We start from the raw sequence: 55,766 nt of genomic DNA, 5'->3' as shown, positions 1-55,766 counted from the left end.
TCCGAAGCGCCCGTCTGCCTGATGGACGAGCCGCTGTCCAACCTGGACGCGCAGTTGCGCCACGAGATGCGGCGCGAGATCCGCGCTCTGCAGCAAAGCCTGGGCATCACGATGGTGTATGTCACGCACGACCAGACCGAGGCCATGAGCATGGCCGACCAGGTGGTGCTGCTGCGCGGCGGCCAGATCGAACAGCACGACACGCCCGACGGCCTGTATGCGCGTCCGGCCAGCGAATTCGCGGCGCGCTTCATCGGCACGCCTCCCATGAACCTGATCGGCCTGACGACGCAGCAAGGCGCCACGACCATCGCCGGCACGCAGGGCCCCGCCATCGCGGGCGCTCCCGCCGGCGCCATGAAACTGGGCGTGCGCCCGGAGCACATACGCATCGACGGCGACGGCATCTCCGCCATCGTGGAGAGCGTGGAGTACTTCGGCGCGGACTCCATCGTGGTGTGCCGCGTGGGCGATACGAGCGGCGTGGCCGTGCGGGTGGGCGGCCATCTGCGCGCCAGCGCCGGCGAGGCGCTGCGCCTGTCCTGGCCGGACGGGCAACAGCATTTCTTTGCCGCCGATTCGGCGGTCATCAACACCGTCGGGCGCTAGAAGACGCCCAATCCACAGGAAAGGAAACACAACATGCGACGCATCGTACTCAAGACCCTGGCCGCCAGCCTGGCCGCCGCCTGCCTGTCTCTGCCTGTGCAGGCGCAGAACAAGCCCGTCGAGGTGGAGTTCTATTACCCGGTCGCGGTCGGCGGCCCGATCACCAAGATCGTCGACGACATGGTGGCGGATTTCCAGAAGGAAAATCCCGACATCAAGATCAAGCCGATCTACGCCGGTTCGTACCAGGACTCGATCGCCAAGGCGCTCACCGCGCTCAAGGGCGGCACGCCGCCTCAGCTGGCCGTGCTGCTGTCCACCGACATGTTCACGCTGATCGACGAGGACGCCATCGTCCCGATCGACAGCCTGGCCAAGAGCGATGCCGACAAGAAGTGGCTGGGCGGCTTCTATGACGCCTTCATGCAGAACAGCCGCACCGGCGGCCACACCTGGGGCGTGCCGTTCCAGCGTTCGACCATCGTCATGTACTACAACAAGGACCTGTTCAAGGCTGCCGGCCTGGACCCCGAGCGCGCGCCCGCCACCTGGGCCGAGCTGGTCGAATATGGCAAGAAGCTGACCAAGCAGGACGCCTCCGGCAACACGACGCAGTGGGGCATCGAGATCCCCTCGGGCGGCGCGTTCGCCTACTGGCTGTTCCAGGCGCTGACCACGCCCAACGGCGCGATCCTGATGAACGAGGCCGGCAACGAGGTCTACCTGGACAAGCCCGCGGTGGTTGAAGCCGCCCAGTTCTGGCGCGACCTGTCGGCCAAGCACAAGATCATGCCGACCGGCACGATCGACTGGGGCACCACGCCCAAGGACTTCCTGGAAAAGAAGGCCGCCATGGTGTGGACCACGACCGGCAACCTGACCAATATCCGCAAGAACGCCGACTTCCCGTTCGGCGTGGCCATGATGCCGCAGCAAAAGCGCGGCGGCAGCCCGACGGGCGGCGGCAACTTCTACATCTTCAAGAGCGGCACGCCGGAGCAGCAGCAGGCGGCGCTGAAGTTCGCGCAATGGGTCACCACGCCCGAGCGCGCGGCCGACTGGAGCATCGCCACGGGCTATGTGGCCGTGACGCCGGCCGCCTGGCAGACGGAGAAGATGAAGAAGTACGCGCAGGAAGTTCCGGCCGCGACGGTCGCGCGCGACCAGCTGGAAGTCAGCGTGGCGGAATTCTCCACGCATGAGAACCAGCGCGTCACCAAGACCCTGAACGACGCCCTGCAGGCGGCCCTGACGGGTTCGAAGACGCCGCAGCAGGCGCTGACCGACGCGCAGCGCGAGGCCGACCGCATACTGCGTTCCTATAAGTAAACCGACCTAGCACGATGAGCCGCTCTTTAAACGCGCTTTATGGCTGGCTGCTGTTGCTGCCAGCCATCGTGCTGCTCGCCGCCTTCACGCATTACCCGGCGGTGGCGACGCTTTGGCACAGCTTTTTCTCCACGCCGAAGGGCGCGCGTCCGGCCCGCTTTGTCGGGCTGGACAACTACGCCGTGATGCGCGACGACCCGGTGTTCTGGCAGTCGCTGTGGAACAACCTGTGGTTTGCGCTGGGCACCATACCCACGTCGATCGGCATCGCGCTGATCATGGCGCTATGGGTGAACCGCAACCTGCGCGGCCGCGGTTTCCTGCGCATGGCGTACTTCACGCCGACCGTGCTGCCCATGGTGGCGGTGGCAAATATCTGGCTGTTCTTCTACACGCCGCAGTACGGGCTGATCGCGCAGGTGATGGGCTGGTTCGGATCGCCCGGCCCCAACTGGCTGGGCAACCGCGAGACGGCGCTGCCGGCGCTGATGGTGGTGACGGTGTGGAAGGAGTCGGGCTTCTTCATGATCTTCTACCTGGCCGCCTTGCAGACGGTATCGCCGTCGCTGCGCGAGGCCGCCATGCTGGAAGGCGCGTCGCGCTGGCAGTACTTCCGCCGCATCCTGTGGCCGCTCCTGATGCCCACCACGCTCTTCGTGCTGATCAACGCCTTGATCAACGCGTTCCGGTTGGTGGACCACGTGGTCGTCATGACGCGCGGCGGCCCCGACAACGCCAGCACGCTGCTGCTGTACTACATCTACCAGGTGGGTTTCAGTTTCTGGGACACGGCTTACGCCGCCACGCTGACCGTCGTGTTGCTGGTGGTGCTGGCGCTGACGGCGCTGATCAAGTTCCGCTGGCTGGACCGCAGGACGCACTATCAATGAAAGACAAGCTCGATACCCTGGGCGCCTGGGCGCTGGGCCTGTTGTGGATCCTGCCGCTGGCCTATGCCATGTGGGCGGCGTTCCACCCGCCCGCCTACGCGACCCGCTTTGACCTGTTCGCGCCGCTGACGCTGGACAACTTCGTGCGCGCCTGGCACGCGGCGCCGTTCCCGCGGTACTTCCTCAACACCTTCTTCCTGGTCACGATGGTGCTGGCCGCGCAGCTGGTGCTGTCCACGCTGGCCGGCTATGCGTTCGCGCGCTTCGAGTTCCGTGGCCGCGACTTCGTCTTCATACTGGTGCTGCTGCAGCTGATGATCATGCCCGACGTGCTGCTGGTGGAGAACTACCGTTCGATGAGCCAGCTGGGCGTGCGCGACACGGTGTTCGCCATCGGCCTGCCGTACTTCGCGTCGGCCTTCGGCATCTTCCTGCTGCGCCAGACTTTCAAGACAGTGCCGCGCGAACTGGAAGAGGCGGCGCGCATGGAAGGCGCCAACCCTTTGCAGATCCTCTGGAAGGTGTACGTGCCGCTCGCCAAGCCGATCTACGTGGCCTACGGGCTGGTGTCGGTCAGCCACCACTGGAACAACTTCCTGTGGCCGCTGATCATCACCAACTCGGTGGAATCCCGGCCGCTGACGGTGGGCCTGCAGGTGTTCTCGTCCACCGACCAGGGCATCGACTGGTCGGTGATCACCGCCGCCACCCTGATGTCGGCCGCGCCGCTCCTGATCGCATTCCTGCTGTTCCAGCGCCAGTTCGTGCAGTCGTTCATGCGGGCGGGGATCCGCTAGGGGTGTCAATACCCCACGGTCAGGCCCGGCAGGTCCACGGTGATGCGCGGGCGCTCCAGCGCCAGCGCCAGGTTCTCGGCGAATTCCCGGGCTTCCTTTTCGTCGGAGGACAGGGTGTCGTAGCCCAGCGCGTCGGCCACGCCCAGCACCTTGTCCAGCAGCAGGACCTTGCCGCTCGGGCGCAGCGGTTCGCAGCCCAGGGTTTCCCAGGCGCCGTCGAACCAGTCCTGCGCCTGGGCCTGGCGCTGCGGAGAGGGCTCGACGGTGGCCGAGAGATCCAGCGAACGCCGGGGGTCGAAAACAATGGTGATGTCGCTGCGCATGAGGGTGGCTCCTTGGGATGGCGTCAGGCGAGAAGGGTAGGCAAAAAAAGCCGGACAGATTGTCCGCCCGGCGACATTGCCTACCAGCCTCGCGACACCTCCCAGGTGACCTCGGCGCCGGCGGCCTGGGATTGGCGCATCATGTCCAGCAAGGGAAAAGCGCGTTCTTTCAGGCCGACCACTCGCGCCATCGGGGATGCCGGCGCCTTGTCGTCGTCTTCCTCGCTGTCCTCGTGGCCATGCCGGTACTCGTCGATCGCGCGCTCGATGCCGCTGATGGCGGGCCCCAGCTGCTCCACGGTGAAAACGCCGCGCTCCGGGATCTTGTCGCCCACTGGCTTGCCTGCCGCCTGCAGCAGCGCGCTGGCATGGTCGGTCAGCATCAGGACCTCGGCCACGACCTTGGAATGAAAAGTGATCAGCATGTTCCAGTCTCCCACATTGAATACCTTACATACACTACCCCAACGCCCCGGTGATGCCAACTGGCGCCTTGGAGGGGGCCCTGAGGGCGCCCCCCGGCCGCGGGCCGGGGCGTCTGCTACGCGAATTTCCCGCCACGGCTTCCGATCCGGCACCGGCGCTTCGGGCGACATGCACAATCCGTTGATTTGATTGAGAGTTCGGATGCGCCCGGGCGTCGGCCCGCGCACCGCCTGGCGGACGCTTCGGGGCAGGGCGGCTGCCGGTCCCGCCCCCAAATCAACTATGATTCAGGGGATTCCCCGTGACAGCAGGACCTGTGGCGGCCATGAATCCGGCACGAGCGCGCCAGGCATCCCCCGGTCCGCGCCCGACCTGGCCCGTGAACGCGGCTTCGGCTGGCGGGCGTGGCGCGCGGATTGCCGGCCAGGCCGCGGCCCACTGATCGCCGCCTTCGTCACTCACTCAGAACTACTCCAGACGCCCATGCTCCTCGAGCAACAAAAACAGCTTATCTCCCTGATCCAGGCCGCCGTTGCGCAGAGCCTGCCCGACGCCCAGGCCAACGTGCTGCTGGAGCGCCCCAAGGTTGCCGCCCACGGCGACGTCGCCACCAACGTGGCCATGCAGCTGGCCAAGCCGGCCCGCCGCAACCCCCGCGAGCTGGCCCAGGCCATCGTGGATGCCCTGATGGCGCATCCCGATGCCGCCCCGCTGGTCGAAAGCGCCGAAGTCGCCGGCCCCGGCTTCATCAACCTGCGCATCACGCCCGCCGCGCGCCAGGCCGTCATCGCCGCCGTGGCGGCAGAGGGCGCCGCGTTTGGCCGCGCCCCCCGCAGCGGCGAGAAGATCCTGGTCGAGTTCGTGTCGGCCAACCCCACGGGGCCGCTGCATGTGGGCCATGCCCGCCAGGCCGCCCTGGGCGACGCCCTCTGCCGCCTGTACGACGCCAGCGGCTGGGACGTCACCCGCGAGTTCTACTACAACGACGCCGGCAACCAGATCCACAACCTGGCCATCAGCGTGCAGGCGCGCGCCCGCGGCCTGACGACCGAATCCCCCGATTGGCCCGCCGACGGCTACAAGGGCGACTACATCGCCGACATCGCCCGCGACTTCCAGGCCGGCAAGACCATCCAGGCGTCCGACGGCGAGCCCGTCACCGCCACCGGCAACATCGACAGCCTGGACGACATCCGCGTCTTCGCCGTGGCCTACCTGCGCCGCGAGCAAGACCTGGACCTGCAGGCCTTCGGCCTGGCGTTCGACAACTACTACCTTGAAAGCTCGCTCTACACGTCCGGCCGCGTGGAAGCCACGGTCAAGGCGCTGATCGCCGGCGGCCACACCTACGAGGAAGGCGGCGCGCTGTGGCTGCGCACGACCGAACTGGGCACGGGCGACGACAAAGACCGCGTCATGCGCAAGAGCGAAGGCGGCTACACCTATTTCGTGCCCGACGTGGCCTATCACAAGGCCAAATGGGAGCGCGGCTTCCACCGCGCCGTGAACATCCAGGGCAGCGACCACCACGGCACCGTGGCCCGCGTGCGCGCCGGCCTGCAGGCGCTGGAAGAGGGCATCCCCAAGGACTACCCGTCCTACGTGCTGCACAAGATGGTCAAGGTGATGCGCGGCGGCGAAGAGGTCAAGATCTCCAAGCGCGCCGGCAGCTACGTCACCATGCGCGACCTGATCGACTGGGTGGGCCGCGACGCGGTGCGCTACTTCCTGATCCAGCGCCGCGCCGACACGGAATTCGTGTTCGACGTGGACCTGGCGCTGTCCAAGAGCGACGAGAATCCCGTCTATTACATCCAGTACGCGCACGCGCGCATCTGCTCGGTGATCAACAACGCCGGCATGCCGCCCGCGGACGTGGCCCAGGCCGACGCCGCGCTCCTGACCACCCCGACCGAATTCGCGCTGATGCAGCGCCTGGCCGAATTCCCGCAGGTGGTGGCCCTGGCCGCCCAGGAGCTGTCGCCGCACCACATCGCCTTCTGGCTGCGCGACTGCGCCTCGGACTTCCATGCCTGGTACAACGCCGAACGCGTGCTGGTCGACGACACAGCCCTGAAGCTGGCCCGTCTGCGCCTGGCCGCCACCACCCGTCAGGTGCTGGCCAACGGCCTTGAGCTGATGGGCGTTTCCGCCCCCGAGCGGATGTAACATCGGTTCATGGCAACCAAGCGTAAACCTACCCGCCGTTCATCCGGCGAAAGCGGCAGCACCCTTTACGGGGCGCTGGCAGGCCTGCTGATCGGCCTGATCGTCGCCGCCGTCGTCGCCTTCTATGTCACCAAGGCGCCCGTGCCGTTCGTGGACCGGGCCAGCCGCCAGGGCGATACGGGAAAGCTGCCCGATCCCCGCCAGGCCCCGGATCCCAACGCCGGCCTGTATGGCCGCGACGGCGCGGCGGGCGCCCCGCCCAGCGGCCCGACCGCCACCGCGCCGGCGCCGCTGCCAGGAACAGGCGCCACCGGCAAGGCCGACGAAACGCCCTCCAAGCTGGACGACCTGGGCGCGCTGATCGCCACGCTGCCCACCTCGAAGGCGCCCGCGGCCGCGCCGGCCGCTTCCGCGCCTGCCGCCGCGCCCACGCCGATCTCGAAAGCGGCCCCGGCCGCCAAGCCGGCTCCCGCCGCGACGGGAACCTACTACCTGCAGGCGGGCGCTTTCCGCGGCGAGAACGACGCCGAATCGCTGAAGGCCCGCATCATCCTGCTGGGACTGCCGGTGGCCGTGCAGAAGGCGGAAGTGAACGGCAAGCCCATCAACCGCGTCAGGGTGGGGCCGTTTGCCCGCCTGGACGACATGAACCGCGCCCGGGGCAGGCTGGGCGAGAACAAGATCGAAACCGCCGTGGTGCGCCAGTAGGGGCGCCCGGCGGGTGGTTTGCATTGAACTAATCCGGCCCCGAGCCTGTCTGTAGCTTTTTATTCAGGAACCTCATCCATGCTGTCCCCCAAGCTTATTCGCATCCTGGCAGCCGCCGCGCTGACCGCAACGGCGTTCTTCAGCCCGGTCAGCCATGCTCAAGGCGCCCAGCAGTACGTGCCCATCAATCCGCCGCTGCCGTCGGACACCCCGGGCAAGGTCGAAGTGCTGGAATTCTTTGCCTACACCTGCCCGCATTGCGCCTCCATGGAACCCATGGTTGAAGACTGGGCCAAGACCGCGCCTTCGGATGTGGTGCTCAAGCAAGTCCCGATCGCCTTCAACGCCGGCATGAAGCCGCTGCAACAGCTCTACTACACGCTGCTGGCCCTGGACCGCCCGGACCTGCATCCCAAGGTCTTCACCGCCATCCACGGCGAGCACAAGCGCCTGTTCGACAAGAAGGCGATGGGCGACTGGATCGCGACGCAAGGCGTGGACCGCGCCAAGTTCGATTCGGTGTTTGATTCGTTTACGGTGCAGGCCCAAGTCCAGCGCGCCAACCAGCTGGCCGACGCCTACCGCATCGAGGGCACGCCCTCGTTTGCCGTGGGCGGCAAGTTCATGACCTCGCCGGTCATGGCGGGCAACAGCTACGAAGGCGCCCTGAAGGAAGTGGATCGCCTGATCCCGCTGGCGCGCAGCAAGTAAGCCGCCCGGCACCCTCGCTTCCAGACGCCCCGAGCCCATGGCCGGGGCGTCTTGTTTTTTGGCGGGTGTTTCACGCCAGCGCAGCGGCCTGGCGGCTCCGCGCGCGGGCAGCGCGCTCAGCCCTGGACGGCCGCGGCCTTCTCAAGGGCCTGCGCCAGGTCGGCGATGAGATCGTCGGGCGACTCCAGGCCGATGTGCAGGCGGACCACGGCGTTGTCGCCGTCGCCCCAGTAGCGGTGCTTGGACAGGTCCTTGGGCGACACGAGCTGCACCAGGCTTTCGTAGCCGCCCCAAGAGAAGCCGATGCCGAACAAGGTCAGCGCGTCCACGAACTGGCGCGCCGCGGCGGGCGACAGGCGCAGCTCCACGGAAAGCATGCCGTTGGAGCCCGTGCAATCGCGTTGCCACAGGGCATGGCCGGGATCCTCGGGCCATGCCGGGTGGAACAGGCGCACCGTCTCGGGGCGGCCCTTGAGGAATTCGCAGACCTGCAAGGCATGCCGCGCGTGCTGGGCCATGCGGATCGGCATGGTGCGCACGCCGCGCAGCGCCAGCCAGGCATCGTCCGCGCTGATGGAGTAGCCCATCGCATACTGGGTGCGGTTGAGCTTCCTGGCGATGTCCTCGTCGTTGGTGACGACGGCGCCCAGCATCAGGTCGGAGTGCCCGCCCACATACTTGGTGCCCGCGATGATGGACACCTGCGCGCCCAGCGTCAGCGGGCGGTAGATATAGCCCGAACCCCAGGTGTTGTCGGTGGCCAGCACCAGGCCGCGGCTTTGCGCGAAGGCGGCCATGGCTCCCATGTCCAGCATCTCGAACAGCAGGGACCCGGGGGACTCCACGTACAGCAGCTTGGTGTTCGGGCGCACCAGCGCTTCCAGGTCCTCGCCGGCCGCGAAGTAGGTGATGTCGATGTTCAGGCGCTTCAGCACGGCGTCGTCAAGTTCGCGCATCGGGCCGTACACGCAGTCCGAAATCAGGGCGTGGTCCCCCGCCGAGCACAGGGCCAGCATGACCATGGTCATCGCCGACAGGCCCGAGGACGCCAGGTAGCAGTGGGTGCCGCCTTCCAGTTGCGTGAAGACCTCTTCCAGCGCGGCATGGGTGTCCATGCCCATGCGCCCGTATGTCGACGCGCGGCCCCCGGCCGCCTTGCTGCGCTGCGCGTTTTCCAGCGCGGCGATGTTGGCAAAGCGCACCGTGCTGGCCCGCATGGGCGGCAGCGGCACCGGCGCCGTGCCGGTCTCGGGGTTGAACGGGGCGGTGCCCGCGTGCTGGAGGACCGTATCGATGTGTTTGGTAGGCATCTTCAAGGGGTGCGATAAAACCGGAGAATCCAAACCATATCAGGAGGCGCGGCGCAGCGGCAATTCCTCCGGTGTCTGACACCCTTGCGACGCCGGCCCAAGTTCAAGCCTGTCTCTGCGGGTGTCAGACACCGACGCTTTCAGCCTACCCAGCTGACCGTTTCCGGCAGTTCGGCCCGCCGGGTCCGGTAGCTGTTGGCGGGATGCGCCGCGTCCGCATAGCCGAAGGAAATGCCGCAGACCACTCGGCGGTCCGGCGCGATGCCCAGCACCTCGCGCAGCACTTCCGGATACATGGCCAGCGACGCCTGCGCGACGGTCGCCACGCCGTTGGCCTGGGCCGCCAGCAGGAAATTGGCGACAAAGCCGCCGCAGTCCATTGCGCCGTATTCGCCCAGCGCCTCGTCGGTCGTGACAATGGCGACATGCGGCGCGTCGAACAGCTCGAAGTTGCGCATTTCCTGGCGGCGGTAGGCCTCGCGGTCGCCGCGCGCCACGCCGACGGCGCCGTAGAGCTGAAAGCCCGATTCGCGGCGGCGAGCCAGGTAGTCGCCGCGGTACTCCCGCGGGAAGGGGAAGTCGGGCGTGAAGCCCGTGTGCTCCGCGCGGCGCCGCAGCGCGTCGGCGAGCCGGCGCGTGCCCGCGCCCTCGGTGATGGCCACCTGCCACGGCTGGCAGTTGCACCAGGAGGCCGTGCGCTGCGCCAGGCTCAGGATGCGCTCGATGGTGTCGCGGGGCACGGGCGCGGGCAGGAAGGCCCGACAGCTGTGGCGCGCAAGCAGCCAGGCTTCAAGCGCGGCATCGGCGCGTTCCCGGGATTCCGGAGAGGGCTGGGCATGGGCGGTGGTCATGGTCTGTCTGTCTCCTGTTCTGGTCGGCTTTGCCTTTATGATGCCACTGTCCGGCCCGCAAGCGCCGGCCGACCCGTTCCTGGCGAGATCCCATGCTGCCCCTCGACACCCTGATCGCATTCTTCGGCATTGCCGTGCTGCTGGCCCTGACTCCGGGGCCGGACAATATCTTCGTGCTGATGCAATCGGCCATCTGGGGCCGCAAGGCGGGCATGTTCGTGGTGCTGGGGCTGTGCACGGGCCTCTTGGGGCACACGGCCGCCGTGGCGGTGGGAATGGCCGCCGTGTTCGCGGCCTCGCCCATGGCCTTCACGGCGCTCAAGCTGGCGGGCGCGGCGTACCTGGCCTACCTGGCGTGGCAGATCCTGCGCGCGCCGGTCGAATCCGAGGCCGGCAAGCGTCCGGAGCCGCTGCGGCCGGGCTCGCTGTACCGTCGCGGCATCGTCATGAATCTGACCAATCCGAAGGTGCTGCTGTTCTTCTTCGCCTTCCTGCCGCAGTTCACCTCGCCCAGGCTGGGGCCGGTGGGCTTGCAGACCATGCAGCTGGGCGCGGTATTCATGGTGTCGACGCTGCTGGTGTTCGGCGCGATTGCGTTCTTCTCGGGCGCGTTCGGCGAACTGCTGCAGCGCTCGGCAACCGCCAAGCGCTGGCTGAACCGGATCGCCGCGCTGGTGTTCGTGGGACTGGCGCTGCGGCTGGCGACGGCGACCCGCTAGAAGCCGCGCGCCGCCGCCTTGCCCGTCAGGCGGCCTTGAACCGCACGATGCCGTCCGCATCCAGGGCGCGCGTGAGCTTGCCTTCGAAGTACAGCGCGTGCAGGTGCGCCAGCGCCTCGCCCATGGCGAAGGTCAGCTGGTGCAGGTCCAGCTTGCGCCTGAACAGGACCGGCACGATGTCGGAGGTGGACTGGGGCTGGACCGCACAGGCTTCCAGCACTTCCGCCAGCCGGTCGCGGTGATGCTCGTGCTGCTGCGCGATGCGCTCGTGCAGGCCCTTGAACGGCCGGCCATGCGAGGGCAGCACCAGCGTGTCCTCGGGCAGGCCGTCATAGCCGTCCAGCGAACGCAGGTACAGGGGCAGGGGATTGGCGTCGGGTTCGTAGTCGAACACGCTGACGTTGGTGGAAATGCGCGGCAGCACCATGTCGCCGGAGATCAGCACGCCCAGGTCCGGCGAGAACAGCGAGGCATGTTCCGGCGCATGGCCGTAACCCACGATCACGCGCCAGTCGCGCCCGCCGATGCGGACCTGGTCGCCGTCCAGGATGCGGGTGTACCGCGACGGCACCGCCGGCACCAGGTTGGGATAGTAGTTGGCGCGCTGGCGGATCTGCTCTTGCGCGTCCAGGTCGGTCAGCCCGTGACGGGCGAAATGCTCGACCGCCGCCTGCCCGCCCGGCCCCGCGCCCGCATCGCTGCGGCGCGACGACCAGAGCGAAGCCACCATGTAGTCGGTCATGGTCATCCACAGGCGGGCGTTCCAGCGTTCGCACAGCCAATGCGCCAGGCCGATGTGGTCGGGATGCATGTGGGTGACCAGCACGCGCAGGACAGGCAGGCCGTCCAGCTCGTTTTCGAACACCGCTTCCCACAGCGTCTTCACTTCTTCGCGCGAAATGCCGCAATCGACGATGGTCCAGCCATCCTTGCCGTCGATGTTGTCGCGCAGCAGCCAGAGGTTGATATGATCCAGCGCGAACGGCAGCGGCATCCGGATCCATTTGACGCCCTCGGCCACGACATGCGCGCGGCCGGCTTCGGGCTGGAAATCCGCCCAGGGATACTGCAGCTTTTGTTCGTTGGGATTCATTGCCTCTCGCTCCACGCTTGACGATCAGGTCAAGTCATCATAATTTACGTTTACGTAAACTGCCACACCTCGCATGCCCTCGTCAACCTGGACCATCTCCGAACTCTCCCGCGAGTTCGACGTCACGCCCCGCACGATCCGCTTCTACGAAGACCAGGGGATCGTCAGCCCGGCGCGCGAGGGACGCAACCGCATCTTCGGCCCGCGCGACCGCACGCGCCTGAAACTGGCGCTGCGCGGCAAGCGGCTGGGACTGCAACTGTCCGAAATCCTGACCCTGATCGACATGTACGACGGGCCCGGCGACACCGAAGTGCAATTGCGACAATACCTGACTGTCCTGGAACAGCATCGCGCCACGCTGGAACAACAGCGCCGCGACATCGAGGATACCTTGCAGGAAATCGCGCAGCAGGAGCGGCAGTGCCGCTCGTTGCTGGCGCAGAAGCCGTAGGGGCGCGACCATGGCCCCCCTGCAAACCGTCGCGCTGTTCATCCTGACCGCGCTGGCCGAAATCGTCGGCTGCTATCTGCCTTACCTGTGGCTGCGCAAAGGCCATTCGATCTGGCTGCTGGCGCCCGCCGCGCTCAGCCTGGCGCTGTTCGCGTGGCTGCTGACGCTGCATCCGACGGCGTCGGGCCGCGTTTATGCGGCGTATGGCGGCGTCTATATCGGCATGGCGCTGCTGTGGCTGTGGGCCGTGGACGGCGTGCGCCCCAGCGCGAGCGACTGGATCGGCGTGGGCCTGTGCCTGGCCGGAATGCTGGTGATCATGTTCGGGCCGCGAAGCTCGTAACCGCCACGGCGAACTAAAAAAAACGCGCGAACCCCGAAGGGCCGCGCGTTTTTTCCATGAGCCGCTGCTTACTCGGCCTTGATATTGCCTTCCTTGATGATGCGCGCGTTGTTCGCGAACTCCGCCTGCACCTGCTTGGCGAAGGCGTCGCCCGTGGCCGTGCCCGGCTGCAGGTAGGACTTGGCCAGCAGGTCCTGGAACTCGGCGCTGGCCACGGCCTTGGCCAACGCGGCCTGCAAGGGCTGCGACACCGCCGGCGGCAGGTTGGCGGGCGCGAAGATGCCGAAGTTCGAGTAGTACTGCGCCTGCGGCAGCTTCAGCTCGGCCATCGTCGGCACGTCCGGCCAGGCGGCCAGGCGCTGCGGCGCCATCACGGCCAGCGGCTTCAAGGCGCCGTTGGCCACGTGCGGCAGCACCACGTCGCTGTTGACCACCAGCAGCTCCACCACGCCGCCCAGTCCGTCGGTCAGCGCCTGGCTGTTGCCGCGGTAGGGCACATGCAGCATCTTGGTGCCCGTCTGCGTGGTCACCGACGCCATGCCGATGTGGGCCACGGTGCCCTGGCCCGGCGTGCCGTAGCGCACGCCGTCCGGGTGCGACTTGGCGTAGTCGATCAGGCCGGCGAAGTCCTTCACCGGCAGGGCCTTGGTCGCCACGATGGCGACCGGGGCCACGGCCACGCTGGCCACCGGCGTCAGGTCCTTCATCGGGTCGTAGTTGGTCTTGGCCAGGTGCGGGAAGATGGTCAGCGGGCTGGTCGAGGCCAGCAGCAGCGTCGTGCCGTCCGGCTGCGCGCGCGCCACGAAGTCCGTGCCCACGGACGCGCCCGCCCCCGGCTTGTTTTCAACGATGACGGTCACGTTGGCTTCCTTGCGCAGCGCGTCGCCCAGGCGGCGCCCGATCGCGTCGGCGCTGCCGCCGGCGGTGTAAGGCACAACCACCGTCACAGGCTTGGCCGGCCACCCTTGGGCCATGGCGCCGCTTGCCATGATTGCCAGGGCCGCCCCCGCGGCCTTGATCAGCAATGTCTTCTTTTTCATATCGTCCTAGTGATGTTGCATAGCACTACGTTGGATAAAGCGGACAGCGGTAAAGCACATCAGGCGAGGTAGCGCTGCGCCAGGCGAACCCAGTACGACGCGCCCGCCGGAATCAAAGAATCGTTGAAGTCATAGCTGGCGTTGTGCAGCATGCAGGGGCCCAGTCCGTGGCCCGCCATGCGGTGCTCGCCGTCGCCGTTGCCCAGGAACACGTAGCAGCCGGGCTTTTCCTGCAGCAGGAAGGCGAAGTCCTCGGACGCCATGGCCGGCTCGATCACCAGCGCGCGGTCCTCGCCCACGACATCGCGCATGACGTCCATGCAGAATTCGGTTTCGGCCACGGTGTTGACCAGCGCCGGGTAGCGGCGCTCGAAAAACACGTCGGCTTCGCAGCCGTGCGCGGCGGCGATGTTGCCCGCGATCTCCTTCATGCGGCGTTCGATCAGGTCGACCACGTCCGTGCTGTAGGCGCGCACCGAGCCGCCCAGCCACGCCGTGTTCGGAATGACGTTGATGACGCTGCCGCCGGCCTGCACCTGGGTGATCGACAGCACGGCGGCGTCCAGCGGACGCTTGCTGCGCGTCAGGATGGTCTGCAGCGACTGGCCGATGGCGAACAGCGCGGGCACCGGGTCGTTGCAGTCCTGGGGCGCGGCGGCGTGGCCGCCCTTGCCCTTGACGGTGATCTTGAAGCCGTTGGCGGCCGCCATCATGGGGCCGGAACACACGCCGAACGAGCCGGCCGGCAGGCCCGGCCAGTTGTGCATGCCGAACACGGCTTCGCAGGGGAAGCGGGTAAACAGGCCGTCCTGGATCATGGCGCGGCCGCCCGCGCCGCCTTCCTCGGCCGGCTGGAAGCACAGATACACCGTGCCGTCGAATCCGCCCCCGGTCTGCAGGTGTTGCGCCGCAGCCAGCAGCATGGCGGTATGCCCGTCATGGCCGCAGCCGTGCATCTTGCCGTCGTGGCGCGAGCGGTGTTCGAACTGGTTTTCTTCCTGCATGGGCAGGGCGTCCATATCGGCGCGCAGCATGATCGCGCGGTCCGACGCGCCGCGCTTGATCACGCCGACCACGCCGGTCTTGGCGATGCCGGTGTGCGTTTCAATGCCCCACCCGCGCAGCGTGTCCGCGACCAGCTTGGCCGTGCGGTGCTCTTCATAGCAGAGTTCGGGGTGCATGTGGATGTCGCGCCGCAGCGCCACAATTTCGTCCAGATTGGATAGTTCAAGCACGTCAAACTCCGTTGCGATGATTCAGGATTCAAGGATTGGCTGGGATATTACTCATCGTTACTCCGGGGGAAGATGACAATTTCCTAGGGATAACCCGACTCCAATTTACGTTTACGTAAACGTAATATTTGCGGTGCATCATTGCGCCGCGGTGGTTGATCGGCGCATCATGAGCCACAGGTGGCAGCATGGCGCAAACAGCAGGCGCCCATAAGAATGTAAGTACCCACTCTCTCGGAGACATCGATGAATCTTCCCGGCCTGAACTTCGACCTGGGCGAAGACCTGGACATGCTGCGCGACGCCGTGCGCAATTTCGCACAGGCCGAGATCGCGCCGCGCGCCGCAGAAGTCGATCGCAGCGACCAGTTCCCCATGGACCTCTGGCGCAAATTTGGCGAACTCGGCGTGCTCGGCATGACGGCCGATGAGGAATACGGCGGCGCCAACATGGGCTATCTGGCCCATATGGTCGTGATGGAGGAAATCTCCCGCGCCAGCGCTTCCGTCGGCCTCTCCTACGGCGCGCACTCCAACCTGTGCGTAAACCAGATCAACCGCAACGGCACGGCGGCCCAGAAGGCCAGATATCTGCCCAAGCTGATTTCGGGGGAACACGTGGGCGCGCTGGCCATGAGCGAGCCCGGCGCCGGCTCCGACGTCGTCAGCATGAAGCTGCGCGCGGACAAGAAGGGCGACCGCTACGTGCTCAACGGCACCAAGATGTGGATCACCAACGGCCCGGACGCCGACACCCTCGTCGTCTACGCCAAGACCGACCCCGAAGCGCACCAGCGCGGCATCACGGCCTTCCTGGTGGAAAAGGGCTTCAAGGGCTTTTCGGTGGCGCAGAAGCTGGACAAGCTGGGCATGCGCGGCAGCCACACGGGAGAACTCGTGTTCCAGGACTGCGAAATCCCCGAGGAAAACGTGCTGGGCCAGGTCAACGGCGGCGTGAAGGTGCTGATGAGCGGCCTGGACTACGAACGCGCCGTGCTGTCCGGCGGCCCCCTGGGCATCATGCAGGCCGTGATGGACGTGGTGGTGCCCTATATCCACGACCGCAAGCAGTTCGGCCAGGCGATCGGCGAATTCCAGCTGATCCAGGGCAAGGTCGCCGACCTGTACACCACCCTGCAAGCCAGCCGCGCCTTCTGCTACCAGGTGGGCAAGAACCTGGACAAGCTGGGCACGGACCACGTCCGGCAAGTGCGCAAGGACTGCGCCGCCCTGATCCTGTATACGGCCGAAAAGGCCACCTGGATGGCGGGCGAGGGCGTGCAGATCCTGGGCGGCAACGGCTACATCAACGAGTACCCCGTGGGCCGCCTGTGGCGCGACGCCAAGCTGTACGAGATCGGCGCCGGCACCAGCGAGATCCGCCGCATGCTGATCGGCCGCGAACTCTTCAACGAAACTGCCTGACCAACCCCCAAAAGCCGCGCCGCCATGATCCGCATGTCCGATGTCCAGCATATCGAGCAGGCTCCCGCGCCGGGGCCCTCGCCGCTGGACGTCGCGCGGCTGATGCTGGCGGGCTTCGACCGCCATTACGCGCTGTTCCGCTACAGCGCGCAGCGCGCCAAGGCGCTGTTTGAATCCGGCGACTGGCACGGCATCCAGCACTTGTCGCGCGAGCGCATCGAGTACTACGACATGCGGGTGCGCGAATGCGCGGCCCAGCTCGAAGGCGTGCTGCGCGGCCGCCCCGAAGGCGCCGTCGGCAACGCCGCCACGAACGGGGCCGGCAATGGCGCCGCCGCGCCGTCCCTGACCGACGCGCAGACCGCGTTCTGGCAGCAGATCAAGCAGGAATTCGTCGGCCTGCTGGGCGAACACCGCCAGCCCGAATGCGCCGAGACGTTCTTCAACTCGGTGTCGTGCCGGCTGCTGCACCGCGACTATTTCCACAACGATTTTCTCTTCGTCCGGCCCGCCGTCGCCACCGACTACCTCGACAGCAGCACGCCTTCGTACCGGGTGTACTACCCGGCGACGGACGGACTGGAAAAAAGCCTGATCCGCATGGTGGCGGACTTTGGCCTGGCGCTGCCTTTTGAGGACCTGCCGCGCGACACCCGGCTGCTGGCGCGCGCCGCGGTCTCGCAGCTGCGCGCCCTCTTGCCGCGCCACGTGGGCCGGCGCATCGCCAGCGACTGCCAGATCCATGCGCTGGGCTCGCTGTTCTTTCGCAACAAGGGCGCCTACATCGTCGGCCGCCTGATCAACCAGACAACCGTCTACCCCTTTGCGGTGGCGCTGACGCGCAACCCGGCGGGGCAGGTCGCGCTTGACGCGCTGCTGCTGGGCGCGGACGACCTGAGCACCCTGTTCAGCTTCACCCGCGCCTACTTCCTGGTGGACATGGAAACGCCGGCCGCGGTGGTGAACTTCCTGGCCAGCCTGCTGCCGCGCAAGCCCAAGGCCGAGCTCTACACCATGATCGGCCTGCAGAAGCAGGGCAAGACGCTGTTCTATCGCGATTTCCTGCACCACCTGGCGCATTCGCGCGATGCATTCGACATCGCGCCCGGCATCAAGGGCATGGTGATGTGCGTGTTCACCCTGCCGTCCTATCCCTATGTGTTCAAGCTGATCAAGGACCACATCGACAAGGACGGCATGGACCACGCCACGGTGCGGCGCAAGTACCAGATGGTGAAGCTGCATGACCGCGTGGGCCGCATGGCCGACACCTGGGAATACTCGCAGGTGGCGCTGCCGCGCGACCGCTTCGCCCCCGCGCTGCTGGACGAGCTACGCCGGCTGGTGCCCAGCCTGATCGAGGAAACCGCCGACACCGTGGTCATCCGCCACGTCTACATCGAACGGCGGATGACGCCGCTGAACATCTATCTGCGCCATGCCCCGGACGCGCTGCTGGAGCCGGCCGTGCGCGAATACGGGGACGCCATCCGGCAGCTGGCCGCGGCCAATATCTTCCCCGGCGACATGCTCTACAAGAACTTCGGCGTCACGCGCCTGGGCCGGGTCGTCTTTTATGACTACGACGAAATCCAGCGCATGACCGAAATGAACTTCCGCCGCATTCCGCCCGCCCCGAACGAAGAGGCGGAAATGGCTTCCGAACCCTGGTACGCGGTCGGACCGAACGATGTATTTCCCGAGGAATTCGGCCGCTTCCTGCTGGGCGACGCGCGTGTGCGCGGCGCCTTCCTGCGCCACCATGCCGACTTGCTGAAACCGGAATGGTGGCAGGCCTGCCGCGCCCATGTGGCGCAGGGCCGGATTGAAGAATTTTTCCCTTACGATACGGACAGACGCCTGCGTACGGAACGCCCTTCCGGCGGCAACGCGGTGTTGCAACCCAGACGCTGTCCCGACCCTCACAGGAGCTAGTCATGTCAGATCCCATCGTTATCGTTTCCGTCGCCCGCACGCCCATGGGCGGCATGCTGGGCAGCCTGTCCGGCCTGGCCGCCCACGAGCTGGGCGCGGTGGCCATCAAGGCCGCCATCGAACGCGCCGGCATCAAGGCCGAGCAGGTCGATGAAGTCATCATGGGCAACGTGCTGCAGGCAGGCCAGGGCCAGGCCCCCGCGCGCCAGGCGGCGCTGGGCGCGGGCCTGCCGCTGGGCGTGGCGTGCACCACGATCCACAAGGTGTGCGGCTCGGGCCTGAAGGCCGCCATGTTCGGCCATGACCTGCTGGCGGCCGGCAGCGCCGAAATCGTCGTCGCCGGCGGCCAGGAAAGCATGAGCAACGCGCCCTACCTACTGCTCAAGGCCCGCCAGGGCTACCGTTTCGGCCACAACACCGTGTATGACCACATGGCGCTCGACGGCCTGGAAGATGCCTACGACAAGGGCAAGGCCATGGGCGTGTTCGCCGAGGACTGCGCCGCCAAGTATGAGTTCACCCGCGAACAGCAGGACGCCTTCTCGCTGGAATCGCTGCGCCGCGCCCGCGCCGCCACCGAAGACGGCAGCTTCAAGTGGGAAATCGCGCCCGTGACCGTCGCCGGCCGCAAGGGCGACACCGTGATCGACACCGACGAAGCCCCCACCAAGGCCATGCCGGAGAAGATCCCCTCGCTCAAGCCCGCGTTCAAGAAAGACGGCACCATCACCGCCGCCAACTCCTCGTCGATCTCCGACGGCGCCGCCGCCATGGTGCTGATGCGCGCGTCCACCGCCGAGAAGCTCGGCGTGAAGCCGCTGGCCCGCATCGTGGCGCACAGCCAGCACTCGCAGGAGCCCGGCTGGTTCACCACCGCCCCCGTGGGCGCGCTGAAGAACCTGTTCGCCAAGACCGGCTGGAAGGCCGAGGACGTGGACCTGTACGAGATCAACGAAGCCTTCGCGGTGGTCACCATGGCCGCCATGACCGACTTCAAGCTCCCGCATGAAAAGGTCAACATCAACGGCGGCGCCACCGCGCTGGGCCACCCGATCGGCGCATCCGGCGCCCGCCTGATGGCCACCCTGGTCGGCGCGCTGCGCAAGACCGGCGGCAAGCGCGGCGTGGCCACCTTGTGCATCGGCGGCGGCGAAGCCGTCGCGATGGCCATCGAGATGGTCTAAGGACTGGCTTGGGAGGCGGGCTTGCGCCCGTCTCCCAAGATGGATTCCGCTGCGCCTTTTCGGCATTGCATCTATCGCGACGGGTCGGTCGCGAGCCATGCAGGAAAGGCGCAACGAAATCCATTACCCCATATCGACAAGAATGCCCGGCCAACGGGCAGCGAGACAAACCGCTCTACGAGCGCCTTCAAATTCCAATCAAGCAGGACGGGTGGAACCCCATGCCCATCATCGAATCCCGCATCAATACGCGGTCGCAGGACTACACCGACAATGCGCGCGCCATGCAGGCGCAGCTGGACGATCTGAACCAGAAGCTGGCGCAGACCGCCCAGGGCGGCAGCGAATCCGCGCGCGCCAAGCACGTGGCGCGCGGCAAGCTGCTGCCGCGCGACCGCGTGGAGAACCTGATCGACCCGGGCACCCCGTTCCTGGAACTGTCGCCCATGGCGGCGCACGGCATGTACGAGGGCGACGCGCCGGGCGCGGGCGTCATCACCGGCATCGGCCGCGTATCCGGCACGGAATGCGTGATCGTCTGCAACGACGCCACGGTCAAGGGCGGCACCTACTACCCGATGACGGTCAAGAAGCATCTGCGCGCGCAGGAGATCGCGGCGCAGAACCACCTGCCTTGCGTCTACCTGGTGGATTCGGGCGGCGCCAACCTGCCGCAGCAGGACGAAGTGTTCCCCGACCGCGAGCACTTCGGCCGCATCTTCTACAACCAGGCCCAGATGTCCGCGCAAGGCATCGCGCAGATCGCCGTGGTGATGGGGTCCTGCACCGCCGGCGGCGCCTACGTGCCCGCGATGAGCGACGAGTCCATCATCGTGAAGAACCAGGGCACCATCTTCCTGGGCGGCCCGCCGCTGGTGAAGGCCGCCACGGGCGAAGAGGTCAGCGCCGAGGACCTGGGCGGCGGCGACGTCCACACGCGCCTGTCCGGCGTGGTGGACCACCTGGCCGCCAACGACATGCACGCGCTGCAGCTGGCGCGCAATGCGGTGGCGCGGCTGAACCGCAAGAAGCCCCAGCCGCTGGCGACCGTGCCGGTGCGCGAACCGCGCTACGACCCCAGCGAACTGAACGGCATCATCCCCGCCGACACGCGCAAGCCGTACGACGTGCGCGAAGTCATCGCGCGCATCGTGGACGGCTCGGAGTTCGACGAGTTCAAGGCGCGCTTCGGCCCCACGCTGATCACGGGCTTCGCCCACATCCACGGCATGCCGGTGGGCATCGTGGCGAACAACGGCATCCTGTTTTCCGAGTCCGCGCAAAAGGGCGCGCACTTCATCGAGCTATGCGCGCAGCGCAAGATCCCGCTGGTTTTCCTGCAGAACATCACGGGCTTCATGGTGGGCCGCAAGTACGAGAACGAAGGCATCGCGCGCCACGGCGCGAAGATGGTGACGGCCGTAGCCACCGCCGCCGTGCCGAAGTTCACCGTGCTGATCGGCGGCTCGTTCGGCGCCGGCAACTACGGCATGTGCGGCCGCGCCTATTCGCCGCGCATGCTCTTCATGTGGCCCAACGCCCGCATCTCGGTCATGGGCGGCGAACAGGCGGCAAGCGTCCTGGCCACCGTCAAGCGCGACGGCATCGAGGCGCGCGGCGGCCAGTGGTCCGCCGACGAAGAGAACGCATTCAAGGCGCCCATCCGCGAGCAGTACGAACGCGAAGGCCATCCCTACTACGCCACCGCGCGCCTGTGGGACGACGGCATCATCGCGCCGGCCGACACGCGCCGCGTGCTGGGCCTGGCGCTGTCGGCCGCGTTGAATGCGCCGATCGAAGATACGCAGTTCGGCGTCTTCCGCATGTAGGTGAGCCCGCCCCCTGCGCGCTTCGCGCGCCCCCTCAAGGGGGCAGCGCCAGAGGACCGGCAAAGCCGGATCCTCGGCGCTCCGGCATAAGACCGGCGCTAGCGCGCAGAGCGCTTAGTGCAAGAAATATTCCAGCCAGGATGACACTTATGTTCGACACTTTGCTGATTGCCAACCGCGGCGAAATCGCCTGCCGCGTCGCCGCCACCGCCCGCCGCATGGGCATCCGCACCGTCGCCGTGTATTCGGACGCGGACGCCAATGCGCGCCACGTCGCCGCCTGCGACCAGGCCGTGTACATCGGCGGCTCGGAACCGCGCGCCAGCTACCTGCGCGGCGACGCCATCCTGCAGGCCGCGCTCGACACCGGCGCGGGCGCCATCCATCCCGGCTATGGCTTCCTGTCGGAAAACGAAGCCTTTGCCGAAGCCGCCGAAAAAGCCGGCATCGCCTTCGTCGGCCCGCCGGCATCCGCCATCGCCGCCATGGGCAGCAAGTCCGCCGCCAAGACCCTGATGGACAAGGCCGGCGTGCCGCTGGTGCCGGGCTATCACGGCGACAACCAGGACCCGCAATTCCTCAAGGCGCAGGCCGACGGCATCGGCTATCCCGTGCTGATCAAGGCCAGCGCCGGCGGCGGCGGCAAGGGCATGCGCGTCGTGGAATCGTCCGGCGCCTTCCTGGAAGCGCTGGCCTCGTGCCAGCGCGAAGCCGCCTCCAGCTTCGGCGATGACCGCGTGCTGATCGAACGCTATCTGCAGAAGCCGCGCCACATCGAGATCCAGGTGTTCGCCGACACGCACGGCAACTGCGTCTACCTGTTCGAGCGCGACTGCTCGGTGCAGCGCCGCCACCAGAAGGTCATCGAAGAAGCGCCGGCCCCCGGCATGACCGAAGAGCGCCGCCGCGCCATGGGCGAAGCGGCGGTCGCCGCCGCGCGCGCCGTGGGCTACGTAGGCGCCGGCACGGTGGAGTTCATCGCCGAGCCCGACGGCCGCTTCTACTTCATGGAAATGAACACGCGCCTGCAGGTCGAACACCCCGTGACCGAAATGATCACCGGCCACGACCTGGTGGAATGGCAGTTGCGCGTGGCCGCCGGCCAGCCGCTGCCGGCGCGCCAGGAAGACTTGCGCATCAATGGCCACGCCATCGAGGCCCGCATCTACGCCGAGAACCCAGAGAAGGGCTTCCTGCCGTCGATCGGCACGCTGGCCTACCTGGGCCTGCCGGCCCATACCGCGTTCACCAACGGCGAGATCCGCGTGGACGGCGGGGTCCGCATGGGCGACACCATCACCCCGTTCTACGACCCCATGATCGCCAAGCTGATCGTGCATGGCGCGGACCGCGACCAGGCCCGCGCCCGCATGCTGCAGGCGCTGGCGCAAACGCAGGCCGTGGGCGTGCAGACCAACGTCGCCTTCCTGTCCCGCCTGATGAAGGACAGCGCCTTCGCCGCGGCCGATCTGGACACCGGCCTGATCGAACGCCAGCGCGCCACGCTGCTGCCCGAACCCGAAGCCGCCAGCGCCGCCACCCTGGCGCTGGCCTCGGCCGCGGTGCTGGTGCGCCAGGGCTTGGCCCAGCCCGGTCCGCAAGCCGGCGGGAAAAGTCCTAGCGATCCCTGGGACGCGCGCGACGGCTGGCGGCTGGGCGGCCAGTACCAGCGCCACCTGCAATGGGTGGACAACGGCGAGACGCGCCGCGTCGCCGTGGCCCGGCAGGGCGGCGCCTGGACGCTGGACACCGGAGCCGGCCCGCAGCCCTTCCTGTGGCGCGCGCATGCCAGCGCCAACCCGAACCTGGCCTATGGCCTGCGCATCACCCTGGAAGGCCACGAAAGCGCCGGCACGGTCGTGCTGCACGCGGACCGCGCCTATGTCTTCGGCGAAGACGGCGTGCACGTCCTGGACCTCTATGACGCCCTGACGCACTCCCAGGATACGCAGGGCGAGCACGGCGCGGGCCTGATGGCGCCCATGCCCGGCAAGATCATCTCGATCTCGGTCAAGGCCGGCGACACGGTGGAGAAGGGCCAGCCGCTGCTGGTGATGGAGGCCATGAAGATGGAACACACGATCTCGGCGACCGCCGACGGCAAGGTCGAAGAGGTGTTCTACGGCGTGGGGGACCAGGTGGCCGAAGGCGCGGAACTGGTGTCGATCGGCGAGTAACCGGCCGCGGCGGGCGCTTGGCGCCCGCCGCGTTTTGTTGCCTCAATTTATGCGTTTTTCGCAATCATTTATCGAAATAGATTGTTCTTGTTATAAATAGGCCAGGACTTCTATCCTCGTTGCAACGTCATCCGACAGCCACGAGGAGATTCTGATGAGTGCGGTTCTGCAAACGACTGCGTCGCCTGCCGCCATGGTGCCGGCCGGGTTGGACCTGGTCGAGTACTACTACGAACGCGGCTTCACCGACGGCCTGCCGGTGGTGCCGCCCACCCGGGAAAAGATCGACGAGATCGTGGCGCGGCTGGGCGGCGATGGCGATGTCGTCGAAGCGCGGGTGGCGCCGCGTTGGGGCGAGCTGACGCGCGAGGTGCTCGCCATCAACATGGTGATGGCCGGCTGCAAGCCCGAGTACGCGCCGGTGGTGCTGGCGGCGGTAAAGGCGGTGACCGACCAGGCATTCAATCTGAACGGCGTGCAGGCCACTACACATGTGGCCGCGCCCCTGCTGATCGTCAACGGACCGATCGCCCGCGAGATCGGCATGAACGGCGGCGTCAACGCATTCGGTTCCGGCAACCGCGCCAATGCCACCATCGGACGCGCGCTGCGCCTCATCATGCTCAACGTTGGCGGCGGCTGGCCGGGAGACCTGGACAAGAGCACGCTGGGTCATCCAGGAAAATACACCTACTGCGTCTGCGAGAACGAGGCGCAAAGCCCCTTGGCGCCGTATCACGTGGAGCACGGCCACAAGCCCGAGGACTCGACGGTTTTCGCGATGGCCGCCGAAGCGCCGCACAGCGTGACCAACCACATCTCGAACGACCCCGAGGGCATCCTCGACACGATGTGCTCGGCCATGAGCACCATCGCATCGAACAGCGCGGTGCTGGGCGGCCACATCGCGGTGGTGCTTGGCCTGGAACACGCGCAGACCATCGGCAAGCACGGTTGGTCTCGCGCCGACGTGCGCAACTACCTGTACGTCAATCACGGCAACCGCTTCATCGACCTGGCTTACGGCCACCGCTACGGCAAGGTCTACAACCGCAACCTGCCCAAGTACTACAAGCGTGAAGACGACACGCGCATACCCATCGTTCACAGCCCGGACCATATCCATCTGTTCGTGATGGGCGGGGAGGCCGGCCGCTTCTCAGTGCTGATACCCGGCTGGGGACACATGAGTACGCCGGTTCTGCGCGCGATCGACGGCGCAAGCGCGGACAACGGCGACTGCACGGGCGGCGCCTGCGCCATCTGATGCGGCGCCCGGACAAGACAACCAGGAGCAGAGACATGTTGATGAACGATGGGGAAAAAGTCGCGGTGTTCGACCCGCGCGGCGCGCTGCGCTTCGAGAACGCGCCGGTTTCGGCGCGCAAGAAGGACCTGGCCGGACTGCGGCTGGGCATCCTGGACAACTCCAAATGGAACGCCAATAAATTGCTGCGCGGCGCGGCGGCGGCGCTGGGCGAAGACATCGATTTCGCCGAGGTCAATTACTACGTCAAACACAGCTTCTCGAAGGATGCGGCGCCCGAGCTGATCGAGCGCATCGCGGCGGAGAACGACCTGGTGCTGACCGCCATTGGCGACTGCGGCTCGTGTTGCTCGGCCTGCGTGCGCGACTCCATCGCGCTGGAGCGACTGGGCGTGCCAAGCGCGGTCATCATCACCACCGAGTTCGCGCGCGAAACCGAACTGACCCGGCAGGCCGTGGGCATGAAGGCGCTGGAGCCTGTCGTGATCGCCCATCCGGTCAGCTCCATCACGGCCGAGGAAGTGGCGCAGCGCGTCGCCCAGATCAAGGAGCAGGCGCAGCAGGTGTGGCTCGGAACGAAGGCCCCGCTGCAGGTGCGCGTGGAGTTGCAGTAAGGGCTGCGCCGCGTCGCGGCAAAAACGAGGAGGGAAAGATGGGCGCACTGTCGCATTTGCGGGTGCTGGACCTTTCGCGCGTGCTGGCGGGCCCCTGGGCCAGCCAGCTGCTTGCGGATCTGGGCGCGGAGGTCATCAAGGTCGAACGGCCCGGCCTGGGAGACGATACGCGCGGCTGGGGGCCGCCATGGATCAGCGATCCGCAATGGGGCGAGGTCGCGCAATCGGCCTACTTCGCCGGCGCCAACCGCAACAAGAAATCCGTTGCCGTGGATATCGCCACGCAGGAAGGGCAGCGGCTGGTGACGGCGCTGGCGGCGCAATGCGACGTGCTGATCGAGAACTTCAAGGTCGGCGGGCTGCAGGCCTACGGATTGGACTACGCCACGCTCAAGCGCAGCCATCCGGGCCTGGTGTATTGCTCCATCACCGGCTTTGGACAGGACGGCCCCTATGCCGGGCGACCGGGCTATGACTTTCTGGTGCAGGGCATGGGCGGCCTGATGAGCATCACGGGCCGTGGCGATGGCGAGCCCGGCGCCGGCCCGTTGAAGGTCGGCGTGGCGCTGACGGACATCCTGACGGGCCTTTATGCCACCGCCGGCATCCAGGCGGCGCTGGCGCATCGCGACCGCACCGGCGAGGGCCAGCACATCGACGTGGCGCTGCTGGACGTGCAGGTGGCCGCGCTGGCCAACCAGGCCATGAACTTCCTGGCCAGCGGCCACGAGCCCGCGCGTCTGGGAAACGCACACCCCAACATCGTGCCCTACCAGGACTTCGCCACCCTCGACGGCCACGTCATCGTCACCGTGGGCAACGATGCGCAGTTCCGCCGGTTCTGCGACGCCATCGGCCTTCCTGGCCTGGCGGACGATGCGCGCTATGCCACCAATACCGCGCGCCTGGCGTCGCGCGCATCCCTGATACCGCAGATTCAGTCACAGATGACGCAGCATTCGAGCGCGCACTGGCTGCGCACTCTGGAGGCGCTGGCAGTGCCTTGCGGCCCCATCAATGGCCTGGGCGACGTGTTCGCCGATCCGCAGGTCCTGCACCGCGGCATGCGTGTACCGATGCCGGACGCGCGGACGGGCTGCGCCGAGCTGGTCGGCAACCCCCTGCACTTATCGGCGACGCCCGTGGAGTATCGCAACGCGCCTCCGGTGCTGGGAGCCCATACGGAACCCGTCTTGCGCGACATGCTGGGACTGACGCCGCAAGCGCTTGCCGAACTGCGGCGAAGCGGCGCGATCGCGGTCGGAGCTTGAGTTGTGCCTACACAAGAAAGAGGCAAGGGAGACAAACCATGGAACCATCCTCTAGAACATGCGCGCCGTCCAGCCCCGCCAGGCGGCGCCTGTTGATCGGCGCGGCCGGCGCGGCCGGCGCGGCCCTGGGCTCCCTTGGCGGCGCCAGGGCGCTGGCCGCATCCGGTTATCCGTCCAAGCCGCTGCGCGTCGTCATCCCCTATCCGCCCGGCGGCCCGACCGATATCGTCGGCCGCATTGTGGCGGCGGCATTGGCCGAGAAGCTGGGACAATCGGTGGTCATAGACAACCGGCCAGGCGCCAGCGGCATGATAGGCGCCGACATGGTGGCCAAGGCGGCGCCGGACGGCTATGTCCTGCTCGTCAACGTCTCGGGCCAACTCGTCAATCCGGCGCTGTACGCCAACATGTCGCATGACCCGCTCAAGGACTTCCGGGGCATCACCAACCTGGCCTCCACGCCGATCCAACTGGTCGTCAGCGCCAATTCGCCGGTGCGCTCGGTGGCCGATCTGGTGGCGCTGGTGCGGTCCCAGCCGGGCCGGCATAACTTCGCGTCCTCCAGCAACGGCACGCCCGGCCATCTGGCCGGCGAGGTGTTCAAGGCGGCCGCGAAGCTGGACGCCACGCATATCCCGTACAAGGGCAGCGCGCCGGCGCTGACCGACGTGATCGGTGGCCAAGTCACCTATATGCTGGATTCGATGCCCTCCTCGATCAGCCTGGTCAAGGGCGGAAAGCTGCGCGCGCTCGCGGTTACCTCGGACCAGCGCGTTGCCGCGCTGCCGGATGTGCCCACCTTTGCCGAACTGGATTATCCAAGCGTCAACCTGACAACCTGGTACGGCATGTGGGCGCCGGCGCAGACACCGCCGGAACTGATCGCGCGCCTGTACGAGGTCGTCAACGAAGTGTTGCGGCAACCGGAGGTGCGCACGCGCCTGACCGAGGCGCAGGCCATGCCGGTCGGCGATACGCCGGAGCACTTCGACGCCTATTGCCGCTCCGAAGCGATGCGCTATGCCGACATCGTGCGGCTCGCCGGAATCCGGCTGCAATGAGCGCCGCCGACTCCCTTCGGCATGCGCGAGTGCTGGTCCTCGGATCCGGACCGGCCGGCTACGCCGCCGCGCTCTACGCCGCCCGCGCCAACCTGAATCCGGCGCTGATCGCCGGCATGGCGCAAGGCGGCCAGCTCATGACCACGACCGAGGTGGACAATTGGCCCGCGGACGTCGACGGCGTACAGGGGCCCGACCTCATGCAGCGATTCCAGGATCACGCGCTGCGCTTCGGCACCGAAGTCATTGCCGACCATGTGCAGAGCGTGGACTTATCGCGGCGGCCCTTCACGCTGCGCGGCGAGCGCTCGACCTACACCTGCGACGCCTTGATCGTCGCAACGGGCGCCGTGGCGCGCTACCTCGGCCTGGAATCGGAGCAGGCCTTCATGGGCAGGGGCGTGTCCGGTTGCGCCACCTGCGACGGATTCTTCCATAGGGGCCGGGACGTCTGCGTGGTGGGCGGCGGCAACACGGCTGTCGAGGAAGCGCTCTATCTGTCGAACATCGCCCGCTCCGTGACGCTCATCCACAGGCGCGATACCTTTCGCGCTGAACCGATCATGCTCGACAAGCTGTCCGCCAAGGTGGCCCAAGGGCAGATCCGGCTGAGGCTGCGCAGCGTGCTGCAGGAAGTGCTGGGAGACGCTTCCGGCGTCACGGGCGTGCGCATCCAGCGCTTATCGGATGGAGGCAGCGAAGACCTGGACGTGAGCGGATGCTTCGTGGCCATTGGCCATCGTCCCAGCACCGAGCTGTTTCACGGCCAGTTGGAACTGGAGGACGGCTACATCGTGACGCAGGCGGGCCGCAAGGGCCTCGCCACCATGACGAGCGTAAGCGGCGTGTTTGCCGCCGGCGACGTGCAAGACCCCGTGTACCGCCAAGCCATCACCAGCGCCGGCAGCGGCTGCATGGCGGCGCTGGACGCTCAGCGCTTTCTGGAGCAGGCCGCTTCCTGAACCCGCGCCCCCCGCCGCCTAGGCCCCGCCGCGGCGTCCGCGGCGGGGCCGCGCGGACGGCACGACTTGCACCCAGTCGCTGCGCAACTGCGCCAGGAAGCCACTGGCGCTGGGAGTCAGGCCGCGCTCCTTGAGAAACACCACGCCAATGGCCTGGCTCAGCGCGGGCTTGATGAGCGGCCGCGCCACCAGGTCCGCGCTGAGCGCGGCCGGCACCGCCCCGCCCGGCACGATCGCGATGCCCACGCCAGCCCAGACGCATTGCATCACCGTGGCGAACTGGCTCACGGTAACCGCGTGCCGCAGCGGCACGCCCGCGATCGATGCATAGCTGTCGATCAGTCGGCGCGTCTGCGCCTCCCGGGGCAGCGAGACCATCGCGTAGGGCGCCAACTGCTCGAGCGTCACACCGGTTTCCGCGGATAGCGGATGATTGCGCGGCACCACCACATGAAAGGCTTCGCGCCCCAAGGACACCACCGAGAACTCGTCCGCCACTTCGTCGACATAGGTAATGCCCATGTCGGCCACGCCGCTGCGCACGTCGTCCAGCACCGTGCCATGCACGCCCTCGCGGATCTGCAGTTCGATGCGGGGCCGCGACTCGCGGTAGCGGGCAACAATGCCCGGCAACTGCGTATACGCCACCGACATCACCGCGGACACAATGCTGCGGCCGCGCTGCTCGTCGGAGATCTCGCGCATGTTCTCGTAGGAAATGCGCAGGTCCGACAGCACGCGGTTGGCCAGCGACACGAACTCCTGGCCCGCCGCCGTCGTCTCGACCTTGCGGGTGGAACGATGGAAAAGCTCGACGCCCAGGGCTTTTTCCACGCGCTGCACCGTCCGGGTCAGCGCCGGCTGAGAAATGTTCAGCGTCAGCGCTGCCGCGACAAAGCTGCCGCACTCGGCAACCATGCAGATGGCCTGCAGTTCACGAGAACTCAGGTCGGGAAGCGTGGCCATGACTGGATTTCCTTGCGGTGGATAATTTATGCCTGAAACAGAATTATAGATATTGGACTGCTGACTTGCGCATAAACCAACGCGTGCCGGGCTCTTAGTTTCCCGTCAGCCAGTTGTCCCTAGAATGCGGGTTCCGGCGCCGGTTGCGCGCCCGTCGCGCAGCCCCCCGATGCCCGCCCTCGACTCCCCCAGTCCGCTTTCCCGTCCCCCATTCCTGCACTTCCTGTTCGCGCGCGTCAGCGCGTCGCTGGCCTTCCAGATCGTCTCGGTGGCGGTGGGCTGGCAGATCTATGCGCTGTCGGGCAGCGCGATGGACCTGGGACTGATCGGCCTGGCGCAGTTCCTGCCCATGGCCGCGCTGACCCTGGTCGTGGGCCATGTGGCCGACCGCTACGACCGCCGCAAGATCGTCGCCATCTGCATGGCGCTGGAAACGCTGGCCACGCTGGTGCTGGCAATCGCCGCATTGCACGGCGTGGGCGGCAAGACGCTGATCTACGCCACCATCATCATCATGAGTTCGGCGCGCGCCTTCGAGGCGCCCACCTTGTCCACACTGATCCCGGCGGTGGTGCCCCGCGAATGGCTGCCACGGGCCACCGCCCTGTCATCCTCGGGCGGACAGATCGCGCAGATCGCCGGCCCGGCCCTGGGCGGCATCGGCTACGGGCTGGGGTCAGGGTGGATCTATTGCGTGGCGGCGGCCCTGTACCTGACCGCCTTCGCATCCATCGCCACCCTGGTCATCGACCGCGCGCCGCCACGCAAGGAGCCGACCACGTGGCGCACCCTGTTCGCGGGCATCACCTTCATCTTCCAGCGGCGCCTGCTGCTGGGCACCTTGTCGCTGGATCTCTTCGCCGTGCTGCTGGGCGGGGCGACCGCCTTGCTGCCCATCTTCGCCAAGGACATCCTGAACGCCGGTCCCTGGGCGCTGGGCGCCTTGCGTGCGGCTCCCGCCTGCGGCGCGGCGCTGATGTCGCTGACACTGGCGCGGCTCAGCCTGGGGGAGAACGTGGGACGCCTGCTGTTCGGCTCGCTGATCCTGTTCGGGCTGGCGACCACGGTGTTCGGGTTATCGACGTCGATACCGCTATCGGTGGCCGCGCTGGTGGTGCTGGGGGCCGCGGATTCGGTGAGCGTGGTGCTGCGGTCGTCGCTGGTGCAGCTAAATACGCCGGATCACATGCTGGGGCGGGTCAGCGCGGTAAATACGCTGTTCATCGGGGCTTCGAATCAGCTTGGGGAGTTTGAGTCCGGGCTGACGGCGGAATTGTTCGGGGCCGTGCCGGCGGTGGTGATAGGCGGGATGGGGACGATTGCGGTGGCGGGGTTGTGGATGCGATGGTTCCCGGAGTTGAGGAAGCTCAGGACGCTGCATGGGAATGAGGCGGCGCCGGGCTGAGGCCGCTACTGAATCGACGACGGCACGTCGTGCAAGGAGCCACCGAGGCGCGCATCGGCCTCTGACCACCGTGCCTGCTCCAGCATCGCATAGGTCAAAGCCCCAAAGTGTTCGCACAAGCTCTACGCCCCGCCGATCAGCGCGGCGACCGAGACCCGGCCTACGCGAAGCAGGGCGTAATCCGGCCCGCGTATGCCTTGCCTTATGCCGACACCCGCGACCTGGACGCCGCTACGCTGAAGGCCAAGCTCGCGCGCGGCGAGGCGGTCGTGTTCGGGCACAGCCTGGCCGATCAGATCGGCGGGCAGCTGGACGCGGGATTCCTGCTCGCCGGCTTCCACGAAGACCACCAGCCCAATCCGCGCTTCCTGATCGACCGCTACGTGCCGACCTTTCTGGCAACGTGGGCCGTCAAGCCGTAGCACGCCGTTAGGGTGGTTTCTGGATGGCTGCGACAGCGCCTGCCAACGCAAAGGTCTGAACGAGCCCGGCGCGCCGGCAACAATCCGCGGCATTGGCAAGAAAGCTGGCCTTGGACCCGGCTTCCGAAGATATCCTCGACACGGGAACCGGCGCTTCGCGCGCTTGGCGGCCCCTGGCCGAGCCGAAAATGGAAGTGCAACTCCACGAATCCGGCGTCGTAAATCGCAGCCTCACACCGCAGTCCGTTCGCCCTATTCTGACGCGAGGGCGCAGATCGCCCGAATGCTATGCTCATCGCCAATCAGGGGATTGGAAGTGATGGCCGATACAGACAAAGACGGTGCTATTTTTATCTCATACGCGTGGGGAGGGGGGCTGGAACACAAGGAATGGGTGCGCCAACGCGTTGTCGGCAATCTTGATTGGCATTACCGAGTGTTCTGGGACCGTGACAGCATTGGCTTCGGAGCGTCCATCGACGGCGCCATCTCGGCGGCGTTGGCGCAGCGCCCGGTATTGGTGTTCTGTCTGTGCGACCACGACTATCTAAGCGCCGCTGAACGGGTCGGCTCAGGCCTGCATCGCGAATTGCGGATGCTTGCGCAAATGGCCGATGAACCTGGTGTGAAGATCGTCCCGCTGATTCTAGAGAAACTGAACGCGGATCGTCTTCCTGAACCACTGGCTGGCCGCGTCTATCTCAATCTGGAGCCCTTACATAGTCGCGGCCTGGATCTGGGAACGGCGCTGCTTGGCGTGGCGGATGGCCGCAGCCAGGCCGAGGTGAAAATTGGCGTCAATGCTCAAGTGGCGGCGTTCAACTTGCGTCAAGGCGTTCTCGCTTACCTGAGCCAGCAGCCATTGAGCCTCTGGGGAAACGGAAATACGCATGAGGTGACGGTGCACCGGGATGGCCTGCCGCCCGAACAGCTCCTGGCCCCACAATGGATGTGGCATAGCAATGAATGGAACTTCATGCTGAGCGACGAAACGCCAACCTTTTGTCCAACCAAGGGACGCTGGCATTGGGACCTTTCCACGCCATCGCGAGGTATGCAGGCGTTGGGAACCGCGGTTTTGTCGGCTTTCTTTCCGCAGCTGACCGGCGAGGACGAACAGCGGGTGTTGTGTAAAGGTGGCGCACGGCTGGCTTCCAATTTCTTCCGCACTGTCCTGGTATCCGAGCCGTTCCACTTCGATATGAATGATCTGGTCACTTTCTTGATTAACGATCGTGAGGGCTATGAGGTATTGGCGAAGCTTCTGGACGCGGTGCATAGAACCTAACGCTCCAGGCGGAACTCCTGCGGTAAAAATGAGCCTGGCCATTTCGCCAAAGATCAGGACCGCAGAATGCGGAAAACGCTTACTCGTCATCCCATCATGGCTCAACTTCCCGAACCTTACCTTGCCCGCCGCATAGCCCACATCGACACCTGGCTCGAAGCCGGCCACTCGATCAAGGTCTACGGCATCCACCGCGATCCGGAGCGGGCCGGCCCCATTCTCTCCGATACCATCGCAGCCGCTGTGCGCGCTGCCGTGCAGGAGGTTCTTGCGGAGAATGCCGCCGACGAGCACAGCCATGGCCTGGGATTCTGTATCGTGCACGTCGGCCAGGAAGCTGTATGGCTCCTGGTGGACTGGTGGATCTCGGGCGGCATTGTGTGCCAGCGCATGCTATCAGCGCCGCTTGCGCAGCCGGAGAATTTCACGCCGGTAAGCGGCCCTGCACTGGCCTGCGTCTGGGAACTAGTGATCACTGCGCATGAGCGCAACGCGTGGGTGCGCCATATGCTGACGGCCGAGCCCGATGCGCGCTGCTACCTGGAAGATCTCTTGCCCGCAGGACGATACTAATATCTTCTTTCGAGCCAACGCAGGCAGTCCCCGCAGCCGTTCCGCAACCACGAAGCCACCTTTGCACATGGAAGACCATGCAACCGACCACACTGGAAAAGCAGCTGGGCTTTCTACGGGAAATCGACCGGCTGAAAAGCGTCGTACGGCAATCGCCGCTGCTTGATAAAAGCCGCAAGGAAAACTCCGCCGAGCATTCCTGGCACCTGGCGATGTACGCCCTGATACTGAACGAGCATGCCTGCGGGGCCGTGAATACGGATCGGGTCATGCGGATGCTCTTGCTGCATGACGTCGTCGAGATAGACGTCGGCGATTTTCCGATCCACGGCGGGTCATCGAGCGAATTGCAGGCCGAACAAGAATCCAAAGCGGCAGAGCGCCTGTTTGGCTTGTTGCCATCGGAACAAGCCGACGAATTTCTCAGTCTGTGGCAAGAGTTTGAACGTGCGGAGTCAGAGGACGCGAAGTTCGCGAAAGCGCTCGATCGTTTTCAGCCTCTTCTCATCAATATATTCACCGGCGGAGGAACCTGGGCAGAGAACGGCGTTTCTCTTGAGCAGGTTCTTTCCCGGTATGGTCCAGTCATCCAAAGAGGCGCACCCCAGCTATGGGCCGTTTGCGAGCAATGGGTAACCCGGCATTTTTCGGAGCAGGCGTCAGGGGCAGGCAAAGGGGCAGAGCACAAGGGCGGCGCCTGATGAAGGGCTCGCAATGAAGCCCGGCAGGGCGCGAAGCTGCCCGGCCTCTGGATCCGCTCAGCGGCCGCGCGTCATCGATTCCAGCACGCCGTCACGCCGTATCCAGCCATGGAACAACGCGGCGGCAAGATGCAGCAGCACCGTGGCAAAGAGCAAAAAGGCTAGATAGCGGTGCGCGCCGCGCAACCAGGCAAACAAGGCCGCGTCGGTGGGCGCAATGGCCGGCAATTGCCAGCCGCCGACCAGAACCGGATAGCCGCCGGCCGACACCATCGCCCAGCCGATAAGCGGCATCGCGAACATCAGCGCGTACAACAGAACGTGCGAGGCCAGCGCCGCGTGGCGCTGCCAGGCTGGCATGCCGGCCGGCAGGTCCGGAGCCCCCTTGTACAGCCGCGTGCCCAGGCGTATGCACGCCAGCGCCAGCAACGCCACGCCCAAGGGCTTATGGATCTGCATCAGCCATTGATGCCGCTCGGAAACCGTGGCCACCATGCCCACGCCGATAAACAGCATTGCGACGATGGCGATCGCCATCGACCAATGCAGCAAGCGTGCAAGCAGGCTGAACCTGGCGGCAGACCGATGAATTGGATAGGCAGGCAAGCTCATTGTGCGCGCTCCGGTTGGGTCGAGTGGGATGAGGCCGTGGCGCCTTGGGGCGGCCCTTCGCTGGTGCGGCGCTCATAAGACGCGGCATAGGCGGCCGAACGCGCCGCCAGCAGCGGATCGTCGGAAATGGCTATGCCTCGCGGCAGCACGGTCGGGTCGTAATTCACGTCGCGGCAAGGGCCTTCATCTTGCGAGGCGCTGCGCGTTATCACCAGGATGCCCGCGTCGACGGTGGGCCTATCCGCCGGCCACTGTCTGGTCGCGTCGCTGGTGGGGTCCCCGGCCGTACCCAGCGTCACCAGCAGGCGCCAGCGCAAGGGCCCTTGAGCCAGGCGCTGCTGCAGGTCTGCCTGCAAGTAATCGGCATCATGCCGCGGCTGGGCCGCGGGCGCCGCCGCCGCGTCCAACGGCGCCAGACGCCAGCGCACAGGCTGCCGCGCGCCTTGCGCATCGACAAGATAGAAGGCATTCAGGCCGTAATAGCTTTCGGTGGCGTAACTGGCCGAAGGCCGGGCGGTCTTGGCCCATGCCAGGAACGCCCCCGACTCGGGGTGCGCCGCGAAAAAGGCCTGCATGCGCTGCGGATCGGGCTTGCCGGTCTTGGGGTCGGGGCGCGCGGCAAGCTGCTGGTCGTAGAACGCCTGCGGCGTCCCCAGCGGGAATACCGGCATGCTGTTCATGCCGGTGCGCCACTGTTCGCCATTGGGGGAAGTGAACTGCAACGCAAAACTGCGGATGGGGACGCTGGAATCCGACGCGTAAGGGTTGCCGCCCGGCAAGGCCAGCCGCCCCACCACCGGCGTGTTGCCCGATGCGAACACCGCCGCCGTGGACAGGGTGCGCGCCGCGCCGCTGCTTTCAAAATGGCCAACGACACAGACCCCTTTTGCATGATTGCGGCGAAAGCCCGCGTGGACGCCGCTGTTGGCTTCCAGGGCGTCCACCACCCGGGCCGGAGTCAGCCGCTGCGGATCGAGCCAGCCGCCCACGTACGCAAAAGCGGCGGCCGAGGAAAACACGATGACGCCGATCGCGCCCAGGCGCAGGCAGGTTTGCCGGGCATCTGGCGGCCGGGCGTCGCGGTTGGGTCCTTGCTGCATAAGGCTCCTTGCCCATGGGGCGGTGAATACCCCTGTAAGACGCCAGGCCAGAAAAATTATTCCGCCTGGGAATAAACCCGCTTGGGCGGCGTCTTACGGTATTGGCCTGTAAGCTTGTGGCGCCACGGGTGCAGGCCCGGACAGGAACCCCGACATGATTCAACCGGTACGCTTGCCTATGGACGGCCCGGTATCCACCGACGACGACGCGCTACAAGCAGACGAGTTGTCCGACGCCGTCTTGCGCCAGCTATTGCCGCGCCTGCGGCGGTTCGCCCTGCGCCTGACACGCGATCCGGCATCGGCCGACGACCTGGTGCAGTCCACGCTGGAAAGAGCCCTGACGCGCTGGCCCGGCCGCCGCCCGCAGGGCAACGTGCGGGCCTGGCTGTTCACGATTCTGTACCGCCAGTTTCTGGATTCCCAGCGCCGGTCGCGCCGTTATGCGCGGCTGCTCGATTGGTTCACGGGCTCCGACGCGGCGGCGCCCTCGGCGGAGCGAGAAGTGATTGCGCGATCTTCGCTGGACGTCTTCGAACGCCTGCCCGAGGCCCAGCGCACGTTGCTGTGGCTGGTCTGCGTGGAAGGCTTGAGCTACAAGGCCGTGGCCGACCTGTTCGGCGTTCCGCTGGGCACCGTGATGTCGCGCCTGTCCCGCGCGCGCAGCGCATTGCGCGACTTGAACGAGGGCCAGGCCGGCGAGGCTCATCTGAGGATACTGAAATGAATAAACGCCCTATCGACGATCTGGCGCGCAACGCGTTTGTGGACGGACAGCTCGACCCCTCTCGGCTGCAAGAGACGCAGGCCTACCTGCGGGCGCATCCTGAGGAAGCGCAAGAGCTCGCCGCCTGGCGGCGCGACGCGCAGAAGCTGCGTGCAATGGCCGGCGGAGAAAGCCTGCCGGGCAATCCGGCGCTGGATCCCGCCGCGGTGCGCGCGCGGCTTCGCGCCCGCTCGCGGCGCCGCATGGCGATGGCGGCCAGCCTGGTCATGGCGCTGGGGATAGGCGGCATCACGGGCTGGAGCGCGCACGATACGGCCGTGGCAAGCCGGGTGCTGCCCATGCAGGACGCAATGCAGGCCTATCGCATGTTTGCCTCGACGGACGCGCCGCGGCCGGATGTGCGCGCCGATGCCGACGATCTGCAAGGCTGGCTGGACGATTACTTTGCCCAAGCCGAGCGCCTGCCCGACTTGAGCGCCAACGGCTTTACGCCGGTGGCCGCGCGCCTCTTGGCAACCGACCAGGGACCGGCCGCCATCGTGATCTACGAAAACGCCGGACAGCGCGCCACGTTCTACATCCGTCCACCCGGGCCGGGCAAACAGTTCCTGCCGCAAGGCAGCCGGCGCGACGGCGACCTGCTGGCACGCTACTGGTCGGGGCAGGGGTACAACTATGCGCTGGTCACCTCGGGTGATGGCGCGGCAGGCCAGTCCTTGCCGCCCCCCGGCGCGGTACGCAGCTAGGCGACGGGCGCCAGTCTGGCCTCCTCTTCCAGGCGCGAAAACGGTCTCTCATCGGTCAACCCAAAAAAACAAGGGCCGCTAAACGCGGCCCTCGCTATTCACAGGAAAAATCCGGTCAAGCCTTGCGCGCCTGCGCGATCAGCCCGTCCAGTTCCTTCAGCATCAGGTCAATCTCTTCAGCCGTCACGTTCAGCGCCGGCATGAAGCGCAGCAGATTCGCGCGCGGCGCATTCAGCAGCAGGCCTTGCGGGTTCAGGTTGCGCGCAGCCTCGACGATGGCCGGACCATCATCGCGGTCCATGACCAGCGCGCGCAACAGGCCCATGCCGCGCTCGCCCTTCATGCCGTACTTGGCCGACAGCGCCAGCAAGCCTTCCGACAGCTGCTTCGCGCGCGCATTGACGGACTCCATGAAGCCCGGCGCAGCCAGCGCGTCAAACACCGCCACGCCCACCGCCGTCGTCAGCGGGTTGCCGTTATACGTGCCGCCCTGGTCGCCATGCTGGAACACGCACACGTCCTGGCGAGCCAGCATTGCGGCCAGCGGCACGCCGCCGCCGATGCCCTTGGCCAGGGTCATGATGTCGGGGATGACGTCCGAGTGCTGGTAGGCGAACATCTTGCCGGTGCGGCCCATGCCGGTCTGCACTTCGTCGACGATCAGCAGCAGCTGGTTTTCGTCGGCCAGCTTGCGCAGGCCTTGCATGAATTCCTTGGTGGCCGGCAGCACGCCGCCTTCGCCCTGCACGGGTTCCAGCATGATGGCGACGGTCTGGTCGTCGATCAGCTTGCGCACCGATTCCAGGTCGTTCAGTTCGGCCTTGGGGAAGCCTTCCACCTGCGGGGCGAACATCTTGTCCCAGCCCGGCTTGCCCGATGCGGACATCGTGGCGAGCGTGCGGCCGTGGAAGCCGTGGTTCATGGTGATGATCTTGTAGGCGCCGTTCTTCTTGACCTGGCCCCATTTGCGCGCCAGCTTGATGGCGCCTTCGTTGGCCTCGCCGCCGCTGTTGGCGAAGAACACGCGGTCAAAGCAGGACGCGCCGGTCAGGCGCTGGGCCAGCTCAATCGAGGGGATGTTGTAGAACGCCGGCGACGGGTTCATCAGCTTTTGCGACTGTTCCACCAGCGCGCGCTGCATTTCCGGCGCGGAGTGGCCCAGGGTGTTCACGGCCCAGCCCTGCACGAAGTCCAGATATCGCTTGCCCGCGTGATCCTCCAGCCAGGATCCCTGGCCGCGCACGAACACGAGGTCCGGGCGGGAGGTGATCTCCATGAGGGTGTTGACGTTGAACTGGCTGAATTCCATGGCGGTTCCTGCGGGATGTAAGGACAGGGGTGAAGGAAACTTTCGGGGGAAACACGAAAAGGCAAATGTAGCACCGACAGGGGGATGCTATCGTGACGCATCCCCCTCATATTCGCCCCGGGCCGCCTCAAAAGGGCCGCCGGCGCGGGCGCTCTATTTTATGCAGGAGGCGCGCCCTCTGCGCGCAGCCCGTTGTCGCTTTTTACTGACCAATCATGAAACGTATTCTTTCCAGTCTTGCAGCCGGCCTGGCGCTGGCGGCGGCCGGCGCCCCCGCGCATGCCGAATATCCCGACCGTCCCATCCGCCTGATCGTGCCGTTCCCGCCCGGGCAGGCCACCGACATCTTTGCCCGCGCCCTGGCCGAAAAGCTGGGCGCCGCGGTCAAGCAGCCCATCGTGGTGGAAAACCGCGCGGGCGCCGGCAGCAATATCGGCATGGAGCAGGCGTCGCGCGCCGCGCCCGATGGCTACACGCTGGTCATTGCCGGCAGCGCCGCGGCCGTCAACCAGACGCTGTACAAAACCATCAACTACAGCCTCACGCAGGACTTCGCGCCGGTGTCGGGCGTGTTCTCGGTGCCGCTGATGTTCCTGGCCACCCCGGCCTCGGGCATTACCTCGCTCAAGCAGCTGATGACGCAGGCCCGCGCCAATCCGGGCGAGCTGGCCTACGCCAGCGCCGGCATCGGCGGCACGCAGCATCTGTCGGCCGAGATGTTCAAGGCGGCCGCCGATATCGACATCCGCCACATTCCGTATAAGGGCAGCGGTCCGGCCCAGGCGGATTTCCTGGGGCACCAGGTGCCGCTGATGGTCGACTCCGTCACCGCCGGCCTGCCGCATGTGCAGAGCAAGAAGGCCGTAGCGCTGGCCGTCACCACGGCGCAGCGCCTGCCGCAGCTGCCGGACGTGCCGACCGTGGCCGAATCGGGCTACCCGGGCTTCGAGGCCATCGGCTGGGCCGCCGTGCTGGCGCCGCGCGACACGCCGCCGGCGATCACCGGCGCGCTCAGCAAGCAGATCGCCCAGGCGCTCAACACGCCCGAGATGCAGAAGTTCTTCCACGACCGCGGCGCAATGCCCATGCCGCTGACCCCGCAGGCCACCGGCGCGTTTCTCGCGTCGGAAGTCGACAAGTGGGGCAAGGCCGTGAAGCAATCCGGCGCGCAGGTGGACTGAGCGCGGCGCGCCGTCCCCAGCTCAGGCACGCGACTTGCTGGACAAACCGGCGCGGCTGCCCGTCGGCATGACCCGCTATGTCCAATGAACGCCTGAAGGAGAAGAAAATGACCCATCGAATCTGGCTTGCGCTGATGCTGGCGGTTGCCGCCGTCACAGCGGGTTGCAACACGATGGAAGGTGCCGGTAAAGACGTCGAACGTGGCGGAGAGAAGATCCAGGAACAGGCCCGGTAAACCCTGGGAAACCTGCGTTCGAGGCTGGCGCGCTGATGGCGCGCCGGCCTTTTTGCCTTCAGGCGATCCGAAACGGCGGCAGGCGGCCCGACGGCGCGGTTCAGCGCGAGAAGCCGCGCGCCGCGATTTCCCACACGTCCTGCACCACGCCGTCGCGCACCACCACCAGCCCGTCATGCAGGTTGAAGGTGGGATCCACGTGCGAGGGCACCAGGCGCAACACCGCGCCCAGCGCGGGCGCCTGCGCCCCCGGTTCCACGCGGACCACGCCGTGCTCGTCGTTGATGGCCGCATAGCGCAGCCCCGGCGCGTCGAACACCGCGGGCGGCCCGCATTCCGCGGTGGTGGACTTCAGGCCCGCATCCAGGATCACGCGGTCGGGCGCGGGCGTGCTCATCACCGTGGACAGCACGAACAGGCTGTTCTTGAACGCCAGCGGGCCATCCCATTCATTCGCGCCGTAGTCGCCGTCCATGAACGCATACGAGCCCGCCTGCAATTCGGTGTAGACGCCGCTCGCGGCGTCGAACTCCGCGCTGCCCGTGCCGCCGCCCGTGATCGTATCGCACGCGATGCCGCTTTCGCGCAGCAGTTGCGCGTAGGACGCCGCGATGCGCGCGGCCTGGCGGCAGACCTGCGCGCGCTCTTCGCGCGTGCGGAAATGCTGCACCGAGCCGTGATAGGCCTGCAGGCCCGCGAAATTCACGCCCGGCAAGTCGCGGGCCTGTTGCGCCAAGGCCAGCACCAGGGCGTCGTCCGACACGCCGCAGCGGCCCTGTCCGACATCCACTTCCACCAGCACGTCGATCTGGGCGCCGGCCTGCGTCATGGCCTGCGATACCTGCGTCAGGTTTTGCGCGTTGTCCACGCATACGCTCATCTTGGCGATGCGCGCCAGCTGGCCCAGCAGCGCCAGCTTGGCTGGGCCGACGACTTCATTGCTGATATGAATGTCGCGGATGCCGGCGGCCACGAAGGGCAGGGCTTCGCTGACCTTCTGGCAGCAGATGCCGCGCGCGCCCAGCGCCAGTTGGCGCAGCGCTATTTCCGGGCATTTGTGCGCCTTGGCATGCGGGCGCAGGGCCACGTCGTGGCGGTCGGCCCAGGCCTGCATCGCGCGCAGGTTGGCCTCGAACGGCGCCAGGTCCAGCACCAGGCTGGGCGTATCGACGCGGGCCAAAGGGTCGCCCGGTTGCGCGGGCGGGGGCAGCGCAATGCCGCGTATGACTTCCTGGGACATCTTGGTGACTCCGTTGTCTGCAGCGCATGGATGTAACCGCACGCATAACCAAAGCAGGACCACCCATAACCAAAGGGGCGAGTTACCCCCAGGTAAACGATAGCCCCGTAACCATTGGCTACGAGAGGTCTACATGACAGAATTTCATCATGAAAACGGCCCCCAAGGGGAGGCCCATTTTTGCCCCGGCAAACCGCCGGCGGCAGAAATGACAAGACGAACCACGTCACTTGATACACCCGTCAACAAGTACCGGAGAAGCTCGCATGAAACTCAAGCACTGGATCACCGCCCTGACCGTCGCGGTCGCAGCGGTCGGCACCGTGGGTTCGGCACAGGCCCAGCAATTCTTCCGCATCGGCACGGGCGGCACCGCCGGCACGTACTACCCGATAGGCGGCATCATCGGCAACGCGGTCTCCCAGCCCGGCAAGCTCATCGCCACGGCGGTCGCCTCCAATGGGTCGGTGGCCAACATCAACGGCATCATCGGCGGTTCGTTCGAAGCGGGCTTCACGCAATCCGACGTAGCGTTCTGGGCCTATAGCGGCACCGGCACCTTCGACGGCAAGCCCAAGGCGCAGGACCTGCGCCTGATCTCCACGCTGTACCCCGAGAGCATCCACCTGGTGACGCGCAAGGGCGCGGGCATCAAGAGCGTGGCGGACCTGAAGGGCAAGCGCGTGTCCATGGACGAGCCGGGCTCCGGCACGCTGGTCGACGTGCGCCTGATCCTGGGCGCCTATGGCCTGACGGACAAGGACATCAAGGCCGAGTACCTCAAGCCCAATCAGGCCGGCGACAAGCTCAAGGACGGCGGCCTGGACGCGTTCTTCTTCGTGGGCGGCGCACCCGCCGGCGCCATCGCCGAACTGGCCTCCACCGGCAACATCGAGCTGGTTTCCCTGGTGGGCCCGGAGCTTGACGCGCTGCGCGCCAAGCAGGAGTTCTTCACGCCCGACGTCATCGCCGCCAACACGTACCAGAACATCCCCGAAGTGAAGACTATCTCGGTCAACGCGCAGATGGTCACGTCGGCCAAGATTCCCGAGCAGACGGTGTACGACGTCACCAAGGCGCTCTACAGCGACGCCACGCGCAAGACGCTGGATTCCGGCCATGCCAAGGGCAAGCTCATCACCCGCGACAACGCCATCAAGGGCGCGGGCATCCCGTTCCATCCGGGCGCCGAGAAGTTCTACAAGGAAATCGGCCTGCTGAAGTAGCCCGATGAAGTCCGTATGCCCGCGATGCATGTTGCGCCGCGCTTGAGCAGGGCCGCCTTGGGCGGCCCTGCTTGCAGAATCACCCTGAGAAATACGGCGATGGAAATAGATCACGAGAAAACCCAGAAGCTGGCGGAAAAGTACGACTCGGAAATCCGCTTCCGGCCGCTGGACAAGACAGCCACCTGGATCGTGTCGGGCCTGCTCGTCACGCTCTCCCTCTTTCACTACTACACGGCCGGATTCGGCCTCTTGCGCGAAGCCACGCACCGGGGCGTGCACCTGGCTTTCGTGCTGAGCCTGATCTTCCTGGTGTTCGGCTTTTCCAAGTCCCACTACCAGCGCGAGCCCAAGTCCACCTGGTATGCGCCTGGCGGCATACCGCTATACGACTGGATCATCGCCATCGCGCTGTCCTTGTCGGTGCTGTATATCCCCTACATCTTCGAGGACCTGGCGTTCCGCGTGGGCAACCCGCTGCCGCAAGACGTGCTGATGGGGTCGATCCTCCTGATCGGCCTGCTGGAGGCCACGCGGCGCGCCATGGGCTGGCCGCTGCCCATCATCGCGATCGTCTTCATGGCCTATGCCATGTTCGGCCCTTACTTTCCGGGCCTGCTCAAGCACGCGGGCAACACCTGGCCGCAGATCGTCAACCACATGTACCTGACCAGCCAGGGCGTGTACGGCGTGGCGGTGGGCGTGGTGGCCACCTACGTGTTCCACTTCGTGCTGTTCGGCGTGCTGGCCACCCGCATCGGACTGGGACAGCTGTTCCTGGACGTGGCCTCCACCGTGGCCGGCCGCTACGCGGGCGGCCCCGCCAAGGTCTCGGTGTTCGGCTCGGCGATGTTCGGCATGCTGTCGGGCTCGTCGGTGGCCAACGCCGTCACGGTCGGGTCGCTGACCATTCCCGCCATGATCCGCGTCGGCTACCCCCGGCATTTCGCCGCCGGCGTGGAAGCCGCCAGCAGCACGGGCGGGCAGATCACGCCGCCCATCATGGGCGCGGCCGCCTTCCTGATGATCGAGTTCCTGGGCATCCCGTACCAGCAGATCGCGATCGCCGGCATCTTCCCGGCCTTCCTGTACTTCTTCGGCATGTTCATGCAGGTGCACTTCGAGGCCAAGCGCGAAGGCCTGCGCGGGCTGACCGCGGAAGAAATGCCCAAGCTCAAGCAGTCGTTCAAGATGCGCTGGCCCACGCTGATCCCGCTGGTGCTGCTGATCGGGGTGCTGGCCAGCGGCCGCACGCCCTACCTGGCGGCGTTCGCGGGCATTACGGGCTGCATCCTGGTCGGCCTCTTGAACCCGTACCAGCGGCTGCGCTGGCGCGACCTGTACGAAGCCTTCGAGACCGGCGCCAAGTACGCGCTGGCCGTGGGCGCGGCGGCAGGCACGGTGGGCATCGTGATCGGCGTGGTGACGTTGACGGGCGTGGGCTTCAAGATCTCGTATATTGTGATCGCGGCCTCGCAGGCGCTGGCCGGCGGCGTGGCCATCTTCATCCCCGACGCCTTCGCCGACATGCAGGCGCTGACGCTAATCGCCGCGCTGATCATGACCGGCGTCGTGTGCATCCTGATGGGCTGCGGCGTGCCCACCACCGCGAACTACCTGATCATGGTGGCGGTTGCCGCGCCCACGCTGGTGCAGCTGGGCGTGCAGCCCATCGCCGCCCACTTCTTCGTGTTCTATTTCGGCATCCTGGCGGACATCACGCCGCCGGTGGCGCTGGCGGCCTACGCGGCGGCCGGCATGGCGGGCAGCGACCCCTTCAAGACCGGGAACACGGCCTTCAGGCTGGGCATCACCAAGCTCATCGTGCCCTTCGTGTTCGTGTTCTCGCCGTCGCTGCTGATCTCGGTGCAGGGCTTCACCTGGTACGACTTCTTCGTGACCTTGTTCGGCTGCATGGTCGGGCTGGTGCTGCTGTCGGCCGCGTTCTCGCGCTACATGCTGGTCGGCATGAAGAGCTGGGAGCGGTGGCTGTGCACCATCGGCGCCTTACTGACGATCATCCCCGGACTGGCCAGCGGGCTGATCGGGCTGGCCATCTGCATCCCGGTGTTCATCCGGCAATTGGCCGAGCTCAAGCTGGAGAACGCGCCCAAGGCCGCCTGACCCGGCGACCTCGAAAAAAAAGGGGCAGACTGCAGCGTCTGCCCCTTTTTTCCGCCGAATCGTGCATTTTGTCAGCAATTGGGGGGAGAATGTGCGCCTGTTGCCGCAGGTCGACGGCATACAACACTCCGCCTTTTCGCCGGTTGCCCGGCTAAATAAATCAGCGTAAAGTAAAATTCATGTTTGCTGGTCTGCCGATCTGCGGGCCGACTGTGCAAACAGGCACAAAGTGCGCCATATGTTCGATATCCTGGTTTATCTGTTCGAGAATTACTACACGCCGCAAGCCTGTCCTGCTGCCGATGTGCTCGCCAAGCGGCTCGCCGCCGCAGGGTTCGAGCACGAAGACATCGACGATGCGCTCGGTTGGCTGTACGGCCTGGCCGAGACCACCGAACGATGCGTCGACCTCGCTCAGGCTCCCACCACCGGAACCCGGATCTACACCGACAACGAATATCAACAACTCGGCACTGAATCCATCGGTTTCATCGCCTTCCTGGAATCGGCAGGCGTGCTGCCCGCGCCCCTGCGCGAAATCGTCATCGACCGGGGCCTGGCTTCGCCGGAAACGCCCGTGCCGCTCGCGAAGATCAAGATCATCGCCCTCATGGTTCTCTGGAGCCAGGAAGCCGAGATCGACAATCTGGTCCTCGAAGAGCTGCTGGACGAAGAAGGCGTGCGCCTGCTGCATTAAGCGCAATCCCGCGCCCCGTGCATTGAATCCCCTCATCCCGCCCCGCGCGCATCGCCGCGCGGGCGTATCGCCGTGAACTACGTTGGCCGCTTCGCTCCCAGTCCCAGCGGCCCGCTGCATGCGGGCTCGCTCGCGACCGCGCTGGCAAGCTGGCTGGACGCGCGCGCGCGCGACGGGCGCTGGCTGCTGCGCATCGAAGACGTGGACACGCCGCGCACCGTGCCCGGCGCGGCGGAAGTCATCATGGCGCAGCTGGACGCGCTGGGTCTGCGCTGGGACGGCGAGATCATCTGGCAATCCCGGCGCAGCGACGCCTACCAAGCCGCGTTCGACGCGCTGGCCGGGCTCGGCCTGATCTATGGCTGCGGCTGCACGCGCCGCGAAATCGCCGATTCGGCGCTGCGAGGCCAGGCCGCGCCGGGCGCCGACGGCGAAAGGCCCTATCCCGGCACCTGCCGCCACGGCTTGCCGGAAGGCCGCCAGGCGCGCGCCTGGCGCCTGCGCGTGCCGGACGGGGTGGAGCGCTTTACAGACCGTTGGCTGGGACCGCAGGAGCAGGACGTGGCGCAAGCGGTGGGCGACTTCGCGCTGCGGCGCGCGGACGGGCTGTGGGCTTATCAGCTAGCCGTGGTGGTGGACGACGCCGAACAGGGCGTGACGGACGTGGTGCGCGGCGCGGACCTGCTGAGCTCCACCGCGCGCCAGCGGGTGCTGGGCCGGCTGCTGGGCCTGCCCCCGCTGCGCTACATGCACGTGCCGCTGATCCTGGACGCCGCCAGCGGCCTCAAACTGTCCAAACAGAACGGCGCCCCGCCCGTCGACACCGGCGCGCCCCTGAAGGCGCTGGAGGCCGCCTGGGCGGCATTGGGGTTCGCCCCTTTCGCCGCCGCCGGCTCCGCCGCGTTCCTGCGCGAAGCCACGGCGCGCTGGGCCGCGCGGTTTCCGGACTGACCTCCCGGACCGGCCGGCGCCTACAGCGGCTGCAAGTCCGCCCCCAGCATCCTGACCAGCAGGGCCTCGCCGTTTTCGGCCACGCGCAGCTCGCCGTATTTGGCGACCTGGTAGCGCTCGGCCTGCCCCTCGGGGAAGAAATACGCGTTGGTGACGATGCGCACGCCGTTGTCGCGGACGCGGTAGCGCAGCGGCACCTCGCCTTCCGCGTGCGGATGGACGCGCGGCTGGATGCGCACGGGCTGCGCCACGCCGCGCGCGTCCGGCGCAAGCATCACATAGCCGTCGGGCTCATAGCCCATGACGGACTCCTCGTCCTTCTGGCTGCCGCCGCCCAGGCGCAGGCGCGTCACTTCGCGGCCCGCCGCGAAGTTCAGGGCCATGTAGTCGCCCTGCATGAGCGACCGCGGGTCCACCGGCGCCAGTTCCAGAATGACGACCTTGCCGGAGGCCAGCAGTTTTTCACGCTGCCAGATGCCGCCGTTGGCCACCACCAGCACCAGCGCCAGGCCGCCCAGGATGGCCAGTGTGCGCCAGCGCAGGGCGCCGGATACCGGCGGCAGCGCGCGGGACGGGGCCGGCGCCTGCGTGCGCATCAGGCGCGGCACCAGCCACACCGCGGCCCGCAGCACGAAGAGCAGCAGCGCCGCTCCGCCCAGCCAGAGCGCCTTTTGCAGCAGCGGCAGTTCCAATTGGTAGTAGTAGACGCCCAGGTACGCCAGCAGGCTGGCGGCCCCGAAAAGCATCACGCGAGATTGGTTCAGGCCGAAGCCCAGCAGCAGCCACGCCAAGGCGAAGCCCACGCCCGGGCTGGGCAGCCAGAACAGCGCAAGCAGCAAGAGGCCTATCGGCACGCCCCAGGTCACGCCTGCCGTCAGCACGCGCCGCCGCGGCCACAGCACGGCCAGCGCCGCGGCGACCGGCAGCAGGGCGCCCGCCACGATCAGGATGGCGGTGTGCGGCGTCAGTTGCCAGATGGCGGGCAGCTGCGTGGCCGAGATCCCGCTTGCCAGCCACACCATGCCCTGGACGGACAGCAGGAACGCCCAGGCCAGCGGTTGCAGCGCGTGGCCGCGCCTGGCGCCCGCGCGGTGGCCGACGGTGAGGATGACGGCCGTGGCCCAGGCGCCGATCACGGCAATGGGCAGCCACAGGAAGGTGGCGCGTGTCGCGTCAAAGCGCGTCCAGGCGTCCAGCAGGTCGTCCTGCATCAGGTCGGGCGACAGCCCGCGCCAGATCAGGGCCGCGCCCGCCATGGCGATCAGGAGGCCGCTCAGGAAACGCAGGATCACGTCGGGACCCAGCGCGTAGACGACGGCGGCCATCAGCAGCACGAAGAAGCTCGCGCTGGCAAACGACGTGGAACTGGACAGGCCGAAAATGATGAGGATCTGCCCGGTGAACGCCATGGCCGTGCCGCACTGCCGCCAGAACGGCCCGGCATCGCTGCGCAGCACCGCGACGCCGGCGGCGCAGAGCACCAGTCCGGCCACCAGCGCGCCGCCCTCGGAAGTGATGAAGCCCGAGAAAGCAACGAACACCAGCAGCAGCAGGGTCGCCAGCCAGGCGCTCAGGCCCAGCAGGCATTGCACATACCAGGGCGGCTCGGCCCGCGGCACGGCGTCGGGCGCAAGCTGCGCCACCGGCGCGCCGGAATCGGCCGGGTCCACCGCGTTGCCGGCCGACGCGCTGGCCGGTTCGGCGTCGGCGGCGGGCAGGGCGGGCGAGGCGTCGCCGCCCAGGCGGCGCAGCCAGCGGGCCGCCAGCACGGCCTCGGCCATGAGCAGCGCGGCCAGCGGCAGGGCGGCCCAGACGCCAGGTTCCAGGCGCCACAGCCATTCGCCCACCACCCGCAGCGATACGCAGATGACGCCGGCGGCCAGCATGGCCAGGATGACCAGGTCGCGCCGGCCGCGCTGATAGTAAAGGCCCAGGCCCAGGGTGGCGGCCACCCAGGCGATGCCGTTGTAGGTGCCCAGTCCGCGCAGGATGAAGTCGCCGAACATGAGGGCCAGCACCAGCACGCTGATTGCGATCGCGGCCAGGATGCGGGGGCCGAAGACCGTGCTGGCCCGCCAGCGGCGCGCCGCCAGTTCCCAGCCCAGCAGCAAGAGCAGGTTCAGCGCGGCCATGAACAGGCTGGGCAGGCCCGGCCCGCCGAAGATCATCAGCCATGTGAACACCCGCTCGCCCAGCCACAGGGCCACCGCCAGGTTCAGGACCAGCGCCCACAACAGCCAGACGGCCTGGCTGCCCGCGGCCAGCGCCCAGGGCAGGAGCAACACTGCCCACCAGGCGAACAATTCCCAGGTATCGGCGCCAGTCTGGTAAGTTTGGCCCAGCAACGCGAGCAAGGCGCCAAGCAAGATGCCGGCCAAGGCCAGGAGCGCGCCAGGTATGCTGCGCCGCACGCCAGGCCTGCTCCGCAGTCGCAGTCCGGCCCAGGCCGCGGCCAGCGCGCAAACGGCCAGAAGCCCCTGCGCCCCGGCGAACCGCTGCACTTTGCTCATGTCCTGCCAGTTGGCGGCGACCCAGCAAACCGCGGCGCTGCCTAGCAGCAAAACGCCTAGCCAGAGGGTGCTTCGGGCCAGGAATTGACGCCAAGCGTGCAGTTCGGATCCCGCTTGTCTTTCAGTGCCGACTTGCATCTCGCGAATCTCCGATCTTATTATCCGCGCTACTAAGGCGGGTCTACCGCCACTGGATACACATGAATAAAACGCTGATTATTGCCGAGAAGCCCTCGGTGGCCCTTGATATATCACGCGCCTTGGGAGGCTTCGCGCGCGAGGGCGACTATTTTGAAAGCGAACGTTACGTCCTTGCGTCCAGCATCGGCCATTTGCTCAGCTTGGTCGCGCCCAACGATCCGGTCAAGGGAAAGTGGAGCTTCACGCACCTGCCCGTGATTCCGCCGGAATTCGAACTGGGCCCCACCGACAAGAAGTCCGCCGAACGGCTGAAACTGCTGGTCCGCCTTGCCAAGCGCAAGGATGTGGACGCCATCATCAATGCCTGTGACGCGGGACGAGAAGGCGAACTGATCTTCCGCTACATCATCCAGTACGCGGGCGTGAAGAAGCCCATCCAGCGCCTGTGGCTGCAATCCATGACGCAGGCCGCCATCCGCGAGGCCTTCGCCAACCTGCGCGACGACGCCCAGCTAAAGCCGCTGGAAGCCGCCGCCCGCTCGCGCGCCGAGGCCGACTGGCTGGTCGGCATCAACGGCACGCGCGCCATGACGGCCTTCAACAGCAAGGACGGCGGCTTCTTCAAGACGCCGGTCGGCCGGGTCCAAACGCCCACGCTGGCCATCGTGGCCGAGCGCGAAGAACGCATCCGCCGCTTCGTGCCGCGCGACTACTGGGAAGTTCGCGCCACCTTCGTCGCCGCCGCCGGCCTGTACGAAGGCCGCTGGATCGACCCGCAATTCAAGAAAGACGACCGCGATCCCGAAAAGCGGGAATCCCGCCTGTGGTCGGAAGCCGCCGCGCAAAGCGTGGTGGCCGCCTGCCGCGAGCAGCCCGGCAACGTCACCGAGGAATCCAAGCCCTCGACCCAGATGTCGCCGGCGCTGTACGACCTGACGTCCCTGCAGCGCGAGGCCAACGGCCGCTTCGGCTTTTCCGCCAAGACCACGCTGGCGCTGGCCCAGACCCTGTACGAACGCCACAAGGCGCTGACCTACCCGCGTACCGATTCGCGCTACCTGCCCGAGGACTACATCGCCACGGTGCAGGAAACCATGCGCGCGCTGGCCAAGGGCGGCTCCAACGCCGTGGGCGGCCTGTCGCGCCACGCGGACACCGTCGTCAGCCAGCAATGGGTCAAGCCTAACCGCCGCATCTTCGACAACAAGAAGGTGTCGGATCACTTTGCCATCATCCCCACGCTGCAGATCCCGCATGACCTGAGCGAGGCCGAGGCCAAGCTGTACGACCTGGTGCTCAAGCGCTTCCTGGCGGTGTTCTTCCCCGCCGCGGAATACCGCGTCACCACCCGCCTGACCGAAGTGCAGGGGCATCGCTTCCGCACCGACGGCAAGGTGCTGGTCACCCCGGGCTGGCTGGCCGTCTACGGCAAGGAAGCGCAGGGCGAGGACGCCAACCTGGTGCCCGTGGCGGACGGCGAGACCGTCCGCACCGAGGACGTGGAAGCCGTGGGCCTGTCGACCAAGCCGCCGGCGCGCTTTAACGAAGGCACGCTGCTGTCGGCCATGGAAGGCGCCGGCAAGCTGGTGGACGACGAAGAGCTGCGCGAAGCCATGTCCGAGCGCGGCCTGGGCACCCCGGCCACGCGCGCGGCCATCATCGAAGGCCTGCTCAACGAGGTCTACCTGCGCCGCGAAGGCCGCGACCTGGTGCCCACCGCCAAGGCGCGCCAGCTCATGACCCTGCTGTCGGGCCTGGACGTCACTGAACTGACCTCGCCGGAACTCACCGGCGAATGGGAGCACAAGCTCAAGCAGATCGAGCAGGGCGGGCTGGGACGCGAGGCGTTCATGCGCGAGATCGCGCAAATGACCCAGGTGATCGTCAAGCGCGCCAAGGAATACGAGCGCGACACGGTGCCGGGCGACTACGCCACGCTGCAGACGCCGTGCCCCAAGTGCGGCGCCGTCGTGAAGGAAAACTACCGCCGCTTTGCCTGCACGGCTTGCGACTTCTCCATCGGCAAGCACCCGGGCGGCCGCACGTTCGAACTGCCGGAAGTGGAAGAGCTGCTGGCCAAGCGCGAGATCGGTCCGCTGCAAGGCTTCATCAGCAAGATGGGCCGGCCGTTCGCCGCCATCCTGCGCATCAGCGACGAATTCAAGCTGGAATTCGACTTCGGCCAGAACGACGAGGACGACAACGAAGCGGTGGACTTCTCCGGACACACCCCGGTGGGTCCCTGCCCGAAGTGCCAGTCGCGCGTGTTCGAGCACGGCATGAGCTACGTCTGCGAAAAGTCCGTCGGCCCCGAAAAGAGCTGCGACTTCCGTTCGGGCAAGGTCATCCTGCAGCAGGAGATCTCGCGCGAGCAGATGGAAAAGCTGCTGACCAACGGCCGCACCGACCTGCTCGATGGCTTCGTCTCCAGCCGCACGAACCGCAAGTTCAAGGCGTTCCTGGTGCGTCAGCCCGACGGCAAGGTCGGCTTCGAGTTCGAGCCGCGTCCTGAAAAGCCCGGCCGGGCCCGCGCGCCGGCCAAGACGGCGACCAAGACAGCAACCAAGACCGCCGCGAAGAAGGCGCCGGCCAAGAAGGCCGCGGTAAAGAAAACCGCGACCAAGACCGCGGCAAAAACCGCGGTCAAGAAGGCCGTGAAGAAGGCCGCGCCGAAGAAGACCGCGGCGTAGGCCAGACTGCGCGCCGCAGCAAGCAACGCCCGGGCAACCGGGCGTTTTCCATTGTTGGACGGCAGGCGCTGGGGTATTGTTTACGCCAAACAGCTGCAACCGAATCATTCCGAGGATGACATGACCCGTAGCCCCGATTTCACCACCCGCCGCCGCGTACTGGCCGCCGCCTCCGCATTGGCCGGCGTCAGCCTGCTCAACGGACGCGTCGTCTTCGCGCAACCCAAGCTCGGCAAGGTCGTCTATGGCCAGGGCAGCATCGACCCCTTTTTCGCGGCCGGCTATGTGGCGCTGAAGAAGGGGTTTTTCGGCGAAGGCGGCCTGGAGGTCGAGTACCTGAATTCGCAAAGCGGCCCGCGCACCAACCAGCTGCTGGCCGCCGGCCAGATCGCGTTCGGCGCCACCGCGGCCACCGCGGCGCCCGCGCTGACGATCGCCGGCAAGCCCGCCACGCTGGTCTTCGGCTTTGACCGCAAGCTCACCTACGCCAACGTCATCGTGCGCCGCGAAGACTTCGAAAGCGGCAAGATCAAGTCCCTGAAGGATCTGGCCGGCAAGCGCGTCGGCGCCACCCAGCCGCAGTCGAGCACGTGGCTGATGGCGCTCTATCTGATGCAGAAGGCCGGCGTGGCCGACAAGGTGGACATCCGCCCCCTGGGCGACCTGGCGACCATGCTGGGCGCCCTCAAGACCGGGTCGGTGTCCGCCAGCATGGCCACCATGTCCATGATGGAGCAGGCCCGCCAGGAAGGCTGGGGCGTGCCCATCTTCGACGCCACCACCGAAAGCTCGTGGAATGAATTCATGGGCGGGGACGTGCCGGGCATCGCGGCCCTGACCCTGGAAGACACCATCCAGAAGCGCCCCGAAGTCGTGCAGGCCTTCGTGACCGCCATGGTCAAGGCGCAGGACTTCATCAGCGCCAACAGCGCGGCGGCCATCACCGACGTCATCTTCGACGACTTCCTCAGCGCATTCCCGCGCGCGGCCATCGAGAAGACCCTCGGCGTCTACAAGGAAACGGTGTTCCTCAAGGACAACATCATCACCGAAGACGCGTACAACCGCCTGACGGCCATCATGGGCGACGGCCGCCAGTTCTCCAACGATGAAATCAAGACGGTGCCTTACGCCAAGTGCGTGAACATGAGCTTCGTGCGGAAAGCGCGGGGTCTCTGATGATCACGCTGGACAAGGTGGGCAAGGCGTACCAGTCGCGCCAGGGCACGACGCACGCCGTGGGCGAGGTCAGCCTGACGGTCAACGAAGGCGAGTTCGTCTCCATCGTCGGCCCCTCGGGCTGCGGCAAGAGCACGCTGCTGAACATGATCGCCGGCTTCCTGCGCCCCACCACGGGCGCCATCCTCGTCGATGGCCGCGTCGTGGACGGGCAGGTGCCGCCGGCGCTGGGCTACATCTTCCAGAAGGACACCTTGCTGCCCTGGTTCAGCGTCAGGAAGAACGTGGCGCTGGGCCTGAAGTTCCAGGGCGTGCCCGCCGACAGGATCGAGCGCCGCGTGGCCGAACTGCTGGAACTGGGCCACCTCGGCGCGTTCGCCAACGCCTTTCCGCACCAGCTCTCCGGCGGCATGCGGCGGCGCGTGGCGCTGCTGATGAGCCTGGCCGTGGAGCCGCGCATCCTGCTGCTGGACGAACCCTTCGGCGCGCTGGACACGCACACCAAGACGCACCTGCATCGCGAGCTCATGGAGATCTGGCGCAAGCTGGGCCAGACCATCGTGATGGTCACGCATGACCTGGACGAAGCCATCCTGCTGTCGGACCGCGTGGTGGTGCTGTCCGGCCCGCCCAGCCGCGTGCTGCTGGACGAGCGCATCCGGATCCCGCATCCGCGCGACGTCTTCACGCTGCGCGAAACGCCGCAGTTCGTCTCCCATGTGCAAAGCCTCTGGAGCGTGCTGGGCCAGCAGTTCCGCGCCGCCGCCTGAATCCCCTACGCGTCATGATTCCGACTGAAACCTCCGACTCCCTGCAGGACCAGCTGCGGCTGGACCGCCGCGCCGGCGTCGCGCGCCGCCTGCGCATCACCCTGTGGCAGGTGCTGATCCTGGCCGCCATCCTCGGTTCCTGGGAGACGCTCACGCGCATTCCGTGGTTCACCCAGAACACGCTGTTCGACCCCTTCTTCATCAGCCAGCCCTCGCGGGTGGCCGTGCGGCTCTGGGAATGGCTGCAGCCCGGCCCGCGCTCTGTCTGGCCCCATTTGTGGCTGACCCTGCAGGCGACGATGGTGGGGCTGGTGGTGGGCGTGGGCAGCGGCTTCATCGTGGGCATGACGCTCAGCCGCAGCCGCTTCCTGGCCGACGTGTTCAACCCCTTCATCGTGGCGTTCAACTCCATGCCGCGGATCGCCTTCGTACCGCTCATCACCATGTTCTTCGGGCTGGGCCTGGCGTCCAAGGTGGTCACGTCCTGGTTCGTGGTGTTCTTCCTGGTGTTCTTTAACACCTACAAGGGCGGCCGTAGCGTGGAGCGCGAACTGGTGGACTTCTGCCGCACGCTGGGCGGTTCGCCGCGCCAGATCCTGTGGCGCGTGCGCATACCCACCGCGGCCGCCTGGACCTTCGCGGCGCTGCCCAACGCCATCAGCTTTGCGCTGATCGGCGTGGTGCTGGCCGAATTCGTCGGCTCCACCACCGGCATGGGCTACCTGATGATCACCGCGCTGGCGACCCTGAACGCCACCGACATGTTCGCGGCGGTGACGCTGCTGTCCATCGTCGGCATCGCGCTGGTTTATTGTGTGACATGGCTGGAACGGCGGCTCCTGCACTGGGCGCCGGAATTCAGGGAATGAACGGGACAGGATTGATGAAGACACTACCGTATCTGCGCAACTTCGACCTGACGGGACAGGTGGCGCTGGTGACCGGCTCGGCCCGCGGGCTGGGCTTCTGCATTGCGCGGGCGCTGGCGGGCTGCGGCGCGCGCGTGCTGATCAACGGCCGCAATGCCGAGGCTGCTGCCGCCGCCGCGGGCGAACTGGCGGCAGCCGGCCTGGACGCGCATCCGCTGCCGTTCGACGTCAGCGACGACGCGGCGATGGAACGCGCCTTTCTGCGCATCGACGACGAGCATGGCCGCCTGGACATCCTGGTGAACAACGTGGGCGCGCGCAACCGCAAGACCTTGCGCGACACCAGCCCCGCCGAGATCCGCGAGCTGATCGACACCGACCTCGTGGCCGGCATGCTGCTGGCCAAGTTCGCGGCCGAGCGCATGATGCGCCAAGGCGGCGGGCGCCTGATCGCGATCACTTCGGTGGTGGGAGAGCTGGCCCGCTCGGGCGACGCGGTCTATCCGGCCGCCAAGCAGGGCCTGACCGGCATGGTGCGCGCGCTGGCGGCGGAGTTCGGCGGGCACCACATCACCAGCAACGCCATCGCGCCGGGCACCTTCGCCACGGAAACCAATGCCGAGATGGTGGCTGACCCGAAGTTCGGCCCCCGCATCGCCGCGCGCAACCCGACGGGCCGCTGGGGCGAGCCGGAAGAAATCGCGGGCGCGGCCGTGTTCCTGGCGTCTCCCGCGGCGTCCTATGTCAACGGCCACGTGCTGGTCGTGGACGGCGGGCTGTCCATCCAGTTCTGAGGGTTATTACCGGTGTCAGACACCGGGGTGTTATTACCGGTGTCAGACACCGGGTGTCTGACACCGGCGGAGACCGCCCGGCAAAAAGCCAGTCAGGTCGTCTCGTCCTGGTACCACACGCCTTCGGCCAGCATCATCTTCTGGTGGCCGTGCCCGGCGGGCATCATCGGGAAGCAGTTCTCCTGCGCCGTCACCGCTACGTCAAGGAAGTAGGGGCCGTCATGCGCCAGGCATTCGGCCAGCGCGGCGTCCAGCTGGGCGGGATCGTCCACGCGGGCCGCGCCCCAGCCGAATGCGCGCGCCAGCGCCACGAAATCGGGCAACGATGCGTTGTAGCTATGGCTGTACCGCCCGCCGTGGATCAGTTCCTGCCATTGGCGCACCATGCCCATGTAGCCGTTGTTGCACAGCACGACCTTCACGGGCGTCTGGTGCTGCATGGCGGTGGACAGCTCCTGGATGTTCATCAGCACCGAGGCGTCGCCGCTGACGCAGACCACGGTCTTGTCCGGGTGGGCGACCTGCGCGCCGATGGCGGCGGGCACGCCGTAGCCCATGGTGCCGGCGCCGCCCGAGG

General features: G+C 66.8%; 51 protein-coding genes and 1 pseudogene (2 of these 52 cut by a window edge). 38 read left to right on the top strand and 14 right to left on the bottom strand.

The genetic code is table 11. From position 1 onward, the window contains the following. The 4 genes in view from ACFWP0_RS02725 to ACFWP0_RS02710 are tightly spaced (at most 33 nt apart) and all read left to right on the top strand, a layout consistent with a single transcriptional unit that may run on beyond the window. Positions 1–609 carry the 3' portion of an ABC transporter ATP-binding protein gene (locus ACFWP0_RS02725; protein ID WP_377839484.1) on the top strand. Its footprint begins 447 nt before the window's first position, so only the last 609 of its 1,056 coding nucleotides appear in the window; the start codon falls outside the window, past its left edge; the stop codon is at positions 607–609. 33 nt (positions 610–642) lie between these two features. Next, entirely contained in the window at positions 643–1,938 is a 1,296-nt protein-coding gene (locus tag ACFWP0_RS02720) for an ABC transporter substrate-binding protein (protein WP_377839483.1), read from the top strand. A 14-nt stretch (positions 1,939–1,952) separates the two neighbouring features. After that, positions 1,953–2,828 (top strand): carbohydrate ABC transporter permease, encoded by an 876-nt coding sequence (locus tag ACFWP0_RS02715; RefSeq protein WP_377839482.1) that lies wholly within the window; start codon positions 1,953–1,955, stop codon positions 2,826–2,828. Beyond that, positions 2,825–3,625, top strand: a complete 801-nt coding sequence (locus ACFWP0_RS02710) for a carbohydrate ABC transporter permease (protein WP_377839481.1) — start codon at positions 2,825–2,827, stop codon at positions 3,623–3,625. The genes ACFWP0_RS02715 and ACFWP0_RS02710 overlap by 4 nt, the downstream gene beginning before the upstream one ends. Before the next feature lie 5 nt (positions 3,626–3,630). Here ACFWP0_RS02710 and ACFWP0_RS02705 read toward each other — a convergent pair whose 3' ends face one another. Together ACFWP0_RS02705 and ACFWP0_RS02700 are read right to left on the bottom strand one after the other, a co-directional pair. Continuing rightward, positions 3,631–3,948, bottom strand: a complete 318-nt coding sequence (locus tag ACFWP0_RS02705; protein ID WP_377839480.1) for a hypothetical protein — start codon at positions 3,946–3,948, stop codon at positions 3,631–3,633. Positions 3,949–4,028: 80 nt separating this feature from the next. Next, positions 4,029–4,373, bottom strand: a complete 345-nt coding sequence (locus tag ACFWP0_RS02700) for a DUF1840 domain-containing protein (protein ID WP_377839479.1) — start codon at positions 4,371–4,373, stop codon at positions 4,029–4,031. Positions 4,374–4,857: 484 nt separating this feature from the next. Between ACFWP0_RS02700 and argS the strand changes: the two genes are divergently transcribed. The 3 genes from argS (at position 4,858) to ACFWP0_RS02685 (ending at position 7,962) form a co-directional block, all read left to right on the top strand. Next, complete coding sequence (gene argS / locus ACFWP0_RS02695) at positions 4,858–6,543, top strand: arginine--tRNA ligase (RefSeq protein WP_377839478.1); 1,686 nt, start codon at positions 4,858–4,860, stop codon at positions 6,541–6,543. Positions 6,544–6,552: 9 nt separating this feature from the next. Next, positions 6,553–7,251 carry an SPOR domain-containing protein gene (locus tag ACFWP0_RS02690; RefSeq protein WP_377839477.1) on the top strand — a complete coding sequence of 233 codons (699 nt, stop codon included), beginning with the start codon at positions 6,553–6,555 and terminating at the stop codon, positions 7,249–7,251. Positions 7,252–7,329: 78 nt separating this feature from the next. Next, entirely contained in the window at positions 7,330–7,962 is a 633-nt protein-coding gene (locus tag ACFWP0_RS02685) for a thiol:disulfide interchange protein DsbA/DsbL (protein ID WP_377839475.1), read from the top strand. Between the two features lie 116 nt (positions 7,963–8,078). Here ACFWP0_RS02685 and metC read toward each other — a convergent pair whose 3' ends face one another. Together metC and ACFWP0_RS02675 are read right to left on the bottom strand one after the other, a co-directional pair. After that, a complete protein-coding gene (metC, locus tag ACFWP0_RS02680; protein ID WP_377839474.1) occupies positions 8,079–9,272 on the bottom strand; it encodes a cystathionine beta-lyase in 1,194 nt (397 codons plus the stop codon). Between the two features lie 140 nt (positions 9,273–9,412). Next, a complete protein-coding gene (locus ACFWP0_RS02675) occupies positions 9,413–10,123 on the bottom strand; it encodes a nitroreductase (protein ID WP_377839473.1) in 711 nt (236 codons plus the stop codon). A 92-nt stretch (positions 10,124–10,215) separates the two neighbouring features. On the opposite strand from ACFWP0_RS02675, the gene ACFWP0_RS02670 reads away from it, so the two are divergent. Continuing rightward, entirely contained in the window at positions 10,216–10,842 is a 627-nt protein-coding gene (locus tag ACFWP0_RS02670; RefSeq protein WP_377839472.1) for a LysE family translocator, read from the top strand. Positions 10,843–10,867: 25 nt separating this feature from the next. Here the strand turns inward: ACFWP0_RS02670 and ACFWP0_RS02665 are convergent, their stop codons facing one another. After that, positions 10,868–11,935 (bottom strand): MBL fold metallo-hydrolase, encoded by a 1,068-nt coding sequence (locus ACFWP0_RS02665; RefSeq protein WP_377839471.1) that lies wholly within the window; start codon positions 11,933–11,935, stop codon positions 10,868–10,870. A 73-nt stretch (positions 11,936–12,008) separates the two neighbouring features. Between ACFWP0_RS02665 and ACFWP0_RS02660 the strand changes: the two genes are divergently transcribed. Continuing rightward, positions 12,009–12,389: a MerR family DNA-binding transcriptional regulator gene (locus ACFWP0_RS02660; RefSeq protein ID WP_377839470.1), complete on the top strand. Its 381-nt coding sequence runs from the start codon at positions 12,009–12,011 to the stop codon at positions 12,387–12,389. A gap of 10 nt (positions 12,390–12,399) precedes the next feature. Next, complete coding sequence (locus ACFWP0_RS02655) at positions 12,400–12,732, top strand: YnfA family protein (RefSeq protein ID WP_377839469.1); 333 nt, start codon at positions 12,400–12,402, stop codon at positions 12,730–12,732. Positions 12,733–12,800: 68 nt separating this feature from the next. Here ACFWP0_RS02655 and ACFWP0_RS02650 read toward each other — a convergent pair whose 3' ends face one another. Both ACFWP0_RS02650 and ACFWP0_RS02645 read right to left on the bottom strand, forming a co-directional pair. Beyond that, complete coding sequence (locus tag ACFWP0_RS02650) at positions 12,801–13,772, bottom strand: Bug family tripartite tricarboxylate transporter substrate binding protein (protein ID WP_377839468.1); 972 nt, start codon at positions 13,770–13,772, stop codon at positions 12,801–12,803. 59 nt (positions 13,773–13,831) lie between these two features. Continuing rightward, positions 13,832–15,007: a M20 aminoacylase family protein gene (locus ACFWP0_RS02645; protein WP_377839467.1), complete on the bottom strand. Its 1,176-nt coding sequence runs from the start codon at positions 15,005–15,007 to the stop codon at positions 13,832–13,834. A 246-nt stretch (positions 15,008–15,253) separates the two neighbouring features. Here ACFWP0_RS02645 and ACFWP0_RS02640 point away from each other — a divergent pair, with 246 nt between their 5' ends. From ACFWP0_RS02640 to trxB, 10 genes are all read left to right on the top strand, one after another. Then, positions 15,254–16,432, top strand: a complete 1,179-nt coding sequence (locus ACFWP0_RS02640; protein ID WP_377839466.1) for an isovaleryl-CoA dehydrogenase — start codon at positions 15,254–15,256, stop codon at positions 16,430–16,432. 24 nt (positions 16,433–16,456) lie between these two features. Further along, positions 16,457–18,367, top strand: coding sequence for a bifunctional isocitrate dehydrogenase kinase/phosphatase (gene aceK / locus ACFWP0_RS02635; RefSeq protein WP_377839465.1), 1,911 nt, complete (start codon positions 16,457–16,459; stop codon positions 18,365–18,367). A 2-nt stretch (positions 18,368–18,369) separates the two neighbouring features. Then, the gene (locus ACFWP0_RS02630) at positions 18,370–19,551 is read left to right on the top strand and encodes an acetyl-CoA C-acetyltransferase (protein ID WP_377839464.1); all 1,182 of its coding nucleotides are present in this window, start codon (positions 18,370–18,372) and stop codon (positions 19,549–19,551) included. Positions 19,552–19,772: 221 nt separating this feature from the next. Further along, positions 19,773–21,380: a carboxyl transferase domain-containing protein gene (locus tag ACFWP0_RS02625; protein WP_377839463.1), complete on the top strand. Its 1,608-nt coding sequence runs from the start codon at positions 19,773–19,775 to the stop codon at positions 21,378–21,380. A 149-nt stretch (positions 21,381–21,529) separates the two neighbouring features. Beyond that, complete coding sequence (locus tag ACFWP0_RS02620; RefSeq protein WP_377839462.1) at positions 21,530–23,557, top strand: biotin carboxylase N-terminal domain-containing protein; 2,028 nt, start codon at positions 21,530–21,532, stop codon at positions 23,555–23,557. Positions 23,558–23,711: 154 nt separating this feature from the next. Then, positions 23,712–24,824, top strand: a complete 1,113-nt coding sequence (locus ACFWP0_RS02615; protein WP_377839461.1) for a hypothetical protein — start codon at positions 23,712–23,714, stop codon at positions 24,822–24,824. A gap of 35 nt (positions 24,825–24,859) precedes the next feature. Continuing rightward, complete coding sequence (locus ACFWP0_RS02610) at positions 24,860–25,438, top strand: UGSC family (seleno)protein (protein ID WP_377839459.1); 579 nt, start codon at positions 24,860–24,862, stop codon at positions 25,436–25,438. Between the two features lie 38 nt (positions 25,439–25,476). Next, positions 25,477–26,709: a CaiB/BaiF CoA transferase family protein gene (locus ACFWP0_RS02605; protein ID WP_377839458.1), complete on the top strand. Its 1,233-nt coding sequence runs from the start codon at positions 25,477–25,479 to the stop codon at positions 26,707–26,709. Between the two features lie 38 nt (positions 26,710–26,747). Then, entirely contained in the window at positions 26,748–27,770 is a 1,023-nt protein-coding gene (locus tag ACFWP0_RS02600; protein ID WP_377839457.1) for a Bug family tripartite tricarboxylate transporter substrate binding protein, read from the top strand. Next, positions 27,767–28,732, top strand: coding sequence for a thioredoxin-disulfide reductase (gene trxB, locus ACFWP0_RS02595; RefSeq protein ID WP_377839456.1), 966 nt, complete (start codon positions 27,767–27,769; stop codon positions 28,730–28,732). Before ACFWP0_RS02600 ends, trxB begins: the two co-directional genes overlap by 4 nt. 18 nt (positions 28,733–28,750) lie before the next feature. On the opposite strand, the gene ACFWP0_RS02590 is transcribed toward trxB, so the two are convergent. Then, positions 28,751–29,698: a LysR family transcriptional regulator gene (locus ACFWP0_RS02590; protein ID WP_377839455.1), complete on the bottom strand. Its 948-nt coding sequence runs from the start codon at positions 29,696–29,698 to the stop codon at positions 28,751–28,753. A gap of 169 nt (positions 29,699–29,867) precedes the next feature. Between ACFWP0_RS02590 and ACFWP0_RS02585 the strand changes: the two genes are divergently transcribed. From ACFWP0_RS02585 to ACFWP0_RS02565, 5 genes and pseudogenes are all read left to right on the top strand, one after another. Next, on the top strand, positions 29,868–31,103 hold the full coding sequence (locus ACFWP0_RS02585) for an MFS transporter (RefSeq protein WP_377839453.1): 1,236 nt from the start codon (positions 29,868–29,870) through the stop codon (positions 31,101–31,103). A gap of 146 nt (positions 31,104–31,249) precedes the next feature. Beyond that, positions 31,250–31,525 (top strand): annotated as a pseudogene (locus ACFWP0_RS02580) (SAM-dependent methyltransferase); the annotation flags it as partial. A 319-nt stretch (positions 31,526–31,844) separates the two neighbouring features. After that, positions 31,845–32,813 (top strand): toll/interleukin-1 receptor domain-containing protein, encoded by a 969-nt coding sequence (locus ACFWP0_RS02575; protein WP_377839452.1) that lies wholly within the window; start codon positions 31,845–31,847, stop codon positions 32,811–32,813. Positions 32,814–32,879: 66 nt separating this feature from the next. Continuing rightward, positions 32,880–33,386: a hypothetical protein gene (locus ACFWP0_RS02570; RefSeq protein ID WP_377839450.1), complete on the top strand. Its 507-nt coding sequence runs from the start codon at positions 32,880–32,882 to the stop codon at positions 33,384–33,386. 77 nt (positions 33,387–33,463) lie between these two features. Continuing rightward, positions 33,464–34,087 (top strand): HD domain-containing protein, encoded by a 624-nt coding sequence (locus ACFWP0_RS02565; protein ID WP_377839449.1) that lies wholly within the window; start codon positions 33,464–33,466, stop codon positions 34,085–34,087. A 57-nt stretch (positions 34,088–34,144) separates the two neighbouring features. On the opposite strand, the gene ACFWP0_RS02560 is transcribed toward ACFWP0_RS02565, so the two are convergent. After that, on the bottom strand, positions 34,145–34,699 hold the full coding sequence (locus ACFWP0_RS02560; protein ID WP_377839448.1) for a cytochrome b: 555 nt from the start codon (positions 34,697–34,699) through the stop codon (positions 34,145–34,147). Beyond that, entirely contained in the window at positions 34,696–35,799 is a 1,104-nt protein-coding gene (locus ACFWP0_RS02555; RefSeq protein ID WP_377839446.1) for a catalase family peroxidase, read from the bottom strand. The genes ACFWP0_RS02560 and ACFWP0_RS02555 overlap by 4 nt, the downstream gene beginning before the upstream one ends. A 178-nt stretch (positions 35,800–35,977) precedes the next feature. Between ACFWP0_RS02555 and ACFWP0_RS02550 the strand changes: the two genes are divergently transcribed. Together ACFWP0_RS02550 and ACFWP0_RS02545 are read left to right on the top strand one after the other, a co-directional pair. Then, on the top strand, positions 35,978–36,526 hold the full coding sequence (locus tag ACFWP0_RS02550) for a sigma-70 family RNA polymerase sigma factor (RefSeq protein WP_377839643.1): 549 nt from the start codon (positions 35,978–35,980) through the stop codon (positions 36,524–36,526). Continuing rightward, positions 36,523–37,272, top strand: a complete 750-nt coding sequence (locus ACFWP0_RS02545) for an anti-sigma factor family protein (protein WP_377839445.1) — start codon at positions 36,523–36,525, stop codon at positions 37,270–37,272. Before ACFWP0_RS02550 ends, ACFWP0_RS02545 begins: the two co-directional genes overlap by 4 nt. Before the next feature lie 115 nt (positions 37,273–37,387). On the opposite strand, the gene ACFWP0_RS02540 is transcribed toward ACFWP0_RS02545, so the two are convergent. After that, positions 37,388–38,581 carry an acetylornithine transaminase gene (locus ACFWP0_RS02540; protein WP_377839443.1) on the bottom strand — a complete coding sequence of 398 codons (1,194 nt, stop codon included), beginning with the start codon at positions 38,579–38,581 and terminating at the stop codon, positions 37,388–37,390. Between the two features lie 215 nt (positions 38,582–38,796). On the opposite strand from ACFWP0_RS02540, the gene ACFWP0_RS02535 reads away from it, so the two are divergent. Both ACFWP0_RS02535 and ACFWP0_RS02530 read left to right on the top strand, forming a co-directional pair. Beyond that, a complete protein-coding gene (locus ACFWP0_RS02535; RefSeq protein WP_377839442.1) occupies positions 38,797–39,762 on the top strand; it encodes a tripartite tricarboxylate transporter substrate binding protein in 966 nt (321 codons plus the stop codon). A gap of 107 nt (positions 39,763–39,869) precedes the next feature. Further along, a complete protein-coding gene (locus tag ACFWP0_RS02530) occupies positions 39,870–39,998 on the top strand; it encodes an entericidin A/B family lipoprotein (RefSeq protein WP_377839441.1) in 129 nt (42 codons plus the stop codon). 100 nt (positions 39,999–40,098) lie between these two features. On the opposite strand, the gene ACFWP0_RS02525 is transcribed toward ACFWP0_RS02530, so the two are convergent. Further along, positions 40,099–41,238, bottom strand: coding sequence for a DSD1 family PLP-dependent enzyme (locus ACFWP0_RS02525; protein WP_377839440.1), 1,140 nt, complete (start codon positions 41,236–41,238; stop codon positions 40,099–40,101). Between the two features lie 266 nt (positions 41,239–41,504). On the opposite strand from ACFWP0_RS02525, the gene ACFWP0_RS02520 reads away from it, so the two are divergent. The 4 genes from ACFWP0_RS02520 (at position 41,505) to gluQRS (ending at position 46,236) form a co-directional block, all read left to right on the top strand. Further along, positions 41,505–42,464, top strand: a complete 960-nt coding sequence (locus tag ACFWP0_RS02520; RefSeq protein WP_377839439.1) for a TAXI family TRAP transporter solute-binding subunit — start codon at positions 41,505–41,507, stop codon at positions 42,462–42,464. Between the two features lie 99 nt (positions 42,465–42,563). Then, entirely contained in the window at positions 42,564–44,588 is a 2,025-nt protein-coding gene (locus tag ACFWP0_RS02515; RefSeq protein WP_377839438.1) for a TRAP transporter permease, read from the top strand. 238 nt (positions 44,589–44,826) lie between these two features. Next, entirely contained in the window at positions 44,827–45,285 is a 459-nt protein-coding gene (locus ACFWP0_RS02510) for a DUF494 family protein (protein WP_377839436.1), read from the top strand. 72 nt (positions 45,286–45,357) lie between these two features. After that, on the top strand, positions 45,358–46,236 hold the full coding sequence (gene gluQRS / locus ACFWP0_RS02505) for a tRNA glutamyl-Q(34) synthetase GluQRS (RefSeq protein WP_377839435.1): 879 nt from the start codon (positions 45,358–45,360) through the stop codon (positions 46,234–46,236). 20 nt (positions 46,237–46,256) lie between these two features. Here gluQRS and ACFWP0_RS02500 read toward each other — a convergent pair whose 3' ends face one another. Further along, a complete protein-coding gene (locus ACFWP0_RS02500) occupies positions 46,257–48,884 on the bottom strand; it encodes a GDYXXLXY domain-containing protein (RefSeq protein WP_377839434.1) in 2,628 nt (875 codons plus the stop codon). Between the two features lie 62 nt (positions 48,885–48,946). Between ACFWP0_RS02500 and ACFWP0_RS02495 the strand changes: the two genes are divergently transcribed. The 5 genes from ACFWP0_RS02495 to ACFWP0_RS02475 all read left to right on the top strand — a co-directional run bounded on the left by ACFWP0_RS02495 (position 48,947) and on the right by ACFWP0_RS02475 (position 55,189). Next, positions 48,947–51,577 carry a DNA topoisomerase III gene (locus ACFWP0_RS02495; RefSeq protein WP_377839433.1) on the top strand — a complete coding sequence of 877 codons (2,631 nt, stop codon included), beginning with the start codon at positions 48,947–48,949 and terminating at the stop codon, positions 51,575–51,577. A gap of 120 nt (positions 51,578–51,697) precedes the next feature. Further along, positions 51,698–52,756, top strand: coding sequence for an ABC transporter substrate-binding protein (locus ACFWP0_RS02490; protein WP_377839432.1), 1,059 nt, complete (start codon positions 51,698–51,700; stop codon positions 52,754–52,756). After that, the gene (locus ACFWP0_RS02485; RefSeq protein WP_377839431.1) at positions 52,756–53,526 is read left to right on the top strand and encodes an ABC transporter ATP-binding protein; all 771 of its coding nucleotides are present in this window, start codon (positions 52,756–52,758) and stop codon (positions 53,524–53,526) included. The genes ACFWP0_RS02490 and ACFWP0_RS02485 overlap by 1 nt, the downstream gene beginning before the upstream one ends. A 14-nt stretch (positions 53,527–53,540) precedes the next feature. Next, complete coding sequence (locus ACFWP0_RS02480) at positions 53,541–54,395, top strand: ABC transporter permease (RefSeq protein WP_377839429.1); 855 nt, start codon at positions 53,541–53,543, stop codon at positions 54,393–54,395. 14 nt (positions 54,396–54,409) lie between these two features. Then, complete coding sequence (locus tag ACFWP0_RS02475; RefSeq protein WP_377839428.1) at positions 54,410–55,189, top strand: SDR family oxidoreductase; 780 nt, start codon at positions 54,410–54,412, stop codon at positions 55,187–55,189. A gap of 92 nt (positions 55,190–55,281) precedes the next feature. Here the strand turns inward: ACFWP0_RS02475 and ilvB are convergent, their stop codons facing one another. Beyond that, a protein-coding gene (gene ilvB, locus ACFWP0_RS02470) for a biosynthetic-type acetolactate synthase large subunit (RefSeq protein ID WP_377839427.1) crosses the window boundary here: on the bottom strand, positions 55,282–55,766 show its 3' end. It continues 1,342 nt past the right edge of the window; the window shows 485 of its 1,827 coding nt (coding positions 1,343–1,827); its start codon lies off the right edge, out of view; its stop codon occupies positions 55,282–55,284.

Source organism: Achromobacter sp. NPDC058515, assembly GCF_042721735.1.
Classification (GTDB): Bacteria; Pseudomonadota; Gammaproteobacteria; order Burkholderiales; family Burkholderiaceae_B; genus Achromobacter.
The sequence above is the reverse complement of the archived record's forward strand: the minus strand, read 5'-3'. Positions and strand labels throughout refer to the sequence as shown.

What these genes read in the sequence shown, in the direction of transcription:
- ACFWP0_RS02720 (WP_377839483.1), top strand. Translation starts at nt 643, where the DNA reads ATGCGACGCATCGTACTCAAGACCCTGGCCGCCAGCCTGGCCGCCGCC.
- ACFWP0_RS02715 (WP_377839482.1), top strand. Translation starts at nt 1,953, where the DNA reads ATGAGCCGCTCTTTAAACGCGCTTTATGGCTGGCTGCTGTTGCTGCCA.
- ACFWP0_RS02710 (WP_377839481.1), top strand. Translation starts at nt 2,825, where the DNA reads ATGAAAGACAAGCTCGATACCCTGGGCGCCTGGGCGCTGGGCCTGTTG.
- ACFWP0_RS02705 (WP_377839480.1), bottom strand. Translation starts at nt 3,948, where the DNA reads ATGCGCAGCGACATCACCATTGTTTTCGACCCCCGGCGTTCGCTGGAT.
- ACFWP0_RS02700 (WP_377839479.1), bottom strand. Translation starts at nt 4,373, where the DNA reads ATGCTGATCACTTTTCATTCCAAGGTCGTGGCCGAGGTCCTGATGCTG.
- argS (WP_377839478.1), top strand. Translation starts at nt 4,858, where the DNA reads ATGCTCCTCGAGCAACAAAAACAGCTTATCTCCCTGATCCAGGCCGCC.
- ACFWP0_RS02690 (WP_377839477.1), top strand. Translation starts at nt 6,553, where the DNA reads ATGGCAACCAAGCGTAAACCTACCCGCCGTTCATCCGGCGAAAGCGGC.
- ACFWP0_RS02685 (WP_377839475.1), top strand. Translation starts at nt 7,330, where the DNA reads ATGCTGTCCCCCAAGCTTATTCGCATCCTGGCAGCCGCCGCGCTGACC.
- metC (WP_377839474.1), bottom strand. Translation starts at nt 9,272, where the DNA reads ATGCCTACCAAACACATCGATACGGTCCTCCAGCACGCGGGCACCGCC.
- ACFWP0_RS02675 (WP_377839473.1), bottom strand. Translation starts at nt 10,123, where the DNA reads ATGACCACCGCCCATGCCCAGCCCTCTCCGGAATCCCGGGAACGCGCC.
- ACFWP0_RS02670 (WP_377839472.1), top strand. Translation starts at nt 10,216, where the DNA reads ATGCTGCCCCTCGACACCCTGATCGCATTCTTCGGCATTGCCGTGCTG.
- ACFWP0_RS02665 (WP_377839471.1), bottom strand. Translation starts at nt 11,935, where the DNA reads ATGAATCCCAACGAACAAAAGCTGCAGTATCCCTGGGCGGATTTCCAG.
- ACFWP0_RS02660 (WP_377839470.1), top strand. Translation starts at nt 12,009, where the DNA reads ATGCCCTCGTCAACCTGGACCATCTCCGAACTCTCCCGCGAGTTCGAC.
- ACFWP0_RS02655 (WP_377839469.1), top strand. Translation starts at nt 12,400, where the DNA reads ATGGCCCCCCTGCAAACCGTCGCGCTGTTCATCCTGACCGCGCTGGCC.
- ACFWP0_RS02650 (WP_377839468.1), bottom strand. Translation starts at nt 13,772, where the DNA reads ATGAAAAAGAAGACATTGCTGATCAAGGCCGCGGGGGCGGCCCTGGCA.
- ACFWP0_RS02640 (WP_377839466.1), top strand. Translation starts at nt 15,254, where the DNA reads ATGAATCTTCCCGGCCTGAACTTCGACCTGGGCGAAGACCTGGACATG.
- aceK (WP_377839465.1), top strand. Translation starts at nt 16,457, where the DNA reads ATGATCCGCATGTCCGATGTCCAGCATATCGAGCAGGCTCCCGCGCCG.
- ACFWP0_RS02630 (WP_377839464.1), top strand. Translation starts at nt 18,370, where the DNA reads ATGTCAGATCCCATCGTTATCGTTTCCGTCGCCCGCACGCCCATGGGC.
- ACFWP0_RS02625 (WP_377839463.1), top strand. Translation starts at nt 19,773, where the DNA reads ATGCCCATCATCGAATCCCGCATCAATACGCGGTCGCAGGACTACACC.
- ACFWP0_RS02620 (WP_377839462.1), top strand. Translation starts at nt 21,530, where the DNA reads ATGTTCGACACTTTGCTGATTGCCAACCGCGGCGAAATCGCCTGCCGC.
- ACFWP0_RS02615 (WP_377839461.1), top strand. Translation starts at nt 23,712, where the DNA reads ATGAGTGCGGTTCTGCAAACGACTGCGTCGCCTGCCGCCATGGTGCCG.
- ACFWP0_RS02610 (WP_377839459.1), top strand. Translation starts at nt 24,860, where the DNA reads ATGTTGATGAACGATGGGGAAAAAGTCGCGGTGTTCGACCCGCGCGGC.
- ACFWP0_RS02605 (WP_377839458.1), top strand. Translation starts at nt 25,477, where the DNA reads ATGGGCGCACTGTCGCATTTGCGGGTGCTGGACCTTTCGCGCGTGCTG.
- ACFWP0_RS02600 (WP_377839457.1), top strand. Translation starts at nt 26,748, where the DNA reads ATGGAACCATCCTCTAGAACATGCGCGCCGTCCAGCCCCGCCAGGCGG.
- trxB (WP_377839456.1), top strand. Translation starts at nt 27,767, where the DNA reads ATGAGCGCCGCCGACTCCCTTCGGCATGCGCGAGTGCTGGTCCTCGGA.
- ACFWP0_RS02590 (WP_377839455.1), bottom strand. Translation starts at nt 29,698, where the DNA reads ATGGCCACGCTTCCCGACCTGAGTTCTCGTGAACTGCAGGCCATCTGC.
- ACFWP0_RS02585 (WP_377839453.1), top strand. Translation starts at nt 29,868, where the DNA reads ATGCCCGCCCTCGACTCCCCCAGTCCGCTTTCCCGTCCCCCATTCCTG.
- ACFWP0_RS02575 (WP_377839452.1), top strand. Translation starts at nt 31,845, where the DNA reads ATGGCCGATACAGACAAAGACGGTGCTATTTTTATCTCATACGCGTGG.
- ACFWP0_RS02570 (WP_377839450.1), top strand. Translation starts at nt 32,880, where the DNA reads ATGCGGAAAACGCTTACTCGTCATCCCATCATGGCTCAACTTCCCGAA.
- ACFWP0_RS02565 (WP_377839449.1), top strand. Translation starts at nt 33,464, where the DNA reads ATGCAACCGACCACACTGGAAAAGCAGCTGGGCTTTCTACGGGAAATC.
- ACFWP0_RS02560 (WP_377839448.1), bottom strand. Translation starts at nt 34,699, where the DNA reads ATGAGCTTGCCTGCCTATCCAATTCATCGGTCTGCCGCCAGGTTCAGC.
- ACFWP0_RS02555 (WP_377839446.1), bottom strand. Translation starts at nt 35,799, where the DNA reads ATGCAGCAAGGACCCAACCGCGACGCCCGGCCGCCAGATGCCCGGCAA.
- ACFWP0_RS02550 (WP_377839643.1), top strand. Translation starts at nt 35,978, where the DNA reads ATGGACGGCCCGGTATCCACCGACGACGACGCGCTACAAGCAGACGAG.
- ACFWP0_RS02545 (WP_377839445.1), top strand. Translation starts at nt 36,523, where the DNA reads ATGAATAAACGCCCTATCGACGATCTGGCGCGCAACGCGTTTGTGGAC.
- ACFWP0_RS02540 (WP_377839443.1), bottom strand. Translation starts at nt 38,581, where the DNA reads ATGGAATTCAGCCAGTTCAACGTCAACACCCTCATGGAGATCACCTCC.
- ACFWP0_RS02535 (WP_377839442.1), top strand. Translation starts at nt 38,797, where the DNA reads ATGAAACGTATTCTTTCCAGTCTTGCAGCCGGCCTGGCGCTGGCGGCG.
- ACFWP0_RS02530 (WP_377839441.1), top strand. Translation starts at nt 39,870, where the DNA reads ATGACCCATCGAATCTGGCTTGCGCTGATGCTGGCGGTTGCCGCCGTC.
- ACFWP0_RS02525 (WP_377839440.1), bottom strand. Translation starts at nt 41,238, where the DNA reads ATGTCCCAGGAAGTCATACGCGGCATTGCGCTGCCCCCGCCCGCGCAA.
- ACFWP0_RS02520 (WP_377839439.1), top strand. Translation starts at nt 41,505, where the DNA reads ATGAAACTCAAGCACTGGATCACCGCCCTGACCGTCGCGGTCGCAGCG.
- ACFWP0_RS02515 (WP_377839438.1), top strand. Translation starts at nt 42,564, where the DNA reads ATGGAAATAGATCACGAGAAAACCCAGAAGCTGGCGGAAAAGTACGAC.
- ACFWP0_RS02510 (WP_377839436.1), top strand. Translation starts at nt 44,827, where the DNA reads ATGTTCGATATCCTGGTTTATCTGTTCGAGAATTACTACACGCCGCAA.
- ACFWP0_RS02500 (WP_377839434.1), bottom strand. Translation starts at nt 48,884, where the DNA reads ATGCAAGTCGGCACTGAAAGACAAGCGGGATCCGAACTGCACGCTTGG.
- ACFWP0_RS02495 (WP_377839433.1), top strand. Translation starts at nt 48,947, where the DNA reads ATGAATAAAACGCTGATTATTGCCGAGAAGCCCTCGGTGGCCCTTGAT.
- ACFWP0_RS02490 (WP_377839432.1), top strand. Translation starts at nt 51,698, where the DNA reads ATGACCCGTAGCCCCGATTTCACCACCCGCCGCCGCGTACTGGCCGCC.
- ACFWP0_RS02485 (WP_377839431.1), top strand. Translation starts at nt 52,756, where the DNA reads ATGATCACGCTGGACAAGGTGGGCAAGGCGTACCAGTCGCGCCAGGGC.
- ACFWP0_RS02480 (WP_377839429.1), top strand. Translation starts at nt 53,541, where the DNA reads ATGATTCCGACTGAAACCTCCGACTCCCTGCAGGACCAGCTGCGGCTG.
- ACFWP0_RS02475 (WP_377839428.1), top strand. Translation starts at nt 54,410, where the DNA reads ATGAAGACACTACCGTATCTGCGCAACTTCGACCTGACGGGACAGGTG.